This is a genomic window from Rhodoferax sp. GW822-FHT04A08 (assembly GCF_058801025.1).
Map to the genome: position 1 here is coordinate 911170 of NZ_JBXAMW010000001.1, position 56137 is coordinate 967306.

A 56137-nucleotide genomic window follows, 5' to 3' on the forward strand; every position below is an offset into this window, starting at 1 on the left:
TTCACGACCAGAATCGCGAAAAGTGGGATACCGGCACTTATGTGCCCCTGGCTAACGTGACCGAAAACCAGGCACCCTTTGTCGTCATCGACTCCATCCTGTCCGAAGAGGCGGTGCTGGCCTTTGAATATGGCTACGCCTCCAACGATCCCAACACCCTGGTGATCTGGGAAGCCCAGTTTGGCGACTTCGCCAACGGCGCCCAAGTGGTGATCGACCAGTTCATCGCCTCCGGCGAAGTGAAGTGGGGTCGTGTCAACGGCATCACCCTGATGTTGCCCCATGGCTACGAAGGCCAGGGTCCCGAGCACAGCTCGGCACGTCTGGAGCGCTTCATGCAGTTGGCGGCTGACACCAATATGCAGATCGTGCAGCCCACCACCGCCAGCCAGATCTTCCACGTGCTGCGTCGCCAGATGGTGCGCAACCTGCGTAAGCCGCTGGTCATCATGACGCCCAAGTCGCTGCTGCGAAACAAGGACGCAACCTCTCCGCTGTCCGAGTTCACCAAGGGTGGTTTCCAGACCATCCTGCCCGAGCAGAAGGACATCAAGGCCGACAAGGTCAAGCGCGTGGTGGCTTGCTCCGGCAAGGTCTATTACGACCTGGTCAAGAAGCGCGAGGAAAAAGGACACGACGACGTGGCCATCGTGCGTGTGGAGCAACTGTATCCCTTCCCGCACAAGGCGTTCTCGACCGAACTGAAGAAGTACCCCCATGCGACAGAAGTTGTGTGGTGCCAGGATGAGCCGCAAAACCAGGGCGCCTGGTTCTTCGTGCAGCACTACCTGCATGAAAACATGGCCGATGGCCAGCGTCTGGGTTACTCGGGACGTGCAGCCTCTGCCTCTCCTGCAGTCGGCTATTCGCATCTGCACCAGGAACAGCAAAAGGCGCTGGTTGAAGGCGCGTTCGGCAAGCTCAAGGGCTTTGTGCTCACCAAATAAAACACGAAAGAATTGATATGGCTATCGTAGAAGTTAAAGTCCCGCAGCTGTCTGAATCGGTTGCTGAAGCCACGCTGTTGCAGTGGAAGAAAAAAGTCGGTGATCTGGTTGCGGTCGATGAAATCCTGATCGAAATTGAAACCGACAAGGTGGTGATGGAAGTCCCTGCACCTGCCGCTGGCGTACTGGCTGAGCTGGTGCAAGGCGATGGTGCCACTGTCGCTGCAGAGCAATTGATTGCCCGCATCGACACCGAAGGAAAAGCTGGTGCTGCCGCTCCCGCAGCTGCGCCTGCCGCTGCGGCGGCGGCTCCCGCTGCATCGGCACCTGCAGCTGCAGCCCCGGCTTCCAACAGCAAGGCTGGCGTTGCGATGCCAGCTGCTGCCAAGCTGTTGGCCGACAACAACCTGGCTGTGGGTGCCGTCAGTGGCACCGGCAAAGACGGCCGCGTGACCAAGGGTGATGTGCTGGCCGCTGTCGCAGGTGGCGTGCAATCCACGGCCGCGGTGATCCCTACCGGCGTGCCGACCAAGGCATTGCCGCAGGTTTCCGCACCTGCCGCGCCCAGCCTGGGTGACCGTCCTGAGCAGCGCGTGCCCATGACCCGTCTGCGCGCGCGCGTGGCCGAGCGTCTGCTGCAATCGCAGTCCACCAACGCCATCCTGACCACCTTCAATGAAATCAACATGGCCCCGGTCATGGAAATGCGCAAGCGCATGCAAGAGCGTTTCGAGAAGGAACACGGCGTGAAGCTGGGCTTCATGAGCTTCTTCGTCAAGGCCGCAGTGCACGCGCTCAAGAAGTTCCCGGTGCTTAATGCCTCGGTGGACGGCAACGACATCGTGTACCACGGCTACTTCGACATTGGTATTGCGGTGGGTTCCCCCCGTGGTCTGGTGGTGCCGATTCTGCGCAACGCCGACCAGATGAGCTTTGCCGAGATCGAGAAGAAGATTGCCGAGTTCGGCGTCAAGGCACGTGACGGCAAGCTGGGCATGGAAGAAATGACCGGTGGTACCTTCTCAATCTCCAATGGCGGTACCTTCGGCTCCATGATGTCCACCCCCATCATCAACCCGCCGCAATCGGCCATCCTGGGCGTACATGCCACCAAGGACCGCGCCATGGTGGAAAACGGTCAGGTGGTGGTGCGTCCCATGAACTACTTCGCCATGTCCTACGACCACCGCATCATCGACGGCCGTGAAGCGGTTCTGGGTCTGGTGGCCATGAAGGAAGCGTTGGAAGATCCAGCACGCTTGCTGTTTGATATTTAACGCACACCCCAGGCTGCGCGCACTGCGTGTCGCTTCGCCACCCCCTTGCAGGGGCAACACCAGCGGGCCGGCACAGCCGGTTCCGCGGTGTTTTTGATTGAAGGCACGTCACGCGTGTCAGATGTGGATAACGAAAGAGTGAATCATGAGCAAACAATTTGATGTGGTCGTTATTGGCGGTGGTCCTGGCGGCTACATCGCTGCCATCCGTGCGGCCCAACTGGGCTTCAACGTCGCCTGTATTGACGAGTGGAAGAACGCAGCGGGTGGCCCGGCTCCTGGCGGAACCTGTACCAATGTGGGCTGCATTCCTTCCAAAGCCCTGCTGCAGTCCAGCGAGCATTTCGAGCAGGCCAACCACCACTTCGCCGACCACGGCATTACGGTCAAGGACCTGAAGATGGATGTGGCCACGATGATTGCCCGCAAGGACACCGTTGTGAAGCAGAACAACGACGGCATCCTGTACCTGTTCAAGAAGAACAAGGTCACTTTCTTCCATGGGCGCGGATCGTTTGTGAAGGCTGTCGACGGTGGAATTGAAATTGCCGTTGCGGGCAAGACCGAAGAGACCATTACTGCCAAGCAAGTCATTGTCGCTACCGGTTCCAACGCACGTGCCTTGCCCGGAACGCCCTTCGACGAGGAAAACATCCTGTCGAACGACGGTGCATTGCGCGTGGGCGCGGTGCCCAAGAAGCTGGCATTGATCGGCTCCGGTGTGATCGGCCTGGAAATGGGCTCCGTGTGGCGCCGTCTGGGTTCGGAAGTCACCATCCTCGAAGGTTTGCCCACATTCCTGGGCGCTGTGGACGAACAGATCGCCAAGGAAGCCAAGAAGGCTTTTGACAAGCAGGGCCTGAAGATCGAGCTGGGCGTAACCGTCGGCGAAATCAAGAACGGCAAGAAGGGCGTGTCCATCGCCTACACCAACGCCAAGGGTGAAGCACTGACCCTGGATGCCGACAAGCTCATCGTCTCCATCGGCCGCGTGCCCAACACCATTGGCCTGAACGCCGAAGCCATTGGCCTGAAGCTCGACGAGCGTGGCGCCATTGTGGTGGATGGTGACTGCAAGACCAACGTGCCCGGCGTCTGGGCCGTGGGTGACGTGGTGCGCGGTCCCATGTTGGCGCACAAGGCGGAAGAAGAGGGCGTTGCCGTGGCCGAGCGCATTGCGGGCCAACACGGGCATGTGAACTTCAACACCATTCCCTGGGTCATCTACACCAGCCCGGAAATCGCCTGGGTGGGCCGCACCGAGCAGCAGCTCAAGGCCGATGGCGTGAAGTACAAGGCTGGCACCTTTCCGTTCCTCGCCAATGGCCGCGCACGCGCCTTGGGCGATACGACCGGCATGGTGAAGTTCCTGGCGGATGCAACTACCGACGAAATCCTGGGTGTGCACATCGTGGGCCCCATGGCCAGCGAGTTGATCTCCGAGGCCGTGGTGGCCATGGAATTCAAGGCCAGCGCAGAAGACATCGCCCGTATCTGCCATGCGCACCCCTCCCTGAGCGAGGCGACCAAGGAAGCCGCTCTGGCGGTGGACAAGCGTACCTTGAACTTCTAAAGCCATCGCGGTTACAGAGCCGGTGCGGCGCAGCGTCAAAGAGACTTATGAAGCGGAGTTGGCCGCGCGCGGGTACAAGGCCGACCCGGCGCAGCTGCGCGCGGTGGAGGCCTTGGACCGCTGCGCCCAGGAATGGACGCACTACAAGGAGAAGCGCTCCAACGCCCTGAAGAAGCTGATCAATCGGCCCGACATACCGCGTGGCGTGTACATGTATGGTGGAGTCGGGCGGGGCAAAAGCTTCCTGATGGACTGCTTCTTCAACTCTGTTCCGCTCAAGCGCAAGACGCGGTTGCACTTTCACGAGTTCATGCGCGAAGTGCACCGCGAGTTGGCGGACCTGCAAGGCACGGTCAACCCGCTGGATGAGCTGGCCCGGCGCATGGCCCTGCGCTACAAGCTCGTGTGCTTTGATGAGTTCCATGTGGCAGACATCACCGATGCCATGATCCTGCACCGCTTGCTATCGGCGATGTTTGCCAACGGTGTGGGCTTTGTCACGACCTCCAATTTCAAGCCTGACGACCTCTATCCGAATGGCTTGCACCGCGACCGCATCCTGCCAGCCATCGCCCTGCTCAACAGCCGCATGGAAGTGCTCAGCGTGGACAACGGAACCGACTACCGCAGCCGCACGCTGGAGGCAGTCAAGCTCTATCACACCCCTTTGGGGCCACAGGCCGACGAGGCCATGAAGCAAGCTTTTGATGCGCTTGCCGAGCAGCAGGACGAAGACCCGGTGCTCCACATCGAGTCGCGTCAGATCAACGCCTGGCGCAAAGCTGGTGGCATTGTCTGGTTCAACTTCAAGACCTTGTGCGGCGGTCCGCGCTCGCAGAACGACTACCTGGAAATCGCTTCACGGTTCCACACGGTATTTCTGAGCGACGTGCCGCGCATGTCAGTACGTCTGGCGTCCGAGGCGCGGCGCTTTACCTGGCTGGTGGACGTGCTGTATGACCGGCGGGTCAAGCTGATTCTTTCTGCGGAGGTGGAACCGGATGAGCTGTATACCGAAGGCCCCTTGGCGCATGAATTTCCCCGCACGGTGTCGCGTCTCCATGAGATGCAGTCCAAGGAATACCTGGCGCTGGAGCGGCGTGTTGTGGATACGGGTTTGACATGAAGCGCATCGCTACCTGGGTGCTTTCTGTGCTGCTCACCCAGCCGTTGTGGGCACAAGCTGTGGCGCCACCGCAGGCGTCTGACTCACAGGACGCTCTGGCGCAGATTGAAGCCACGCGGGCACGCGAAAACGCGGCCTTTGATGCGCAGGAAGCAGAGTGCTACAAGCACTTTATCGTCAACAGCTGTCTCAAAGACGTTCAATCCAGGCGCACGGCCAAGCTGCGCGATCTCAAGCGGCAGGAAATCAGCCTGCATGACGCAGAGCGCAAGCAGCAAGGTGCAGAAGCCTTGGAGCGCATCGAACAGAAGACCCAGGAAAAGGCCGACAAGGATGCCCAGGCGGAGCTGGATTTGGCCGGCAATACGACGCAGGACCGGCAGCAGGCCCAAAAGGACAAGCAGGCGGAGCATGCCGCCAAGGCGACCAATCCAGGCGTCGCCGCCTCGGGGCCGCGTGAGACTACGGCGCCGACCGCTGCCCAGCAGGCGCAGAACCGGGAGGCTTATGCCAACAAGTTGGCTGAAGCCGCCAAGAAGCGCGAGGCGGCGGCCAAACGCATCAGTGAAAAGACCGGCAAGCCACTGCCTCCCCGTCCAGCGGCTTCCCAGGCTGTCAGCCCAGTGGCTCCAGCTTCACAACCACAATAGACAAGTTGTCGCCGCCCCCCCGGGCACGGGAGCGGGCCTTGTCGATCAGGAATTCGGTGGCTTCGCGGGCGGACAGCGTGGACAGGACGGAACCGATTTCGCTGTTCTTGAAGTAATGCCAGACACCGTCGCTGCAAGCCATGAGTGTGTCACCGGCGCGCAGTTGGGGGATGAAGTGGTAGGCAATTGGTGGATCGCTTTCAGTGCCCAGGCAACCCATCAGGATATTGGACTGCGGATGTACTGCCGCCTGCTCCTCCGTCAACTCACCTTTGTCCACCAGGGCCTGCACATAGGAGTGGTCTTTGGTCCGTTTGACGAAGGTGTTGCCGTGAAAGTAGTAGATGCGTGAATCACCGGTATGCGCCCAGTGGCAATCGCCACCCGGATTGATGATGAATGCCGCCATCGTGCTGTGGGGTTCCTGCTCGGAGGAAATGGCTGTGAGTTTGATGACCAAGTGGGCTTCATCCACGATCTGCTTCAGGATGGCGGAGGCATCTTCGGTTGCCGGGTCATAACGGTCAAATACCTGTTTGGCGGTCATCATCACCTGGTCGGAGGCCTTGCGCCCACCGCTGCGGCCACCCATGCCATCGGCCACGATGGCCAGGATGCATCCATTCACGCGCGGATGCTGCAGCAGCGCCAGCTGGTCTTGCTGGTAGTCACGGTCGCCCTTGTGGATGCCGGTGGAAGCGGTAAGACGGTAGCCTGTGGTAGCCATTGTTGCGCTCGCGTGAAGCGTTCCTCTCGGTAAACTGTATTCTGGTCGTATTATCGAGCCAGCAGGTGTTGATCCAACACCAAAGCGGCGCAAACTTTTATTCTTATTTCCCCTTGAGCCTTAACTTGAATTCCCCACAGCGACGCTTGATTGCGCTGCGGATGGAGCACAGCGATCTGGACGCACTGATTGACCAGGCTGCTGACAAAACGCCGGTGGACGAGCTGATGATGCGCAGGCTGAAGAAAAGGCGCTTGGCCTTGCGTGACGAAATTGCCCGTATCGAGCAATCTCTGCTTCCGGACGAGCCCGCCTGAATGGTCGAAAACCAGGCAGTTGCCGCAGCTTTTGGCATCGGCGGCCCGCTGGCTGCATCGGTGCCGGAATACCGCCCGCGTGAAGGTCAGTTGCAAATGGCCCAGGCCGTGGCGCAGGTCCTCGAGCAGGGGGGAAAGTTGATAGTGGAGGCCGGAACGGGCGTGGGCAAGACCTATGCGTACCTGGTACCCGCACTGCTTTCGGGCAAGCGCGTACTGGTGTCCACCGCTACCAAGGCATTGCAGGACCAACTGTTTGGCCGCGATATTCCCAGGTTGCGTGAGTTGCTTGGTGTATCACTGCGCGTGGCGCTCCTGAAAGGGCGGGGCAGTTATTTATGCCTGCACCATCTGGAATCCGCACGGCAAGACTGGCGTCTGGATGACGGCCGGGCCTTGCACCAACTGGCACGTATTGAAAGCTGGGCCCATGCCACGCAGACCGGGGACCTGTCCGAGGTGGAAGCGCTGGATGATTCTTCACCTCTGATGCCGTTGGTCACCTCCACGCGGGAGAACTGTCTCGGTGCCCGTTGTTCGCAGTTCAGCCGCTGCTTTGTAAACACGGCCAGGCGCGAGGCACTTGCAGCGGATCTGGTTGTGATCAACCATCACCTGTTTTTTGCGGATCTGAATGTGCGTGAATCCGGTGTGGCAGAGTTGCTCCCCAGCGTGCACACCGTGATATTCGACGAGGCACACCAGCTCAATGAAATCGGCGTGCAGTTTCTGGGGCGGCAGTTGGGCAGCGGTCAGCTCAGCAACTATGCACGGGACCTGGAGCGTGTTGCGCAAGTGCACGCGCGTGGCCTTGCGCCCTGGCCTGAGCTGGCCCAGGCAATAGAGCAGGGCGCTGAGGCCTTGCGCTCGCGTTTTCCTGTACAGGACGCAGCGGTACGGATGGAGTGGCGTGTGGTTGGCGAACGCTGGAATGACTTCCTGCAGGCCTGCCAGGCTTCCATGGCACATGCCCATGACGCTTTGGACATGCTGGCGGAGACAGCGCCCGAGCTGCAGGTGCTGCAGCAGCGGTGTGGCGACTTGATGGAGCAGCTTCAATTGTTCCTGCAGCCGATTCCGCCCGGCGCGGTCCGCTGGCTGGAGGTCGGGCGCCAGGTGCGCATGCTGCAGTCTCCCATGGATATTTCCCTGGCCATGCAGACCCGTGTGTTTGCGCAGCAAGAAGATGCGACTGCGGGGGCGGGCAAATCCTGGATATTTACCTCGGCCACCTTGGGTCACGATGCCGGTCTGAGCTGGATTGTGGAGAGCTGTGGTTTGGCCGGTGCGCATGTCCTGAAAGTGCCCAGTCCGTTCGACTATGCGCGACAGGCGGCCCTGTACGTGCCTTCACATTTCCCCAAGCCTGGCGACGCCTCGCACAGCCACGCGGTGGCTCAACTTGCCCTGGAGGGTGCGCGGCAACTGGGTGGACGTACTCTGGTACTGACTACCACGCTGCGGGCCATGCGCACCATTGGCGATGCCCTGGCCACCGCCATGCAGGGGCATGCTGATCTGGAGCTTCTGGTGCAGGGCGTATTGCCCAAGCGCGAGCTGCTATCGCGTTTTTTGCAGTACGCTGAAGATAGACAACGGGGCGCCATACTGGTGGCATCTGCCACCTTCTGGGAGGGTATAGACATGCCCGGCGAAGCTTTGCAATTGCTGGTGATTGACAAGCTGCCGTTCACACCGCCGGATGATCCGGTGTTGCAGGCACGGTCCAAGTCTCTGGAGAGCCGGGGAAAGAATCCGTTCAAGCATTTGCATTTGCCACAGGCGGCCGTGGCCCTGCGGCAGGGGGCCGGTCGACTGATACGGCGGGAATCAGACCAGGGTGTGCTAGTCGTGTGCGATACGCGCCTGATCCAGATGGGCTACGGGCGCCAACTGTTGGCCACCTTGCCTGCAATGCGCAGGCTGAATAGTGAAGCGGACTACCGGCAAGCGCTAGAGGCGCTTACCAGAGCTTCCACCAAGGATCATTGCTAGTGCGCTCACCTTTGGTGAGGAACTCAGAATTGGGGTAGTTGGTTTCCATGATGCGCTTGGCGTCATCACGCAGCTTCGTCAGGCCCAGGGCGTCGTACGACTTGTAGATGATGAACATGGCCTCTTCGACCGCGGGCACGTCACGGTAGTCTGCGACTGCCGTCTGCGCACGGTTGACCGCAGCCAGATAAGCGCCGCGCTTGTAGTAGTAACGTGCCACGTGCACCTCGTACTGCGCCAGCGAACCCACGATGTAATTCATGCGCTGGGTGGCGTCGGGTGTGTAGCGGGAATTCGGGAAACGGGCCACCAGTTCCTTGAAGGACTCAAAGGCTTCCTTGGAGGCTTTCTGGTCCCGTTCGGACAGATCCTGACGGGAAATGGCTGAGAACAGACCCAGATCGTCATTGAAGTTGATGATGCCCTTGAGGTACATCGCGTAGTCCAAGGCAGGGCTTGCCGGATGCAGCTTCATGAAGCGGTCCAAGGTTGCAATGGCCTGTGCCGGCTCCTGTGTGCGGTACTGCGCGTAGGCCTTCTCAAGCTGGGCCTGTTGTGCCAGCGGTGTACCAGCGGCACGCGCTTCCAGCTTTTCGTACAGGGGAATGGCCTTGTCATACTGGCCGGAGTCCGCAGAGTCTTTGGCTTCCGCATAGATGGCGTTGGGACTCATGGTGGCAGTCTTGTCGACTGGGGTGGAGCATCCACCCAACCCCAAGGCCGCGGTCATTAGCGCTACAGCATAAACGACCGATAATTTGACTCGCAACATTGTGGGAAACTTTCTTGAAACAGACGGACGGGATTATATCGGCCACCCCCCTTGAGCTTGGCAGCGAGGAGTCGGAAGAGCTGGGGCCGGACTCCGATATCCGCATCCTGCAGGTGGACGCAAGGTACCACGGCGAGCGCCTGGACAAGGTCCTGGCCCTTTCGGTCAGCGAATTCTCCCGTAGCTATTTGCAGCAGTTGCTGGAGTCCGGTTTGGTTACGGTCAACGGCAAGGTCGTGACCAAGACCTCGCAAAAGGTTCGGGCGGGCGACTCCATCAGTCTGGAGCTCAAACCCACGCCGCAAAGCCAGGCTTTCAAGCCGGAGGAGGTGGCGTTCGGCATCGCCTATGAGGACGAGCATTTGATGGTGGTCAACAAGCCCGCGGGCCTCGTAGTGCATCCCGCGCCAGGCAACTGGAGCGGAACGCTGCTCAACGGGTTGCTGGCCCACGCTCCGTGTTTCCTGGAAGTGCCGCGGGCAGGTATCGTGCACCGTCTGGACAAGGACACCAGCGGTCTGATGGTTGTGGCCAAGACCCGCGTCGTGATGGATGCACTGGTCAAAGCCATTGCTGCCCGAGAGGTCAATCGCCAGTATCTGGCGCTGGCGCATGGCGCCTGGAACGGGCCGGTGCAACGCACGGTGGATGCGGCCATTGGTCGGGATGTGCGCAATCGCTTGCGCATGGCGGTGGTGGACCTGGCCACACAGTCGGGCAAGGAGGCGCGCACCGACTTTGAGTTCCGTCGCGGTGACGCCACCCATTGCCTGGTGTATTGCAAATTGCATACGGGCAGAACCCATCAGATCCGGGTGCACATGGCTTTCATCGGTCATCCTTTGGTGGCGGACAGCGTGTACGGCGGCCTGCCCCAGTTGGGTCTGACTCGCCAGGCGCTGCATGCAACCCGGCTGGCATTTGTCCACCCGGTGACGGGCGAGCCGCTACAGTTTGACGCCGATCTTCCCGCCGACATGCAGCGGGCACTGGCGCAAATGGTGCCTGCGTTACAATCCGGCAAAGCCTGAAGGGCTGCAGACCGCGCCGTACCATCGTTGCGAGGGTCGCCACAGGGTCCTCCCCCTGTTTGCCTTCCGAAGAAATCTCATTGATGTGTCGCCGTGATGGCGATGTTTCCGGAAATTGCCTGACTATGAACTTGGCTGAAGCAAAGCGGGTGCTTGAAACTGCGCTGATTTGCACCCAACAACCGATGCCTGTGCGTGACATGCGAGCGCTGTTTGCCGACGCGCTGGGTGCAGACACGCTCAAAACACTGTTGCAGGAACTGCGCGACGATTGGGCCAACAGCGGTGTGGAGCTGGTCAATGTCGCCACTGGCTGGCGTTTCCAGAGCCGTCCGGAGATGCGTGAGTACCTGGACCGCCTGCACCCCGAGAAGCCACCGCGCTATACCCGTGCCACGCTGGAGACGCTGGCCATCATTGCCTACCGCCAGCCGGTGACCCGCGGCGACATGGAAGATATCCGTGGCGTCACCATCAGCTCTTTGCTGATCAAGCAGCTGGAAGATCGCGGCTGGGTGGAAGTGATTGGTCACCGTGAAGCTGCAGGCCGTCCGGCGCTTTACGCAACCACCAAACAGTTTCTGGATGATTTGGGGCTGGAGTCGCTGGATCAGTTGCCTTTGCTGGAAGGTCCGGCCGAAGCGTCCCAGGCATTTGAATCCTTGATGCCGATGGAAGAAGAGCAGCCCGCCTTGATGGCGTCCGAACCCAACCCGGATGAGCCCGAGCTGCAAATGGATTTACCCGTTTCGGAGCAGCCTGTAGAGGAAGCCGGCGACTCTGCTGGAACCGATACCAACCCCCCTATGGATGGAACCTTGCTATGACTGAACCCGACTCCACAAAACCCCAGGAGGTCGAAGAAGCCCCGGTTGAACCCGGCGCCGTCGTGTTTACCGTAGCCCCTTCTGAAGAAGATGCTTCTGCTGCACCGATGCCAGCGACCGCGGCCACCCGCTTTGACGACATTCTTTCCGGCCAGTTTGATGCCGACGAGGAAATCACCGAACTCGCCCCGCCAAAGCGCGTGCTCGCGCCCATGGCCGAAACGCCCAAGCTGCACAAAGTGCTGGCACAAGCCGGCATGGGCTCGCGGCTGGAGATGGAACAGCTGATTCTGGAGGGACGTATATCCGTCAACAACGAGCCGGCGCATATTGGCCAACGCATCCAATTCGGAGACAGCATCAAGGTCAATGGCAAGCCCATCCGGGTGCGAATCGATCCGCCGCCAGCGCGCGTCATTGCCTATCACAAGCCTGTGGGGGAGGTGGTGACCCACGATGACCCGCAGAACCGCCCCACCGTATTCCGCAAATTGCCCAAGCTCCCGCAGGGCAAATGGCAATCGGTTGGTCGCCTGGACTTGAATACGGAAGGGCTGCTGCTCTTCACCAGCTCTGGTGAGTTGGCCAACAATCTGATGCACCCGCGCTTTGGGCTGGAGCGCGAGTATGCAGTACGCGTTCTGGGTGCCCTGACCAAGGAAGAAAAGCAGCAGTTGCTGGATGGCGTGCAGCTGGACGACGGCATGGCACAGTTCGGTTCGATTGAAGATGGGGGCGGAGAGGGCTCCAACTGCTGGTACCGCGTCACCATCTCTGAGGGCCGCAACCGCGAAGTGCGCCGCATGCTGGAGGCGGTGGGCCATGCAGTCAGCCGCCTGATCCGTATCCGCTATGGCGCCATGATGCTGCCGCGAGGGCTCAAGCGCGGGGCCTGGATGGAGCTGGACGAGTCGGACATCCGCGGGCTGATGCAAGCTGCCGGCGCACCGCGCAAGGCGGGTGAGCGCGCTGAAGGTGGACGCGATGGTGCCGGCAATGGCGCTCCGGGCAACCGCGGCCCGCGCGGAAACCGCAGGCGTTCCGGTGGTCCGCGTGCCAATGGTGGCAACGCCAATGGCAATGCAGGGCGCGCACCCGCAGGATTCAATGGCGGCGGCAAGGGTAATGGAGCGCGGGGCGACCGTGCGCCAGAGCGCTCGGGCGGCGCTGGTCAGCCCGACCCCATGAAAACTTCGGTGGGATACATCGGTGCGGATAGCTTCAATCGCCAGCGCCAGGATCGTGGCTCGCGACCAGGCGGTCCCGGCGGTCCACGCCGCGGGGGGAGAGGCCGCCCGGGCTAGCTTGCAATGCTAAAATCAGTAGCTTTGCTTATGTAAGCAAATTACTCAACCCAGATCAGGAATCTCCATGACTATCGAACGCACACTTTCCATCATCAAGCCTGACGCCGTTGCAAAAAATGTAATCGGTCAAATTTATGCACGTTTTGAAGCCGCCGGCCTCAAGATCGTGGCTGCCAAAATGGCTCATCTGTCACGCGGCGAAGCCGAAGCTTTCTACGCTGTGCACAAGGCACGTCCCTTCTTCAAGGACTTGGTCGACTTCATGATCTCCGGCCCCGTGATGATCCAGGCGCTGGAAGGCGAAAACGCCATTCTCAAGAACCGTGACCTGATGGGCGCGACCGACCCCAAGAAGGCCGCCGCGGGAACCATCCGTGCTGACTTCGCTGACAGCATTGATGCCAACGCTGTGCACGGTTCTGATGCCCCGGAGACGGCTGCGGTTGAAATCGCATTCTTCTTCCCCGGCATGAACGTCTATTCACGTTAATTTATGCAATGACGGCCAACCTGCTTGATTTCGATCTGGAAGGATTGGCTGCTTTTTGCGAGCGGCTGGGTGAGAAGCGCTTCCGCGCCACCCAGTTGTTTCGCTGGATTCATCAAAAAGGCGCAGCCCAATTTGATGACATGAGTGACTTGGCCAAGTCCTTGCGCGAAAAGCTCAAGACAACGGCGCACATTCAGGCACCCAACGTCATTTCCCAGCATATTTCTGCGGACGGCACCATCAAGTGGCTGTTTGATGTGGGCGGTGGCAATGCCATCGAGTCCGTGTTCATTCCTGAAGAAGATCGCGGCACGCTGTGTGTGTCCTCGCAGGCCGGCTGTGCCGTAGGCTGCCGCTTCTGCTCCACTGGCCACCAAGGCTTCAGTCGCAATCTCACAGCGGGAGAAATCATTGGTCAACTGTGGTTTGCCGAGCATTTTTTGCGCAAGTACCTGAAGACCCCGGACCGTGTCATCTCCAACGTGGTGATGATGGGTATGGGTGAGCCGCTGCAGAACTACCAGCCTTTGGTGCAAAGCCTGCGCGTCATGCTGGACGACCATGGCTATGGCCTGTCGCGTCGGCGCGTCACGGTATCCACTTCGGGTGTGGTGCCCATGATGGACCGCCTGGGACAGGATTGCCCGGTTGCACTGGCAGTGTCGCTGCATGCGCCCAACGATGCCTTGCGGGACAACTTGGTGCCGTTGAATCGCAAGTACCCGTTGCATGAATTGCTGCAGGCCTGCCAGCGTTATCTGGCATTTGCGCCACGCGACTTCATTACCTTTGAATACTGCATGCTCGATGGCGTGAACGACACGCCCGCGCATGCCAAGGAACTGGTGAACCTCATCAAGTCCCAGTCGGCGCAGAGCTGGTGCAAGTTCAACTTGATTCCCTTTAATCCCTTCCCAGCGTCCGGTCTTAAGCGCTCCAATAACGCTGCCGTGCAGGCATTTGCGAAAGTGCTGGCCGATGCCGGTATCGTTACCACCGTGCGCAAGACAAGAGGCGACGATATCGATGCCGCTTGTGGTCAGCTAGCCGGTGACGTGCAAGATCGCACCGCGGTCGAAAAGCGCATTGCCAAGCAGCGCACCATTATGTTGACCCCGGTGGCAGGCGCCACCGAGACTCTGAGAGACTGCGAACCATGATGAAACTGCGAGTGCTGCAATCCATTTCGCTCACAGCTCTGTTGGGCTGGACGTTGGCCTTGCTGGTGGCAGGTGGCGTTGCCGGGTGCGCGGGCAGCGGCGTATCGGCGTCTTCCACGCCCGAAACTTTCACGGATTCCGACGAGCCCGAAAGCCGCAAGCGTGCAGACAATCGGCTCAAGCTGGCGGTGCTGTATTTCCAGGACGGCAAGAACAATTTCGCCTTGGACGAGGTCAAGCAGGCCATATTGATCGATCCTTCCTGGTTCCAGCCCTACTGGATGCGTGGCCTGATCCAGATGAAGACCGGCGACTTGCCACAGGCCGAAACCAGCTTCCAGAAGGCGCTTTCGATCAACCCCAATTCGTCGGACGTGAAGCACAACTATGGTGTGTTGCTTTGCAAGATGAAGAGGCCTGCTGATGCCATGCGGATGTTCTCCGCTGCATTGGCAGATCCAAACTACGGACAACGCTCCAAGACCTGGCAGGAGCAGGGCATCTGCCAAATGAACAGCGGGCAGTTGGCCGAGGCGGAGAACAGTTTTACACGCTCCTATCAGCTCGATGCCTCCAATCCCATTACTGGATACAACCTGGCCTACCTGCTGGCACAGCGCGGCGACTGGGTGAGGGCGCAGTTCTACGCGCGTCGTATCAACAATAGCGAGCGCGCTTCTGCCGAATCCTTGTGGCTGGGTATCAAGATCGAACGCAGTCTGGGTCTGCGCGAAGCCCAATCTCAGCTTGAGTCTCAATTGCTCAAGCGATTTGCTCAGTCCAAGGAAGCCTTGGCACTGGAGCGCGGAGCCTTTGATGAGTGATGAATCTGTTGTGAGTACCGCTACACCTGCTGAGGCCGAGATTACCGCTGGCACCTTGCTGCGCCAGGCGCGAGAAGCGTCTGGATTGCATGTGGCGGCTCTCGCCGTTGCGATGAAGGTTCCGGTCAAGAAGCTGGAGGCGCTGGAGGCGGATCGCTTGCAGGACTTGCCGGATGCGGTGTTTGTACGGGCGCTGGCAGCCAGTGTGTGTCGCACGCTCAAAGTAGATCCTTCACCCATTCTGAACAAGTTGCCACAGTCGGCAGCACCGCGATTTGAAGCGGACGACCGTGGCATCAATACGCCGTTTCGCAGCCACGCAGGCTATCACGGTGGATCACTGAAAAGCTTTGCCACCAAGCCTGCAGTGCTAGCTGTGCTGGCTTTGTTGTTGGGTGCTTTGGTAGTCTTGTTCTTCCCGGAGCAGCGCCACGTAGAACCCGCAGTCACGGCACCCGTGGCGGCCCCAGCCGATGCGGCGGCTCCCGCTGAAACTGCTGCAAATGGCGTATCGCAAACGCCTGCAGCCCCGGCTCCTCTGGCAAGCGTCCCATCCGTGGTGGTGGCAAGCGGTGCGACCGACGGTGTGTCGTCGGCCCAGGTGCCCGCCAAGATGGCATCCGCCCCGTCGGCCGCTGCTTCGTCTGCCCCAGCAGTGGCCCTTCCAACCGTCATCGCATTCAAGGCCAAGTCGGAAGCCTGGGTTCGGGTGACCGATGCCAAAGGTACGGTGCAGTTTGAGAAGACGCTGAAGACTGGTGAAACTGGCGCGGCAGGCGGTGAGCTGCCGTTGGCAGTAGTCGTTGGAAACGTCAGTGCGACTGAGGTCGAGGTGCGCGGACAGCCCTACAGCTTGGACACCCTGAACAAGAACAATGTGGCCCGTTTTGAGGTGAAGTGATGGAACAACAAAAGCCCATTGAGTTGGCCACACCCCGTGTGCGCTCTTCGCTGCAATCAACTGTCGTTTGGGGCAGCCGGGTCGTGACCGTTGGAGGAGGCGCACCAGTGCGTATCCAGTCCATGACCAATACCGACACGGAGCAGGCCATCGAGACGGCGGTTCAGATCAAGGAACTGGCTTTGGCCGGCTCCGAGATGGTGCGCATCACGGTCAACACGCCAGAAGCGGCGCAGGCTGTGCCCTACATCCGTGAGCAGTTGGATCGCATGGGCGTGGATGTGCCGCTCATTGGTGACTTCCACTACAACGGCCATCGCCTGCTGAGTGACTTTCCAGATTGCGCACAGGCGTTGTCCAAGTACCGTATCAACCCCGGCAATGTGGGCAAGGGTGACAAGCGCGACCGCCAGTTCGGCCAGATGATTGAGGCTGCCGTCCGCTGGAACAAGCCGGTGCGCATCGGCGTGAATTGGGGTAGCCTGGACCAGGAACTGCTGGCGTCCATGATGGACGAAAACAGCCGCCGTCCCCAACCCTGGGACGCCAAGCCGGTGATGTACGAAGCCCTGATCGCCTCAGCCATCGGCTCCGCACAACGCGCCGAGGAAATGGGACTGCCTGCCAACCAGATCACGCTGTCCTGCAAGGTCAGTGGTGTACGCGACCTGATTGCCGTATACCGCGAACTGGGTAGACGCTGCAATTACCCCCTGCATTTAGGCCTGACCGAGGCCGGCATGGGTACCAAAGGTACAGTGGCTTCCGCCGCGGCTCTGGCCGTGCTGCTGCAAGAGGGTATCGGCGACACGATCCGTGTATCGCTGACACCTGCTCCGGGCGAGTCGCGTACGCAGGAGGTGGTCATTGCCTCGGAGATTCTGCAGTCGCTGGGCCTGCGTACCTTTGTGCCCAGCGTTACGGCCTGCCCGGGCTGTGGCCGTACTACCAGCACCACGTTCCAGGAGCTGACGCAGCAGATCGATGATTTTCTGCGGGCTCAGATGCCGGTCTGGCGTGAGCGCTATCCCGGTGTTGAAAACCTCAAGGTGGCCGTCATGGGTTGCATCGTCAATGGCCCAGGGGAAAGCAAGCATGCCGACATCGGCATCAGCCTGCCCGGTACCGGCGAGGCACCTGCTGCGCCTGTCTTCATCGACGGCGAAAAGCGCATGACACTGCGCGGCGAAAATATCGCCTCCGATTTCCAGCAAGTCGTTGAGAACTACATCCAGCAGCGCTTCGGCGCTGACGCGGTTTCCGCTTGAATATCACCCAAGGCATGAACGAAAAAACAACACCACGCAAAGTGGAAAAACTCGCTGCCGTCAAAGGCATGAATGACATCCTCCCACCGGACTCCGCCCGATGGGAAGCTCTGGAAGAGCGCGTGCGCAACCTGATGCGCCGTTTCGCCTACGAAAACCTGCGTACTCCCATCGTGGAGCCCACGGCCTTGTTTGTGCGCGGGCTGGGCGAGGTGACCGACATCGTCGAAAAGGAGATGTATTCCTTTGAAGACCGGCTCAATGGCGAGGCACTGACGCTGCGGCCGGAAAACACGGCAGGTGTGGTGCGTGCGGCGATCGAGCATTCTCTGCTCTACAACGGCGGCAAGCGCCTGTACTACATGGGCCCCATGTTTCGCCACGAGCGCCCGCAGCGTGGGCGCTATCGCCAGTTCCATCAAATCGGCGCCGAAGCGTTGGGCTTTTCCGGTGGCGAAGTGGATGCCGAACTGATTTTGATGGCACACGTACTGTGGCAGGAAATTGGCTTGACCGATGTCGCACTGCAGCTCAATAGCCTGGGCCAACCGGAAGAGCGAAACGCCCACCGCGCGGCGCTAATCCAGCATTTTGAAGCCCATCTGGATGTACTGGACGAAGAGGCCAAACGCCGGTTGCACCTCAACCCATTGCGGTTGCTGGACAGCAAGAATCCGGCAATGCAAGCAGTAATCGAAGCTGCGCCGCGTCTGCTGGACTTCCTGGGCGAGGCATCCAAACGCCATTTGAAGACGGTCACCGACGTGCTGGAAGCCAACGGCGTGGCCTACAGCATCAATCCGCGTCTGGTGCGTGGCATGGACTACTACAACCTCACGGTGTTTGAGTTCGTCACCACCAAGCTGGGCTCGCAAGGCACCATTTGTGCGGGTGGTCGCTATGACTACCTGTTCGAACAGGTTGGCGGCAAGCCAACTCCGGCGGTTGGCTGGGCCATGGGTATCGAGCGCGTACTGGAACTTCTGAAGGAGCAGGGTGCTGCTGAAGACGGCCCTGCACTTGACGCCTATGCGGTAGTGCCCGACGCAGCCTTTTTGCCCCAGGTGATGGTCTGTTTGCAGACCCTGCGCAGTCAGGGCCTGTCGGTGCAGATGCACGCCACAACGGCAGAAGGCATGGCCAGCATGAAGTCCCAGTTCAAGCGAGCAGACTCCTCAGGTGCGCGCTATGCACTCATCTTTGGCGCTGATGAAATGGCACAGGGCCAAGTCACCGTCAAAGCCCTGCGAGACGCCACCGTTGCCCAGCAAACCCGCGCCTTGTCAGAGGCTGCCCAGTGGGGCAAGAGCCTACAATCCATCGCTTAACTCCTTAGTCCTATGGCAAATCATCTAGATCTCGAAGAACAAGAACAACTTGATGAAATCAAGCACTTTTGGAAGCAATACGGCAACGCCATCACCTGGGCGTTGATCGTCGTTCTGGGCGCGTTTGCCGCCTGGAACGGCTACCAATATTGGCAACGCAATCAGGCTGCACAGGCCGCAGCCATGTTTGATGAAGTGGAAAAAGTCTCCCATGAAGGAGACACCGACAAGCTGGAGCGGGCCTTTGGCGACATGAAAGACCGCTTTGCATCCACGACCTACGCTCCGCAGGCTGGACTTCTGGTGGCCAAGACCTTGTATGAAGCCGGAAAGCTCGATGCTGCCAAGGCAGCTTTGACGTGGGTGGCAGAAAAGTCCAAGGACGCCGGTTACGCATCGGTGGGACGTCTGCGCCTGGCTGGATTGCTGATCGATGCCAAAGCCTATGACGAAGCGCTGAAAGTGCTGGACTCTGGTGTGGCGGAAGAGTTTGCCGCACTGCAGGCGGACCGCCGCGGCGATATCTACATGGCGCAAGGCAAGAAGGCCGAGGCCAAGGAGCAATACTTGAAAGCCTACAAGCTGTTTGACGCGGGCGTGGACTACCGCCGTCTCGTGGTGGTCAAGCTCAACAGCCTGGGCGTTGATCCTCAGGCAGACGAGAGCACCAAAGCCTCGGTTGCTGGCGACCAAGCGGCGGCCAAGTGATTGCTCTTTTTGACGGGAAGAATGTCGTGATGCGTTATTTGTTTGCGCTGGTGGTTTCAGTGGTTCTGGCTGCCTGTGCGGGGCCGGATCGACCCAAGCCCGCGGCATTGGCTCCCAATGTGCCCTTGATGAATGTGCGTGCGGTCTGGTCGGGATCGGTGGGCACAGTGGACTTTCCGCTGGATGTGCGGGTCGTGGATGGACGGGCCTACGTCGCCGGCGGCAATGGCACGGTGGCCGCTTTGGACGCCCAGACGGGTGCTGACGTATGGCGCGCCCATCTGGAAACGCCCTTGAGTGCCGGAGTCGGAAGCGACGGTCGTTACGCTGCCGTGGTGTCGCGCGCCAATGAACTGATCATGCTGGATGAAGGCAAGGTCCTTTGGCGTCAAAAGCTCAAAGCCTTGACGCTGACTGCTCCCTTGGTAGCGGGCGCACGGGTGTTTACTCTGTCGAGTGACCGTACGGTCAGTGCCTTCGATGCGGCAGGTGGACAGAAACTCTGGCAACAGACGCGTACGGGTGATCCACTTGTGCTTGGACAGGCAGGCCTGTTGACTGCGGTGGGTGATACATTGGTCGTTGGATTTGCTGGCCGAGTGGCAGGTTTGAATCCCGCCAATGGAAATGCCCGTTGGGAAACTGCAGTGGTCAGCCCCCGTGGCACCAATGAGGTTGAGCGATTGGTGGACGTGGTGGCAGGATTCAGTCGTGAAGGTAACCAGGTTTGCTTGCGTGCATTCCAGTACGCCGTGTCGTGTGTGGATGCTGCAAGCGGTCGCATGCTGTGGAGCAAGCCAGCCAATGGTGGCAACGGTGTTTCCGGTGATGCAGCCATGGTCGTTGGTTCGGAAGGCGATGGCCGCCTGTACGCGTGGAAGCGCAAGGACGGTGAGCGGCTATGGGACGTGGAACGCTATCGTTTCCGCGTGCTCAGCGCGCCACTGGTGATAGGCCGCTCCCTGGTGTTTGGTGACGATTCCGGCAATTTGCATTTTCTGTCCAAAGATGACGGATCCGCGCTGAACCGCCTGATGACCGATGATTCCGGTATTGCCGTTGCCCCCGTTCTGGCTGGCAAGACGTTGCTGGCCGTGAGCCGTCGTGGTTCCATTTACGCATTTCGCCCGGAATAAGCAGGGCGCATTTATTCATGAAACCCGTAATAGCCCTGGTCGGCCGACCGAATGTTGGAAAGTCCACACTTTTCAACCGCCTGACCAAGTCCCGCGACGCGATCGTGGCGGACTACGCCGGGTTGACCCGTGACCGTCATTACGGCCACGGCTCGCAAGGCAAGCACCAGTACATCGTGATTGATACCGGTGGTTTCGAGCCTGATGCCAGCAGCGGTATCTACAAGGAAATGGCCAAACAGACGCGCCAGGCAGTAGCCGAGGCGGACGTCGTTGTATTTGTCGTGGATGCGCGCGGCGGGCTTTCGGCACAGGACCATGACATAGCCAAGTACCTGCGCAAATTGAGCAAGCCTTGTCTGCTGGTCGCCAACAAGGCCGAAGGCATGACCCAGGGCGTGCAACTGGGTGAGTTCTTTGAGCTCGGACTGGGTGAAGTGGTTCCCATCTCCGCTGCGCACGGGCAGGGCATTCGCACGCTGGTTGAAATGGCGCTGGCACCTTTGCATTTGCCGGATGAAGACGATGACGCAGACGGTAAGGACGAAGACCCCGGCGTCATCAAGCTGGCAGTGGCCGGACGCCCCAACGTCGGCAAGTCCACGCTGATCAACACTTGGCTGGGTGAGGAGCGTCTGGTTGCTTTCGACATGCCGGGCACCACGCGCGACGCCATCTCGGTACCGTTCGAGCGCAACGGGCAGCGCTTTGAGCTGGTGGATACCGCCGGCTTGCGCCGCAAAGGCAAAGTGTTTGAGGCGATTGAGAAGTTTTCAGTGATCAAGACCCTGCAGGCGATTGAATCCGCCAGCGTTGCCTTGCTGCTGATCGATGCGACCCAAGGGGTTACTGACCAGGACGCACATATCGCAGGCTACATCCTGGAGTCCGGGCGGGCGGTGGTAATTGCCGTCAACAAGTGGGATGCGGTGGACGAATACCAGCGCGAGCTGGTCAAGCGGTCGCTAGAAACCCGCATGGGCTTCCTCAAGTTTGCCACCGTGCACTTTATTTCCGCGCAGAAGCGCCAAGGACTGGGGCCCTTGTGGGATTCCATTGCCCAGGCGCACCGTTCGGCCAACTGCAAAATGCCGACCCCGGTGCTGACCCGTTTGCTGCTGGAAGCGGTCCAGTTTCAAACCCCCAAGAAGACGGGCATGTATCGCCCCAAGCTGCGTTATGCCCATCAAGGTGGCATGAATCCCCCCATCATCGTGATCCATGGCAATTCCTTGGAACATGTGACCGAGGCCTACAAGCGGTTCCTGGAAGGGCGATTCCGCAAGGAGTTCAATCTGGTCGGAACTCCCTTGCGGATTCAGATGAAAAGCGCCAGCAATCCATACGCGGACGAAGAATAGCCAGCATATGAGTTTGGAAAATCCGCAAGTCCTACATGGTATGTGCGGTAAGTGTGCTATCGTTTGTACTTATCAATTTTTTCGAACACGGAAAATATCGTGAATAATAAAGGCCAACTCTTGCAAGACCCCTTCCTGAATGCACTGCGTCGGGAGCATGTGCCGGTTTCCATTTATTTGGTCAACGGTATCAAATTGCAGGGTCAAATCGAATCTTTTGATCAGTACGTAGTGCTGTTGCGTAACACGGTTACGCAAATGGTCTACAAGCATGCGATTTCCACCATCGTTCCCGGCCGTGCAGTGACTTTCAATGCAGCCAGCGGTGATGAGGCTCCCGCTGCTTAATTTGACAGCAGCGCCCGGTCCGGTCGCACTGGTGTCGCATCGCGCACTTTGACAGATCATCCTGCCATAGCCGGTACCGCAACGATACTTGTCGGTGTGGATCTGGGCTTGCCGAATTTCGATGGTGAGCTTGAAGAACTAGGTCTGCTGGCCCAGACAGCCGGCATGACTCCGGTCGCGCGTGTGACCTGCAAACGCAGGGCACCAGACGCGGCCCTTTTCATTGGTTCCGGCAAGGCTGACGAAATCAAAGTGCTGGCAGCCCAAACTGGTGCGAGCGAGGTGCTGTTTGACCAATCTCTCAGCCCCGGCCAGCAGCGCAATCTGGAGCGCCATCTGGGACTGCCTGTGAATGACCGGACATTCCTGATACTGGAAATCTTTGCCCAGCGCGCACGCAGCCATGAAGGCAAGTTGCAGGTTGAATTGGCTCGCCTGCAGTACCTGAGCACCCGCCTGGTGCGCCGCTGGTCCCACCTGGAGCGCCAAAGTGGCGGCATTGGCATGCGCGGCGGCCCAGGGGAGGCGCAGATTGAGCTGGATCGCCGAATGATTGGTGAAACCATCAAGCGGACCAAGGAGCGTTTGGCCAAGGTCAAGAAGCAGCGTCAAACCCAGCGACGCCAACGTGAACGCCGTGATGCGTTCAACATTTCACTCATCGGCTATACCAATGCAGGCAAGTCCACCTTGTTCAACGCCTTGGTCAAGGCGCGTGCCTATGCAGCCGATCAGTTGTTTGCCACCCTGGACACCACGACGCGGCAGTTGTACCTAGGGGAGGCCGGGCGTTCGGTTTCCCTGTCTGATACGGTCGGATTCATCCGTGACCTGCCGCACGGTCTGGTGGATGCCTTTCAGGCAACCTTGCAGGAAGCCATTGATGCCGACCTGTTGCTGCATGTAGTGGATGCATCCAACGAGGGGTATGTGGAGCAGATTGCCCAGGTTCAGCGCGTGTTGACGGAGATTGGTGCGCAAGACATCCCCCAACTGCTGGTGTTCAACAAGATCGATGCATTGCCAGAAGACCAGCGTCCCGTGCGTCTGGTGGATGAATACGAAATTGACGGCGTGCAAACGCCGCGTGTGTTTGTCAGTGCTAAAAGTCTGCAAGGCTTGGCCGAATTGCGTCAGAAGTTGTCATCTGTGGTGGCGGCTTCGGCTCCCGTTGAAATTTTGTCTGGTGATATCCCTGAAATTGACGGGGCGGCACCGTGATTGGGCACAATCGGCGCTAAGCCAATAATGTTGAAGAAATGAAACTCCTATTACCCCGGTTCGACTGGAGCCGCCCTTTGCAGGGTCTCAAACGCATGTTCAATCTGAACGACTCCCGCTGGGGGCGTGGCGAAGACAAGTCGGACGAAGGCAAGTCCGTCGAAGGTGACAGGCCTTCCGAGCCCTCCAAGTTGCCAGCAGATAACAGTCGCCCTGACAGGCGTCCTTCTTCTGCCAACTCCGGTCCGCCCGATCTGGATGAACTGTGGCGCGATTTCAACCGCAAGCTGGGAAGCCTGTTCGGCGCCAAAGGCAAGGGCGCCCCAGGCGGAGGCAATGGCAATGGCGGCGGCTTCCAGCCCGACATGAAAAGTGCGGGTGTGGGCATCGGACTGATCCTGGGCGTGCTGCTGCTGATCTGGCTGGGTACCGGTTTCTTCATTGTGCAGGAAGGCCAGCAGGCGGTGATTACCCAATTCGGACGCTACAAGTCCACGGTGAACGCCGGTTTCAACTGGCGCCTGCCGTATCCGATTCAGCGGCATGAACTGGTATTCGTCACGCAGATCCGCTCCGTGGACATCGGACGTGACACCGTGCTCAAGGCCACCGGACTCAAGGAGTCCGCCATGCTGACGCAGGACGAAAACATCCTGGACATCAAGTTTGCCGTGCAGTACCGCTTGAATGATGCCCGCGCTTTCCTGTTCGAAAGCAAGAACCCTCAGGATGCCGTAGTGCAGGCTGCAGAAACGGCAGTTCGTGAAGTGATCGGTCGCATGAAGATGGACGCTGCCTTGTCCGAGGAGCGTGATCAGATCGCACCCCAGGTGCGCAAGCTCATGCAGGACATTCTGGATCGCTACAAGGTGGGGATTGAAGTGGTCGGCATCAATTTGCAGCAAGGTGGCGTGCGCCCACCCGAGCAGGTGCAGGCCTCGTTTGACGATGTGCTCAAGGCCGGCCAAGAGCGTGAGCGCTCGAAGAACGAGGCGCAGGCCTACGCCAATGACGTGATTCCGCGCGCTGTGGGCTCAGCCTCCCGCCTGAAGGAAGAGGCAGATGCCTACAAGGCGCGCGTGGTAGCACAGGCGCAGGGTGATGCCCAGCGTTTCCGCTCGGTGTATGCCGAGTACCAGAAGGCGCCGCAGGTCACCCGTGATCGCATGTACCTGGACACCATGCAGCAGATCTACACCAATGTGACCAAGGTGGTGGTGGAGTCGCGCCAAGGCTCCAGCCTTTTGTACCTGCCGCTGGACAAGATATTGCAGATGAATGGCGCGGGTGCTGCGAGCAATGATGCCGCCGCAGCTCCGGCCGGAAGCACCGTGATACCGGTGACCCCTTTGACCAGCACACCCGCTAGCTCGGACGCACGCACGCGTGATTCAGCACGCACCCGTGACCGTGACGTTCGCTAGGAGTACCGCATGAACCGTATTGGATTGATTCTTTCTTCGCTGCTGGTGCTCATCGTGCTGGCGAGTTCCACATTGTTTGTGGTGGACCAGCGCCAGTTTGGCGTGGTGTATGCGCTTGGACAAATCAAGGAAGTGATTACCGAGCCTGGCTTGAACTTCAAGCTGCCACCGCCGTTTCAGAACGTTTCCTATATCGACAAGCGCTTGCTGACGCTCGACAGCAGCGACTCCGAGCCCATGCTGACGGCCGAAAAGCAGCGTGTGGTGATCGACTGGTTCGTGCGCTGGCGCATCACGGAGCCCACTGAGTACATCCGCAATGTCGGCTTGAACGAGACCGCCGGTGCCAGCCAGCTCAACCGGGTGGTGCGCAATGCCTTCCAGGAAGAGATCAATAAGCGCACCGTCAAGGAGTTGCTGTCTCTCAAGCGTGAAGCGCTCATGGCTGACGTCAAGGCCGAGGTACTGGACAAGGTGCGCGGTGACAAGCCTTGGGGTGTGGATGTGGTGGACGTACGTATCACCCGCGTCGACTACGTGGAAGCCATTACCGAGTCAGTCTACCGACGCATGGAAGCCGAACGCAAGCGCGTGGCCAACGAGCTGCGCTCCACCGGCGCGGCTGAGGGCGAAAAGATCCGTGCCGATGCCGACCGCCAGCGCGAAGTGACCATTGCCAACGCTTATCGCGAAGCGCAGAAGATCAAGGGTGAGGGCGATGCGGAAGCTGCCCGCATCTATGCCGAAGCCTTCGGCAAGGACCCGCAATTTGCCCAGTTCTATCGCAGCCTGGACGCCTACAAGGCCAGTTTTGCCAACAAGAGCGACGTGATGGTGCTGGATCCGTCTTCCAGCGAGTTCTTCAAGGTGCTACGCAACGGAGGCTCGGGAAGCAATCCGCCCGCCAAGAAATAGCCTGGAATCAGCGTGGACAGCGATACCTTGTGGATGGCGCTGGCCCTGGTGCTGGTGATCGAAGGGCTCTATCCTTTTGTGTCGCCAGGCAACTGGCGGCGCACGTTTTCACAGCTGCTGCAGCTCAGTGACGGGCAGATCCGCATGTTTGCCATGGTCAGCATTTCTGCGGGCTTGTTGATGATTTGGTGGCTGGCGCCCTGAAACCGGTCCCCGGGGCCGGTAAAATCACCGTTTTAACAGCCCCACTCATTCCATGTCTGCTTGGGTCCTTCCGGATCACATTGCCGATGTGCTGCCCTCCGAGGCTCGCCACATCGAAGAAATACGTCGAGATTTGCTGGACATGGCGAGATGCTATGGCTACGAGCTCGTTATGCCGCCCATGCTGGAACATCTGGAGTCGCTGCTCTCCGGGACTGGTGAGGCGCTGGATCTGCAAACCTTCAAACTGGTCGACCAACTCTCCGGCCGCATGATGGGTTTGCGGGCCGACAGCACGCCCCAGGTCGCCCGCATCGATGCCCATTTGCTCAACCGCCGCGGCGTTGCGCGGCTGTGCTATTGCGGCCCGGTCTTGCATACGCGCCCAGGCGGACCACACGCCAGTCGCGAACCGTTGCAATTCGGTGCCGAAATCTATGGCCATTCCGGCCTGGAAGCCGACCTGGAAATCCTGACGCTGGCGCTCGATGCCTTGCGCGCCACCCATGTCGGGCCGCTTACCGTGGACTTGGCCGATGCGCGCATCGTGGGCGCCCTGCTGGGTGCTTCCGGGCTCAATGCCGTTCAGCAGGAGCAGGTGCATACCGCGCTGACCGGCAAGGATGCAACCGAACTGCAAGCCATCACCGCGTCGTGCAAGCCGGAAATTGCCGCCGCCATTCAAAGTCTGGTGCGCCTGTACGGCGACAGCAGCGTACTGGAGCACGCTCTCAAAGAGCTGCCTGCGCTTCCTGAAATTGCCCATGCGCTCAGCCAGTTGCAATGGCTGGGTAACCACATTGCAGCGGCCTTTCCCGATGTGTCAGTTAGTTTTGATCTGGCCGATTTGCGGGGGTATGCCTACTACACCGGGGTTCGCTTCTCCATCTATGCACCCAACGCCCACGATGCGCTGGCCAGAGGAGGGCGTTATGACGAGGTGGGTTCGGTCTTTGGCCGTAAGCGTCCGGCGGTAGGCTTCAGTCTGGACGTCAAAGAACTGGCGACTGCGGCCCAGCTGCCGCCCTTGCGCGCGGCGATCCGCGCCCCTTGGGGTGAGGATTCCGCGTTGCATAGCGCCATTGCCGCCTTGCGGCAGCAAGGTGAAACGGTGGTTTGCGTCCTGCCCGGACATGAGAGTGAAGTAGATGAATTCCATTGCGACCGCGAGCTCAAAAGCGTGAGTGGCCAGTGGATCGTGACAGCAATTTGAGAACACACGAAATGAACACAACCAAAGGTCGAAATGTAGTGGTGGTCGGTACCCAGTGGGGCGACGAAGGCAAGGGCAAACTGGTGGACTGGCTGACCGAAAGCGCCCAGGGTGTGGTGCGTTTCCAGGGTGGCCACAACGCAGGCCACACGCTGGTCATCAACGGCGTAAAAACCGCCTTGCACCTGATCCCAAGTGGCATTATGCGCCCCGGTGTGAAGTGCTATATCGGCAACGGTGTGGTGCTGTCGGCAGCCAAGCTGTTCGAGGAAATCGAAGGTCTGGAAAAAGCTGGCGTGGAAGTGCGTTCGCGTCTGCGCGTGAGCGAGGCCTGCCCGTTGATCCTGCCATTCCATGTGGCACTGGATCTGGCCCGTGAAGTGGCCCGCGAAAAGGGCGGCAGCGCCAAGATTGGCACTACCGGTCGCGGCATCGGCCCGGCCTATGAAGATAAGATTGCCCGCCGCGCCCTGCGCGTGCAGGATCTCAAGCATCCGGAACGGTTTGCCTCCAAGCTGCGTGATCTGCTGGATCTGCACAACCACATTCTGGTCAGTTATCTGGGTTCCGAGGCCTTTGATTTCGGCGACCAGCTCAAGCCCTTCATGGCCAACGGTCAGGTGCAGTTCGATGCCGTCTATGCCCAGGCCATGAAGCATGCCGAACTGCTCAAGCCCATGATTGCCGACGTGTCACGTGAGCTCAACGAGGCCAATCTGCATGGCGCCAACCTGCTGTTCGAAGGCGCCCAGGGCACTCTGCTGGACGTGGACCACGGCACCTACCCCTATGTCACCTCGAGCAACTGCGTCGCTGGCAACGCTGCCGCAGGCTCCGGCGTGGGCCCTGGCATGCTGCACTACATCCTGGGCATTACCAAGGCTTACTGCACCCGCGTGGGCGGTGGCCCGTTCCCCACCGAGCTGGCTTGGGAAGAACCCGGTACGCCTGGATACCACATGAGCACCGTGGGCGCTGAGAAGGGTGTCACCACGGGCCGTTCGCGCCGCTGCGGCTGGTTTGACGCCGCACTGCTCAAGCGCTCGGCCCAGGTCAATGGTCTGTCCGGTCTGTGCATCACCAAGCTGGATGTGCTCGACGGTCTCAAGGAGCTGATGCTATGCACCGGTTACGAGATGGACGGCGAAACGGTGGATATCCTCCCCATGGGCGCCGACGACATCGAGCGCTGCAAGCCGATTTATGAGGTCATGGAAGGCTGGAGCGACAGCACCGTGGGCATCACCCAGTACGACAAGCTGCCCATCAATGCGCGCCTGTACCTGCAGCGCATCGAACAAGTTACCGGTGTACCGATTCACATGGTGTCCACCAGCCCGGATCGCGATCACACCATCATGATGCGTCACCCTTATCTGGCCGACTGAGCCGCAGGCGAATTACGATAAAACAGGAGTAATGCGATGTTGACTGAAGACGGTAAGCACCTTTATGTAAGTTACGACGAGTACCACAACCTGATTGAAAAACTGGCCATCAAAGTGTTCCAGTCGGGTTGGGAGTTCGACACCATTCTGTGTCTGGCGCGTGGCGGCATGCGCCCAGGTGACATTCTGTCGCGCGTGTTCGACAAGCCTCTGGCCATCATGTCCACCAGCTCCTACCGCTCCAATGCAGGACAGACCCAGGAAAACCTGGATATTGCCCACTACATCACCACACCCAAGGGCGAAATCGCCGGGCGCGTGCTGCTGGTGGACGATCTGGCGGACTCCGGTGTCACGCTCAGCGCAGTGATCAGCCAGCTCAAGAACAACTACAAGCCCATCACGGAGCTGCGCAGCGCCGTAATCTGGACCAAGGCGCTTTCCAAGTTCACGCCGGACTATTCGGTGGAGTTCCTGCCAACCAATCCCTGGATTCACCAACCGTTTGAAGGCTATGACGCCCTGCGTCCCCAGCAACTCATCGAAAAGTGGAGCGTTTGAACGCCAACTGACGCCCCTGTATGAAGCGACTTGTTACCGACCTGATCCATCACGCCTACCAGCCGCCAGGTGGTTTTGAAGCACCACAGCCCGGGGTGTTCAAGGCCTCCACGGTGATTTTTCCCAGTGTGGCAGCCATGCGCAGCCGCGAATGGAAAGACAAGTCGGCCTATACCTACGGTTTGCACGGCACGCCCACGTCCTATCAGCTGGAAGAGCGCCTGTGCACGCTGGAGGGAGGCTTGCAGTGTCTGTTGGTACCGAGCGGCCTGGCGGCCATAGCCCTGATTGCGCTGTCGGTGCTCAGGAGCGGTGATGAAGTCCTGTTGCCGGATAACGCCTATGGACCCAACAAGTCGCTGGTAGAAGGCGAGCTGATGCACTGGGGCATTTCGCACCAGTACTACGACCCTATGGACCCGCAGGATCTGGAAGCGCAAATCTCCAGCCGTACCAAGCTGGTCTGGCTGGAGGCAGCCGGGTCGTGTACGTTGGAATTCCCGGACCTGGTCACCATGGTGCGCATCTGCAAACAGCGCAAGGTGCTCACCGCACTGGACAACACCTGGGGCGCAGGCCTGGCGTTCAAGCCCTTTGATCTGTTGCCCGACGAGTCGCCCGCGCTGGGTGTGGACATTTCTGCCCACGCACTGACCAAGTACCCCAGTGGTGGTGGTGACGTGCTGATGGGCAGTGTGATCACCCGCGATGCGGGCCTGCACATGCGCCTCAAACTCACCCATATGCGTTTGGGCCTGGGTGTGGGAATGAACGATGTCGAAGCCATCCTGCGCTCTCTGCCCAGCATGGCCTTGCGCTATCAGGCGCACGATGAGGCGGCACGCACGCTGGCCAAATGGGCCGATACCCAACCCGAGTTTGTGCAAGTGCTGCATCCGGCCATTCCCGGCTCGCCCGGACATCTGCATTGGAAGCGCCTGTGTGTGAATGCGGTGGGTGGTGCTGCGGGTTTGTTCAGCGTGATGCTGGACGGCCGCTTCGGCCGTGACCAGGCAGACGCATTTTGCGATGCCTTGCGGCTCTTCAAACTTGGTTACAGCTGGGGCGGCCCCATGAGTCTGGTGGTGCCGTATGAACTGGACCATATGCGTACCAACTGGCCAGCCCACCTGGAGAAGGGCACTTTGGTACGATTTTCAGTGGGCCTGGAAGCCGTTCAGGATCTGCAGGGCGATATTGAGCAGGCGCTGCGCGTATTGCGCTAAGGGTTGACGCTCCCCGTGTTTTCCTGAGTAGGCAGGGTACTTGACTCCGGTTAATCTGGATTCATGAGTTCCCTGCCAGACTTCGAAGCACCACCACCTTACGTTCCCCCACCCCCGGAAGGACCCGTCAAGGTCATCCATGCGCTGGGCTTTTTTGCCCCCCTGGGTTGGTTGCGCTCTGGATGGCGCGACATGGTGGAACACCCTGGCATCAGCAGTTTCTACGGCGTAGCGTTCTGGCTGATGGCGGTCGTGCTGGGCGCGGTTTTCAAGTCCAGCCCTGAGTACACCATGAGCATTGCCTCAGGTTGTCTGCTGGTTGGTCCTTTTCTGGCCATGGGCCTGTATGAAGTGAGTCGCCGGCGCGAGGCTGGTATTGCCCCCGACCTGTCCTCCTCCATTACCTGCTGGGACAGCCACATCAAAAGCATGGGCCTGCTGGTGCTGGTGTTGATCGTCATGGAGCTGCTCTGGGGGCGCGCTTCGTTGGTGGTATTTGCGGTGTTCTTCAATACCGGCATGCCTTCAACAAGCAGCGTGATGCAAGCCATTTTCAATCCGGAAAATTGGGAGTTCGTGGCGGCCTATGCCATCGTAGGTGGCGCCTTTGCGATGCTGGTGTACTCCATTTCAGCGGTTTCCATCCCCATGATCCTGGACCGTGATACCGATGCCATTTCGGCGGCCATCACCAGCCTGGAAGTGATGTTCCACAACACTGCGGTGATGTTGTTCTGGGGTGTTCTGATCATCGTTCTCGTCGGAGTTTCGCTGTTCATGCCCTGGGAAATCGGCCTGCTGGTGACCGGGCCGCTGCTGGGTTACGGCAGCTGGTATGCCTACCGTGGTGCGGTACGCTGGCCGCAGGATGTTACAGTCCCATGAATTAACGAAAGCACATCTTGGCAACACCCAATTACGGTTACGAAAAACGCCAGAAAGAACTGGCCAAAAAGAAGAAGAAAGAAGAAAAGCTCAAATCCAAGGCTGAGCGCAAAACGGGTGATGCATCCGGGGACGATTCCCTGCAATCGCCCGAAGACGCAGCTGGTATCCCCACACCACCTGCGGCAAATCCCAACTGATCCAATCGGGTACCTGCACTAGCGCAGCAGTTTGCTGAGCTCCGGCCAGACGTTACTGAGCAGTAGTGGATGCGCCTCGGCGATCGGGTGAATGCGATCCGCCTGGAACATCTTGGCAGCATCAGGCCCGTCGGCGACACCTTTCAGGAAGAAGGGCACCAAAGCGGACTTGCTCGCCTTGGCCGCATGCACAAACGTATCCGCAAACTGCTGGGCGTAGGCCTTCCCATAGTTGGGCGGGACTTGCATGCCCAGCAGCAGCACACGTGCGCCAGTTGCCTTGGCTGCTTGCGCCATCGCCAGCAGGTTGTCCTGTGTGGTGGCAAGAGGAAGCCCGCGTAGGGCGTCATTGCCGCCCAGCTCAATCACCACCACGGCCGGCTTGTGTTGTGCCAGCAGTGCAGGCAGGCGGCTGCGTCCCCCCGCGGTGGTGTCGCCGCTGATGCTGGCATTGACAACGACAGCCTTGGATTTTTCCGACAACAGGCGCGCCTGTAGCAGGGCCACCCAACCCTGTCCACGCTGCAGGCCATACTCGGCACTCAGCGAGTCGCCCACCACCAGAATGGTGCGTGCTGGCGTGCCATCGACCTTTTGGGCGAATGCACTGTTTGGCCCTGCAAACATTGCCATTAACACAAGCACGCTAAAGTGACGGCGAACCAAAGAGAGCTTCATGTCAGATTCCATTATTTCCGTTGACCATGTTTTCAAGGCAGTGACTGATTCCACCGGCACGCTGGAGATTTTGTCGGACATCGATTTTGCGCTGAATGCCGGCGAGACCGTGGCCATCGTCGGCGCATCCGGCTCGGGCAAGAGCACCTTGCTGTCCATCATGGCCGGACTGGATACGCCCAGCCGTGGCACGGTACGGCTGGCCGGTCAAGACCTGTTCTCCATCGATGAGGATGCACGCGCGGCAGTCCGTGCGCGCAAGTTGGGGTTTGTGTTTCAAAGTTTCCAGTTGTTGGGCAGCCTGACCGCGCTGGAGAACGTCATGCTCCCGCTGGAGCTCGATGGTCGCAAGGACGCGCACAAGGCTGCTACGGATATGTTGGGTCGGGTCGGGCTTTCGCAACGCCTGAATTCCTATCCCAAGGTGCTCAGTGGTGGCGAACAGCAACGCGTGGCCTTGGCCCGGGCATTCGTCATGCACCCGGCCGTGTTGTTGGCCGACGAGCCGACCGGCAGCCTGGACTTTGCCACCGGTGAAAAAATCATGGAACTCATGTTCGCGCTGAACCAGGAACAGGGAACCACGCTGGTGCTGGTCACGCACGACCGCGGCATCGCCAACCGCTGCAGCCGCAGCATCACGATTGAAGCGGGGCGGGTGGTTTAGAACCACGTTGCGCTGTGTCGGCATCTACCAGGGCGCGGATCTGCTGCAGCAAAGGGTGTGCGCCCATGTATTTGCGGCCGTATTCCAGGTTGAAGGTGTAATCAAAGTCTGCCGGGTTGTCGCCCTGGTTGTGCTGCAGGATGGTCTCCAGCTTGTCCAGGCCTTTGACAATGCGGGCCTCCGGGCTGGCGGCGTTTTCATATTCTTCCCACAAGGCCATGAAGGCGCTGGATAGTTCGTAGGGCAGGGTACGCATCAGCGTTTGCAGGTCTGCGCGCTCCTGCGCCGATTTGTTGGGTGCCTGGTGTTGCAGTACGGCAGGTACGTCGCCATGCAAGGCTTCTCCCAGGTCGTGCAAAACACACAGCTTCAGAATCTTCAGGGCGTCCAGCTCCTTCCATTCGGATTCAAACACCATAGCCAGCAGGCACAAGCGCCAGGTATGTTCGGCAGTGCTCTCCTGTCGTCCGGTAGAAGAATAGGCACTGCGCAGCACGCTCTTGAGTCGCTCGGCCTCGCGGATGAAGGTCAGACAGCCTTGTAGATCAGAAGGGGACATGGGCGAATTGTGGCACCGGGACCAAGGCCCCGACGGAGCGTCGATAATCACCCCATGTCATCCCCCAAAGTTCTGTTCGGCTTCCATGCCGTGGGCGTGCGCCTGAAGACGGCCCCGCAATCCATCGTCGAGATCTATTACGAGCCTACCCGGCGCGACGCGCGCATGCGCCAGTTCCTGGAAAAGGTCGCTGAAGCAGGCGTGCGCTTGATCGAGGCCGACGGCCTGCGTCTGGCCAAGTTGGCTGGCAGCCATGGCCACCAGGGTGTTGCTGCCCGCGTTCAGGAAATCAAGCAGGTGCATTCGCTGGACGAACTGATGGAAAACCTGGACGCATCCAACGCCGATTTGCCAGTTGCCGAACGCACGCAACCTTTGATTCTGGTGCTGGACGGCGTGACCGATCCGCATAACCTCGGCGCCTGCCTGCGGGTGGCCGATGGCGCAGGTGCGCACGCCGTGATCGCACCCAAAGACCACGCCGCCGGCATCAACGCCACGGTGGCCAAGGTCGCCAGTGGTGCAGCAGAGACGGTGCCCTACTTCATGGTGACCAACCTGGCCCGTACGCTCAATGAGCTCAAGGAACGCAATATCTGGGTGATTGGTACCAGTGATGCGGCAACCCACACGCTGTACCAGGCGGACCTCAAAGGACCGGTGGCACTGGTGCTGGGGGCCGAAGGCGATGGCATGCGCCAGCTCACGGCCAAGACCTGCGATCAACTGGTCAGCATCCCCATGCTGGGTGCGGTGGAAAGTCTGAACGTGTCCGTGGCCAGCGGTATCTGCCTGTACGAAGCCGTGCGCCAACGCAGCGCAGCCCGCGCCGCCTAAACCCAGCCCAGGGCGCCCAGCAGGCCACCTGCGGTGAGCAGCCAGAGCAGATGGATGCGGGTGCGCCACACCAGCAGTGTCACCACCGCGGTCAGCAGCCACAGGCGCCAACTCTCTGCGGCGCTGCCCAGCTTGCTGGAAAGTATCCAGCCGGTGGAAGCCAGCAGTGCAATCACGATGGGTGACATGCCTGCCTTGAAGGCGCGCACCGACAGCAGTTCGCGGTTGTTGTGGGCCCAGCGTGCGGCGACAAAGGTCAGGGTGGTGCTGGGCAACAGGATGCCCAGCATGGCGATGGCCGCACCCATGAAGCCCAATGGCCAGGCGGACGCACCAGCTGCAAGGCCTCCGGAGGCATTGATGCCCACGTTCCAGCCCAGTAACGCGATGAACAGCAGGTTGGGCCCGGGTGCCGCCTGGCTTAGTGCAATGCTGGAAGTGAACTGGCTATCCGTCAGCCAATGTTGCTGCTCCACCAAATAGCGGTGCATATCCGGTGCCGTGGTGATGGCACCACCAATGGCAAGCAGTGAAAGCGAGAGGAAGTGCCCCAGCAAGTGAAGCCAGTCCAGGGAGCTGAGCGTGAGGGTCATGGCGCACCCTCTCCGCTGCTGCGTGCCTGAATGCGCAATATGGCCTGGTAGGCAATGATGCAGGCCATTCCGCCAATGCCGAGCAAGACCCAGATCAGTGGCCAGCGCAGTACGGCGATTGCAACAAAGGTGAGTGCAGCCAACAGCCAGCACATCTTCTTGCCCATGGGATTGAGTTTGACTGCGGTAATGAGCTTGAGCCCGGTGGCGGTAATCAGACCTGCAGCCACTGCGCCCATGCCACGCAATGCGGCCTGCACCTGCGGCAGATCGGAAATACCGGAGAAGGCGATCACCATCGCCATCACGATCAGCAAGGGAAAGAACAGCATGCCAGCCAAGGCCAACAGTGCGCCCTGAACGCCGAAGTAGCGGTCCCCGATCATCAGCGACAGGTTCACCACGTTGGGGCCGGGCAATATCTGCGCCACCGCCCATTCCTCAACAAACTCTTCCCGCGTAAGCCACTGTTTCTTTTCCACCAGCTCCCGCTGGACCACGGCGACCACGCCACCAAAGCCCTGCAGGGCCAGCCAGGAAAAGGACCAGAACAAATCGGATTTGGAGGCGGGGCGCATGGGCTTGGAGCTTACCGCAGCATGCGGCGGCCGCAGCGGCTGGACTGCAAGACCATGGCGGAATATCTGTTAACGGGATTCGAGCAGTGCACTGATCTGTGCGTCCTTTTCACTCCACATCTGCTGCGCCCAGGTGGCGAAAGCCTCGCGGACTGCAGGGTCGCTGCCGTAGTCACCCTGCAATAAATGCGACGGGATGGGCCGGCTCTGCACGCGTACGATGACGCGCCGCATGCCACCGCAGAGAAAGGTCCAGAAATGCGGTATGCCGTCCGGATACACGATGGTCACGTCCAGCACGGCTTGGAACTTGTTGCCCATGGCATTCATGGCCAGAGCCACGCCACCCGCCTTGGGCTTGAGCAAATGACGGTAGGGGGATTGCTGGCGTGCGTGTTTGGCTGGGGTGAAGCGCGTGCCTTCCATGAAGTTGGTCACGCTGGTGGGAATCAGTGCGAACTTGGCGCAGGCGCGTCGGGTGGACTCCTGGTCCTTGGCACGCATGTCCGGGTGCTTCTTGAGATAGGCCTCGCTATGGCGGCGCATGAACGGGAAATCCAGTGCCCACCAGGCCAGCCCCATGATGGGCACCCAGATCAGTTGCTGCTTGATGAAGAACTTGAGCAGCGGTATGCGTCGGTTCAGCAGATGCTGCAGTACAAAGATGTCCGCCGCGCACTGGTGGTTGGCATTCACCAGATACCAGTTGTGCGGGTCCAGGCCTTCTATGCCTTGCACGTCCCATTCGGTCCGCTGGGTCAGTGCCATCCATCCGCTGTTGCAGGCAATCCAGTTTTCGGCAATGCCAACCAGCACGGGGTCGACTGCCAGACGTACTTGCCGGAAGGGCAACACCAGTCGGATGGCTGCAAACACCATCAGAATGGGCACCCAGAACAGGATGTTGGCGATCAGCAGCAGCGTGGCAATCAGCCCGCGCAGCGGCGAAGGCAAGCCAAACAGCATAGGCCTACTTCAGGCTGCCAGACAGGAACTGGGCCAGTCGTTCGCTCTTGGGATTGGCCAGCACGGTGGCCGGGTTGCCTTCTTCCTCAACCAGGCCCTTGTGCAAGAAGATCAGGTGATTGGCGACCTCGCGCGCAAAGCCCATCTCGTGCGTGACCACCACCATGGTGCGACCTTCCTGTGCCAGCGTCTTCATGACCTTGAGCACTTCGGACACCAGCTCCGGATCCAGCGCACTGGTGGGTTCGTCGAACAACATCACCTCGGGCTCCACCGCCAGTGCTCGTGCAATCGCCACGCGCTGTTGTTGGCCACCGCTCATATGGGCCGGGTAACGGTCTTCCACGCCGCTGAGGCCCACTTTGGTGAGGTATTTGCGCGCGGTCTCTACAGCCTGGTCCTTGGGCACACCCAGGATGTGCACTGGCGTTTCGATGATGTTCTGCAGCACCGTCATGTGTGCCCACAGGTTGAAGTGCTGGAACACCATGGCCAGTTTGGTGCGCAAGCGCTGCAACTGCTTGGGATCTGCAGCTTCCAGATCGCCGGATTTGCCCTTGACCAGAAGCAGCTTTTCGCCAGCGACTTCTATGCGGCCTTGACTGGGCTTTTCCAGCAAGTTGATACAGCGCAGGAACGTGCTTTTGCCAGAGCCGGAGCTGCCAATAATGCTGATCACGTCGCCCGCATGGGCAGTCAGCGAGACGCCTTTGAGCACCTCATTGGGGCCAAAGTTCTTGTGGATGTTCTCGACCTGGAGTTTGAGTGTGGTTGTTGTGGTCATGGTCTGCGTGCTCAAGGTGTTATCAGCGGGTGGACGGTTTAGTCGCCCAGCAGAGGTCCGGTTCTGAAGGGGATGGCGCCTGCAATCTTGCCGAGCTCGCAACCGGCTGTCACATAGCGGTCCCGGATGCGGGCATAGAGGACGCCGTCCACGCCGGCACACACTTTCTGCACGGTGCCCTCAATGGGATCAATCACTTCGGCCACCAGGTCACCGGTTTTCATCAACTGGCCGGGCGTGGCGGAAAAGGTGACGACGCCCGGTCCTGTGGCGCGCAATGTCTCGGAACCTGCCAGCGGCGTGGGCTGGCAGAGTGGTGCAGGGACTTCGGGCCGATTGCCAGTCTGTAGCACGCCGATGTGCTCCAGATAGGAAAATATGGCTTTGGCATCTTGGGTGGCATAGGCATGGGTCACATCCGCCTCGCCGCGCAATTCAATGGTGGTGCTGCAGCAGCCCTGCGGCAAGGGGTGATTCACACCCAGGGCCTTGAGCGCTTCGGCCAGTCGCCACCAGACGCCAGACAGGCTCTCGTCAATGGGGCCACCTCCGGAATCCTTGGCCAGCAGAATGGCGCGGCTACCCATAAAGTGGGCAATGGGCGCCAGCTGGGGCCAGCAGCTTTCTTCGCAATAGAAATGCAACACCGCTTCGCAGTCGCAGTGCAGGTCCAGCACGATGTCTGCATCATGTGAGAGCGTCAGCAAGGTCTTGCGCATGCTCTGCAACTCGGTCTGTGGGTTCCAGGCTGTCAGATACTCGGACATAGCCTTGCGCACCACGCGCACATTGGCTTGCGGGTCTGCTACCAACTGGTCCTGAATCTGCGGCAGTACCGCTTTGGCAAAGTCCGGGTAATGGCGGTTGAAGTTCTCGGAAGTGTCCAGTTCAAACCGACCCATGGGCTTGTGGTCCACCCGTTGCGACAGGCCGATAGGGTTGCTGACCGGCACCAGGATGATCTCCCCGGCGATTTGTCCGGCAGCTTCTGCTGCCTCCAGCATGGGACGCAGGTGATAGGCCGCGAGCATGCCCGGCAACTCTTCGGCATGCAGGCTGGCCTGGATATAGATCTTGGGGCTGGCACCGGGCGTGCCGAAGTGAAAGCTGGTCAGTGTTTTACGGCTGCCCAGGCTGGGTGACAAAAGAGCGTGGTCGGTACGTTGCATGGAATTCAGTGTTTGCGCGGTGCAAGGTAACCCAGGAAGTGTTTTTCAGCCATGCGAAAAACCAGTATCAGGGCAAAGGATGCAACTAGGTAGATGGCCGCGGCGGCGATGTAAGCCTCAAACGGAAGGTAATAGTCGGAATACACCCGGCTGGCCGCTGCGGTCACGTCCAGCATGCTGGGCACGGCGCTGGCCAGGCTGGTACTTTGCAGCATCATCACCACCTCGTTGCTGTAGGCCGGTAAGGAGCGTCGCATGGCGCTTGGCAACACGATGCGCAGCATCACCATGAAGCGGCTCATGCCAAAGGCCTGCGCCGCTTCAATCTCGCCCGCGTTGGTTTCTCGGATGGCGCCAGCCAGCATCTCGGCGGTGTAGCCCGCCGTATTCAAGGCAAAGGCCAGCAGGGCGCAGAAGAACGGTTCCTTGAAGTAGGTCCAGGGCCAGATCTCGTCCCAGCGCGCCTGGATCCACTCCAGTTGGCCCAGGCCGTAATAAATCATGTAGACCTGGATCAGCAGCGGTGTGCCGCGAATGACATAGGTGTAGGCGCCTACGATCCAGCGCAAAGGGGCCCAGGGGCCGGTGAGAGCGAGTGCAAAGATCAGCGCCAGCACTGCGCCTATGCCCAGCGAGGAGAACAGCAGGCCCAGCGTGGTGAGGATGCCGTTGCCGTAGAGCGCGAGGTTCTGCGGCTCGAAGATGACGGACCACTTCATAGCGACCCCCTCTTCACACCCAGGCTGAAGCGCGCATTGATCTTGCGCAGCGCGTAGAGAGAAACCGATGTGTAGATCAGAAACAGCGCGCCGGTAAACAGGAAGAAGGCAAAGGGTGAGCGCGTAGCCGCGCTGGCCTGCTTGGCCAAGTAGGTCATTTCCTTCAGGCCGATCAGGCTCACCAAGGCCGTTGCCTTGATCAGCACCAGCCAGTTATTGGTGAAGCTGGGCAGGGCGTAGCGCACCATCTGTGGCAAGGTGATGCGCAGGAATGTTTGTGTCCGGCCCATGCCGAAGGCCCAGGCCGCTTCCATCTGGCCCTTGGGGATGGACAGAATGGCGCCCCGGAAAGACTCGGTCATGTAGGCACCGTAGATGAAGCCGATGGTCAACACCCCAGCGGCAAAGGGGTTGATGTCGATATTGCCCTTGCTGCCCATGGCAGCCAGCAAATGGTTGATCCCGATGGTGCCACCATAAAACACCAGCAGCATCACCACCAGATCAGGGATGCCGCGGATCACCGTGGTGTACAGAGAGGCCAGCATGACCAGCGCGCGGTTGCCCGAGAGTTTGGCTGCGGCGCCCAGCAGGCCCAGCACGATGGAGACCAGCAACGCGGCCAGAGAAACGCCGACTGTGAGTACCGAGCCCTGCAAAATGGCGACGTAATAGGCGTTCATGAGGGGGCGAAAGAAACTACAAAAAACGACAGCGCGCCTGTGTGACGCGCTGTCGTACCTTGGGGCGGATTATTCGCCGTAGACGTCGATGTTGTACTTGCTGAAGTACTTGTCGTTCAAAGTCTTGTAGGTGCCGTTGGCGCGGATGGCCTTGATGGCTTCGTTCAGTTCGCCCTTGAGCTTGTCTTCACCCTTGCGCAGTGCAATGCCGGCGCCGTAGCCGTAGTACTTGGGCTCTTTCAGCTCGGGGCCGACCAAGGTGTAGTTGGCACCTTCAGGCTTGCTCAGGAAGCCACCGGAGACTTCCAGGTAGTCAGCCACGGTACCGTCCAGACGACCGGACTTGATGTCCAGATACACCTGGTCCTGCGCTTCGTAGGAGTTGACGATCACGCCAGCGGGCTTGAGCTCACCCAGAGCGTATTTCTCCTGGGTGCTGCCCTTGAGCACGCCAATCTTCTTGCCCTTGATGGAAGCCGGGTCGGTGTACTTGACGGTTTTCTTCAGAACGATGCGGCTGGGGGTGTTGTAGTACTTGTCGGTGAAGTCCACTTCCTTCAGACGTTCGTCGGTGATGGACATGGAGCTGATGATGACGTCGTACTTCTTGGCGTTCAAACCGGGGATCATGCTGTCCCAGACTTGTTCCACGAACTCGCATTTGCGCTTGATCTGTTCGCACAGGGCGTTGGCGATATCCACGTCAAAACCGGTGGGTTTGCCGTCGCTGGTCTTGAAGGTAAAGGGTTCGTAGGTCGGGTCGATGGCGACCTTGAGCGTTGCAGCCTCAGGTGCAGGTGCGCTGGCAGCGGGAGCTGCCGCAGGTGCAGCAGCAGGGGCCGCAGCTTCTTCCTTCTTGCCACAAGCGGCCAGCGCCGAAACGGCGACCAGTGTCAAAAGCAGTTTCTTCATTTGGTTTCCTTAAAGTGCCCGAAGTGTCTCCCGCGGGCGAGTTAATGGGATAGAAAATTGATTCTACGGGCCAAAGCACGCAATTTTGGTGCCTGATTGAACTAATCGCATGGGGTTTGTACGGTGCCTCATGCTGGTGCATACGGGGGATGGCCGAGGCCGGCAGTACCCTTTCAAAAGGCCATGGCATGCGTGAAACATTACACTCTGGGCCTATCTCCCCCCGGTATTTTTGATGAACGCTCCCCTAGACGTGTCTTTTTTCGCGCGCGCCGCCAAGCCGCTGTCCAGTTACCGCAAGTACTGGGCCGCCCGCTTTGGCACGGCCCCGTTCCTGCCCATGAGCCGCGCCGAAATGGACAAGCTGGGCTGGGACAGCTGTGACGTCATCCTGGTAACGGGCGACGCCTACGTGGACCACCCGAGCTTTGGCATGGCGGTGATTGGCCGCATGCTGGAGGCGCAGGGCTTTCGCGTGGGCATCATTGCCCAGCCGGACTGGACCAGCGCCGAGGCATTCAAGGTGCTGGGCAAACCCAATCTGTTCTGGGGTGTGACGGCGGGCAACATGGATTCCATGATCAACCGCTACACGGCCGATCGGAAGATCCGCAGCGACGACGCCTACACGCCTGGCGATGTGGCGGGCAAGCGCCCCGATCGTGCTGCCATCGTCTACAGCCAGCGCTGCCGCGAGGCTTATAAGGACGTTCCGCTGATATTGGGTGGCATTGAGGGCAGCCTGCGCCGTATTGCGCATTACGACTACTGGAGTGACAAGGTCCGCCGCTCCATCGTGGTGGATGCCAAGTGCGATCTGCTGTTGTATGGCAACGCGGAGCGCGCCTTGGTCGAGATTGCACACCGTTTGGCAGCGCGTGAGCCGGTCGAAAAAATCACCGATGTACGTGGAACGGCCTTTGTGCGCAGGCCGGACGACGAAAGCGGCCATGGCTGGTTTGAGATTGATTCCACCACCGTGGATGAACCGGGCCGGGTGGAGTCCCACGTCAACCCCTACATGACCACCAGCGAACAGGCCGCCCGGCAAGGCGGTACCTGTTCCAAGGAGGACGGTACCCAGGGCGCCAGTGACGCTGCATCCGGAAAAGCAGATGGCGTCTCCCCGATTGCCTTTGTGGCCAACCCGGCGCTCAAGGGGCGGCTCAGGGTTCCGCCGCGTGACCGCTCGGTGATCCGTCTGCCCAGCTATGAGCAGGTCAAGAGTGACCCGGTGCTCTATGCCCATGCCAACCGCGTGCTGCATCTGGAAACCAATCCCGGCAATGCCCGCGCGCTGGTGCAGGCGCACGGGGAGGGGGCCACCGCCCGCGATGTCTGGATCACGCCGCCTCCCATTCCGCTGACCACCGCCGAGATGGACATGGTGTTTGATCTGCCGTACGCACGCAGTCCGCACCCCAGCTACGCGGACGAGAACGGTAGCCACGACGGCGCCACCAAGATCCCGGCCTGGGAGATGATCCGCTTCAGCATCAACATCATGCGCGGCTGCTTTGGCGGCTGCACCTTTTGCTCCATCACCGAGCACGAAGGCCGCATCATCCAGAGCCGCTCGGAAGACTCGGTCATCAAGGAGATCGAAGACATCCGTGACAAGGTCAAGGGCTTTACCGGCACCATTTCCGACCTGGGAGGGCCCACGGCCAATATGTACCGGCTGGGTTGCCGCAGCCCCGAGATTGAAGCTGCCTGCCGCAAGCCCAGCTGTGTCTACCCGGGCATCTGCCAGAACCTGGGCACCGACCACGGCCCGCTGATCCATATGTACCGCCGGGGCAGGGCGCTCAAGGGTATCAAGAAGATACTCATAGGCTCCGGCCTGCGTTACGACTTGGCCGTCAAGAGCCCGGAGTACGTGAAAGAGCTGGTGCAGCATCACGTGGGCGGCTATCTCAAGATTGCGCCTGAACATACCGAGCAGGGCCCGCTGTCCAAGATGATGAAGCCCGGCATCGGCTCCTACGACAAGTTCAAGCAGCTGTTTGACAAGTTCTCGGAAGAGGCGGGCAAGAAGCAGTTCCTGATTCCGTACTTCATCGCCGCCCACCCCGGCACGACGGATGAAGACATGATGAACCTGGCGGTCTGGCTGAAGAAGAATGGCTTTCGGGCCGACCAGGTGCAAACCTTCTATCCCAGCCCCATGGCCACGGCTACGGCCATGTACCACTCCGGCCGCAACACGCTGCGCCGCGTGCATCGTACGGCCGAGAGTGCTGAGGAAAGCGTAGACGTGGTGCGCGGGGAGAAGCGCCGCCGCCTGCACAAGGCCTTCCTGCGCTACCACGATCCTAGCAACTGGCCGCTGCTGCGCGAAGCACTCAAAGCCATGGGGCGCGCCGACCTGATCGGCAACGGCAAACACCATTTGATCCCCACCTTCCAGCCGCTGGGTGACGGTGGGTATCAGAGCGCCCGCAAGAAGAACTCCACGCAGGCTGTGGCCAAGACCGGCCCCGCAGCCGGTGGCCGCGTCGCACGCCAGCCCGGCAAAGGCAGCATGCTGACCCAGCACACCGGTTTGCCGCCGCGCGTAACCGGAGCTTCCAGAGGCGGCCGAAAGCCTTCGTAAGAAGCGCTCCGCTGCGCTTAGCGGCGTTCAGGGCGGGCCGTATTTGCCCGCCGGGCTGGGTTGGCTGCGCTGCTTGATGAAGGTGCTGATGTAGGGCGCCAGATACTTCTGCTCCGTAAGGGGGAGCCAGCGCTTGTAGCCGTCGAAGTACTCGGGACGAGTGATCAGCTTGCTCAGCAGGGCATCGGCCTTCACTATGACGGTACGTCCCCATTCCGTGCGCGGGCAGGCAATGCCTGCTGGGACAGGCTCCAAACCCGCAATCGGTAACACCTGCAGATTGCTCTGCGCCACTTCCGGCGTGCGTGTGCCCTGGTACAAGGCTGCTGTGGCGTATTCAATGGTGTAGTCGCCCCGGTTGCCGGCCAGCATCTGCAGGATGTTGCTGCTGCCGCTGAGCTGTTTTGCGTAACTGATGTTGGACCCTTCTGCACGGCTCTTGAGCAAGGCGTCCAGCAGTGCGGTGTAGCTGCGGTTAGTTGCCAGAATACCGCGCAGCTCCTGGCTATCAAACAGCTCCGCCGCCAGCACCTCGCCTTTGCTGTTTTTCGGCAATCTGGACACAGCTTCCGGTCTGGCAACGATGGCCAATGACGGTACCACCAGTGTCTGTGTCATGTAGTAGTTGCGCTCGCGCTCCGGGGTGATCAGTGCGCTGGCATAGCAGGCTTCCAAACCGCGGTCCAGATTGCTCCAGGCGTTTTCTATGGTGGTCCGCACCAGCCTGTGCTGCGCTTCGGGCCAAGCGTCAGTGAGCAGTTTGGTAATGCTGAAGACATAGCCGGCGGTAGGCTTGCCGTCTGAAAAAATGACGCCGGGCGCGGAGTCCCAAAGCATCCAGGTGATGGTCAGCTGCGGAGTCTGCGCGTGGCTCGTGGGGACCACGGCTACCAACGCACATGCCACAAATGTGCGCAGGTTCCCGATGAAGCCAGCTCGTATGGTCACCCTTCTCCTTTCAGACGCTGTTCTTGGTTTGCCTATCCATTATTCTGCAGAAGCCGGTCCGGTTGGTAGGGGATGAGCAGCGGGTCGCGCACGCCCTGCAGCAGTTCTGCAGCCGCAAACAGGCCCAGTGCCGGCGCCAGCGTGATGCCGGAGTGGCTGAGGACCAGATACAAGCCCGCTAGGCCCGACGGCCGGCCAACCATGGGAAACCCGTCACCAGGCGTAGGTCTCCGGCCCAGGGTGTAGAAGTCCATCTCCAACTGCTCGGCGCCGCGCACCATGGCCTGCACCTTGCCGTGCAATTGCCGGGCAAGTTCGCGCGGATCTGCGCCGGCAATGTCACCGGCATAGTCTGTGCCAGCCACCAGACGGCCTTGCGTGGTCTGGCGCACATGCAGATCGGGCGTCATCAGCAGGGTTCTCAGCAGAGGAATGGTCGGCTTGGAGTGCACCAGCAGACCGGGAGGAGCATCGATGCGGTAGTGCAAACCCAAGTCATTGAGCAAGGCAGCGCTGCCTATGCCAGCGGCCAACACCACTTCATCGGCTTCGAGCAGGCCCTGCGGGGTATCCACACCGATGACCCGATGCTGCTCCATACGCAGTCCGGTCGCCGGGGTGTGGGCCAGCAATTGCGCGCCACCATCCTGCGCTCCCGCCAGCAGTGCCATGGCGGCAGCCAGCGGATCGACACTGCCTTCCTGTGCCACATACAGGGCTTGCTCAGGAGGTTGCAATATGGCCGGTTCAATCTGCAGCGCCCGTGCAGCATCCACGCGCTCGATGCCATAGCCCCAGGCGCTGTGCTCGCCGGCGTAGGCTTCCAGCGCGTCAGGCGGCAGGTCCCACAGCAGGCCACCGCTCCACTGCACCTGCAATTGCGCCACTTGCTGTTGCAACCGCTTCCACTCCTGCATCGAACGTATGCGCAGACGGAAGTAGGGCTCCGGATTACCCCAGCTGGCATTGAGCCAGGCCCACGAATCGCGCGTCGCCATGCCCCCGGGCTCCGCGGCCTCCAGAATGGTGACGCGCGCACCTGCTTGCACCAAGTGCCAGGCGGTGGATGCGCCCAGAATGCCCGAGCCGATGACGATGACGTGTTTGCTGCCCATGGCGATGTCCTTCTAACGCAAGGTGTGCAGCGGGATGTCGCGTGTCGCCGCCAATGTGTCGAGCTGCTGGCGCGTCTTGCCAGCGAAGAATGCCTTGAGTGCGGCATGGGTCTGTTTTGACAGCATGTCCGCGTTGGCAGGTAGATCTGCCGCTTGCGCCAGTGCTGCAGCAAAGTGGGGCTCCAGTGCCGCCACGGCCACGCGGCCGTTCTTGCAGGCGTAGACCTGATAGCCAGCATGGGCGCCACCCACCATGGCTTTGGCGGTGGTCAGGCCCCAGGCGCGAGGCAGCCCCAAATAGGCAGCCGCTTCGGACAGCGCGACCTCTAACCGAACGCCTTTCCCCTTTTGCAGGAACAGCAGGCGCGCCTGCAACACGGCCTCGGACGCAACCAACGAGCCCCCCATGTCGGCATACAGCGAGGCGGGTAATTCCAGTCCGGTGACCAGATCGTTTTCTGCCACGTAGGTAAGGTCGTGGCCGGGCTCTTCGGCGCGCGCGCCCGGGGCACCGACGATGGCCACCATGCTGAGCTGGGGGTAGCGCTTGTGCAGGCCTTTCCAGTCCAGCCCCAGCTTGTTCAGCGCGGACGGGCGAAAGGAGGTGAGCAGCACATCGGCCTTTTCCAGTTCCCGGTGCAGTGCGGCGCGGCCCCTGTCGGTCTTGAGGTCGGCGCTCAGGCTGCGAATGCCCTGGTGCATGGCGTCGTACGCACCGGGACTGTAGAAGGACATCGGATCGCCGGTGGCCCCTTGGGGAAAGGAAGGGTGGGGCGGCGGCTCGAGCTTGACGCAGGTGGCGCCCAACTGCCGACAACGCATCAGGGCAGCCGGGCCTGGCAGGTTCAGCGCCAGGCTGAGAATGCGCACGCCCTTGAGCGGTTTGGGTGGGGTGACGGGCCGGGTGGCAGCGGACATGCAAGTTCCTCGTATCTATTCTGGGCTTGGGGAAGATGATAGGGGCAATAATGCAGGCTCTTTCCGTCACGCGTCTGAATCAAGGGGTCTCATTGAATACGCAAGCCGTCGCTCTCGAACTGTTCCCGGAATTGGCACTTGCCGCCAGTGAAAAACCCGTGCGCGCCAAGCGCGTTGCCAAACCCAAGACCGCCAAAAAGGTTGCTGCAGAAGTGGTGCAGCCTGCCACGGCCCAGCTGACCGCGACCGAGGCGCACACTCCATCGGATGATGCCTGGGAGGAAATGGCCCGCAAGCTGGAGTCCCACCCCGATTACCGGGTGCAGCGACGCCTCAAGCCACTGCTGACATGGCCGGGCACTCTCAGCGGGCAGGCCGTGCGCGTTGTGCTGCTGGACACCGAAACCACCGGCCTGGACGCCAGCAAAGACAGCATCATCGAGCTGGCCATGCTGCGCGTGGACATTGACGCAGTCACCGGCTTGCCGGTGGGAGACGTGGAGGTGTATGACGGTCTGGAAGACCCCGGCAGGCCGATTCCGCCCGAGGTGGTGGCTCTGACCGGCATCCACGATGCGGACGTGCAGGGCCAGCATCTGGACGAGGACCGCATCAAGCAGTTGCTCGAAGGCGTGGACCTGATCGTGGCGCACAACGCCGGGTTTGACCGCCCCTTTGTGGAAAGCCGCCTGGCCCAGTTTGCGCCGGTGCCCTGGGCCTGCTCGTTTGCCGATATCGACTGGAAGGCCCAAGGCCAAAGCTCCTCCAAGCTGGAGAGCCTGGCCCAGGCCAAGGGCTGGTTCTACGACGCGCACCGCGCCGAGATGGATTGCCATGCCTTGCTGGCCGTGCTGGCGCAAAAGCTACCTCAGGCCGCCTATACGGGGCTGGCCCAGTTGCTGGAGGCTGCCAAGCGCCCCAGCTACGCGCTGCAGGCGACCAACGCACCGTTTGAGGCCAAGGACAAGCTCAAGAGCCGAGGCTACCGCTGGAATGCCGAGCAGCGGGTGTGGCACACCAAGCTGAAGGACGACGCGTCACTCAATGCCGAATGCGAGTGGCTCAAGGAGAACGTGTACGGCACCCGCCGTGCCGTGGTGCAGATCGAGAAGCTGGACGCCCTTGTGCGTTACTCCAGCCGCGCGGGCGTGGTGACGCAGCAGCAGCTTTAGCCAAGGCACAGCCAATGCAGATACAGGGTATTCAGACCGGCACCGCACGCAAGGTGCTGATCAATGGCCGGGCCGTGATGACGGCCATACGCAAGACGGCGGTTCCTGGCCCGGTGACCGTCCAGCCTATGGGGCTGGCAAGCGACGAGCAGGCCGACCCCAGTGTGCATGGCGGCCTGGAAAAGGCGGTGTACGCCTATCCAACGGAGCACTATGGCTTTTGGCAGGACTTGCGTACACAAGCGGGTCTGGCGGGTATTGACGAGACACTGCCCTTCGGCGCGGTCGGAGAAAACCTGAGCCTGCAAGGCTTGCTGGAGAAGGACGTGTGGGTGGGCGACGTGCTGGAGTTTGCCGACTGCACGCTGCGGGTGGAGCAGCCGCGCGAACCATGCTTCAAGTTCAACGCGGCCATGGGCTTCAACACGGCGGTCAAAGCCATGGCGCAGAGCGGATTCTGCGGCTTCTACCTGTCAGTGCAAAAACCGGGCACCTTGCGGCCCGGTGAGAGCTTTGTGCTGCATCCTGGCTCGCGCAGTGTCAGCATTCCCGAGCGCTTTCAAGCCAAAATGTTCAAGCACATGCGCTGAAGCGCAGCTTCCCTTAACGCCAGTGGCGTCCACCATGGCCCCAGCCACCGTAGCCCCATTCAAAGTAGATGGGCGGGTAGTAGGGGCGTGGATAGTAGATCGGGTAGACCGGTTGTGTGATGGTCACCACCGGAGGTTGCTGGATGTAGGTGGTTTGCGGTGCTTGTACCGTCGGGGATGCGCCCACCGGGCTAACCTGCAAGGCGATGGTTGGGCCGGGGTCGTTGGGTAGCTGGACGGAATACTGCCTGCCGGCAAATTCATAGACCACGTTGTAGGCTACAGCGCGGTTTTCGTAATAGGTTTGGGTGTAGCACTGCTGCACATTGCGAATTTCGGGTTCTGGGGAACCCTCAATGCGGTCGCCCAGAACCGCACCACCCACAATGCCAAGCATGGTTGCCGCAGCCTGACCTGCGCCACGTCCGCCCAGCGCGTTGCCAGCGGCACCGCCAGCGATGGCGCCCATGACGGCACCTGCGCCGGACTTGGGCGGTTGCACTTCCACTTGCTGGTTGCTGCACACCTGTCTGGGCACTGCGACCTGCTGGTACACCGGTGTAGAGGAGATCACCCGACCTACATCCTGTGCGGATGCCACGCCGCAGGTGGCGAGGGCGGCCAAGAGAAACAGAGACTTTTTCATGATCAGACACCTATCTGGTGCGGGGCAAAACGCCCCGCATCATCCCTTTAACGGGCTGCCACAATGGTGTAGCTGACAGGCTTTACACGCCGTTTCAACTATCCCAGTCGCTGCCGCCACCGCTGCTGTCGGCCAGGGTGGAGTCTTCCCAACTGGTGTCGCTCACACCGAAGTTTTGGCCACCCATGTCGGCATTGCTGCTGACAGGCTCGTAGTTGCCCACGTAGCCGCTGGAGTTCTGACCGGTGCTCTCATGGTTGCCCATCAGGCTGCGGCCAATGGCCTCTGCAGCCACCACACCGGCACCCACGGCCAGACCGGTGGCAACACCGCCCATGATCCTACCGCCCAAGCCGCTGCCAGCGGGCTGGCCATAGCCGGGCTGCGGATAGCCTGCCGGGCCATAAGCCGGCTGCATGCCGGGTGTGCCAAATGTTTGCGGGCCACTCAGACCATTGCCATAGGCTACGGGCTGATCAAAGGTTTGCGGCGTCCTGCGACGAAACACAAAGTAAGCCACCACGATCACACCACCGGCCAGCAGCGCGGGCAGCAGCCAAGAGGTGGACTGCTTTGCGGGCGGGGCAGCGTAGGGCACGGCAGACAGTGCCTGGGGCTTTGCGACGGGTGCAGTCAACTGGCTTTGCAGGGCCTGCACGGCTTCCGGCTTGGCAAAGGGCAGTCCGGGAGCCAACCGCTCGGCGGTAGCCAGCGCCTCGCGAGCCTTGGGCAGATTGCCCTGGCGCGCGAACAACTCGCTTTGCACATAGTGCGCCTTGGCACTGTTGGGGTGCGCGACCAGCACTTGCTGGACCATCACCTGGGCCTGATCCAGTTTGCCAGCCTGCGCCGTGGCATAGATCTGGTTCATGGTCGGCTCTTGTTGGGCCATCGCCACGCCAGCGCTCAGGAACGCCGCCAGAACGAGCCAGCGCAGTGCAGTGGTGAAAAACGACGGAAAACGCATAAGGGTTACCTTTATAAAAACTGACAGGGTGAATGTTATGCCCTGCTGCATATTTTCAAGTAGCAATGTGTAGATTTCGGGTAAAGCTGTGGGGTGTTACCCCTCTAGAATGGGCCCAAGGAGGCAAGCAGTGACGCCAGAGCAAAAAGCCAGAGTCAGCATCGATGCGCTACTGCGCCAGGCGGGGTGGCACGTTTGCAATGTGGCTGATGCCAATATCCACGCGGCTACCGGCGTGGCCATCCGCGAATTCCCCCTCAACAACGGCTTTGGTTTTGCAGACTACTTGCTGTATGTCAACGGCAAAGCCTGTGGGGTGATTGAGGCCAAGAAAGAGGGCGCCACGCTTACCGGCGTGGAACTGCAGAGCAGCCGCTACGCCCAAGGCCTGCCGGGCACCTTGCCGGCATGGCGCCGTCCGCTGCCCTTTGTGTGGGAGTCCACTGGCGTGGAAACCCACTTCACCAACGGTCTGGACCCCGAGCCACGCGCCCGCAATGTGTTTGCCTTCTTCCGCCCCGAACTGCTGGTGCAATGGTTGACCTATTTGCCGACCCAGGCGGCTTCCGCCGTCCAGCAGGAGCCTGGCACATTTCTGTCACGCATGCGCAACATGCCGGAACTGGTGACTGAGTGGGGCAGTGGTGGTGCGCACTTTGAACTTTGGCCGGCCCAGATCGGCGCCATCACCAATCTGGAAAAAAGCCTGGCCGCCAACAAACCCAAGGCCCTGATCCAGATGGCCACCGGCAGCGGCAAGACGTTCACCAGCATCGGCTTCATCTATCGCCTGATCAAGTTTGGCGGTGCCCGGCGCGTGCTGTTTCTGGTGGACCGTGGCAACCTGGCACGCCAGACCAAGAAAGAGTTTGACGCCTACGCCTCGCCCTACAACAACTACAAGTTTGGCGAGGAGTACATCGTCCAGCACTTGCAGAACAACCAGCTCGATACCAGCGCCCGCGTGGTCATCTGCACCATCCAGCGCATGTTCAGCATGCTCAAGGGGCGCGAACTGCCAGAGGAAGCGGACGAAGAAAGTACCGAGCGCATTGAAGGCCTGTTCAAAGACCCCGAACCCATTGGCTACAACCCGGCCATCCCCATCGAAAGCTTTGACATCGTCGTCACCGACGAGGCGCACCGCAGCATCTACAACCTGTGGCGCCAAGTGTTGGAGTACTTTGACGCCTACCTGATCGGCCTGACCGCCACGCCCAACAAGCAGACCTTTGGCTTCTTCAACCAGAACCTGGTCATGGAATACGGGCACGCCCAAGCCGTGGCCGATGGCGTGAACGTCAACTACGACGTCTACCGCATCAAGACCGAAGTGAGCGAGCAGGGCGCCAAGGTGGAAAAAGGCTTTTGGCTCGAAACGCAAGACAAAGCCACCAGCCGCAAAACCGCCTGGCAACTGGACGACGACTTTGAATACCAGCCCGAAGAGCTGGACCGCGCCGTGCAAACGCCGGACCAGATCCGCACCGTGGTCCGCACCCTGCGCGACCGCTGGCAGGCCGACATGTTCCCCGCACGCACCGAGCTGCCCAAGACGCTGATCTTCGCCAAGGACGACAACCACGCCGAGAAGATTGTGGAAATCCTGCGCGAAGAGTTCGGCCGCGGCAATGAGTTTGCGCAGAAGATCACCTACCGCAGCGCCCAGGGCGGAGGCACCAGCCCGGAGCAGCTCATCAAGGACTTCCGCACCAGCTACTACCCGCGTGTGGCCGTTACCGTGGACATGATCGCTACCGGCACCGACATCAAGCCGGTGGAGATCGTCGTCTTCATGCGTTCGGTGAAAAGCCGCAGCTTCTTCGAGCAGATGAAAGGCCGTGGCGTGCGCGTGTGCAACCCCACGGACCTGGCTGCCGTCAACCCTGGCGAAGGCGTCAGGAAGGACCATTTCGTTATCGTTGACGCCGTGGGCGTGTGCGAGCGCGACAAGACCGACAGCCGCCCCATGGACACCAAGAAGAGCGTGCCGCTGGACAAGCTGCTGCAAGCCGTGAGCCTGGGCAACGTGGAAGACGAGGTTCTCTCCAGCATCGCCGCGCGCCTGGCCCGGCTGGACAAGGACGCCAGCGAGGCCGACAAGACCAAGGTGGCAGACCTCTCCGGCGGCAAGACCCTGCGCGACCTGGCGCGCGGCATTGTGGAAGCGCTCGCCATCGACGCCACCCAAGACATGCCACCCGCTGAGGCAGACCAGCGCCTGCGCGACGCCACCAAACCCTTTGCCTCACCCGCGCTGCGCGAGCACCTGCTGAAGATGAAGCAGAAGGCAGACCTGGTGATAGACACCGTGACACAAGACACGCTCATGGAAGCCGGCTTCAGCGTGGGCAGCGACAGGGCAACGCAGCTGGTGCAAAGCTTTGAAGACTTCATCCAACAGCACAAAGACGAAATCACCGCCCTGCAAATCCTCTACAGCCGCCCCACGCGTGCGCCGCTCAAGTTTGAAGACGTGAAGGCACTGGCCGAAGCACTGCACGCCCCGCCACTCAACATCGACGAGGGCGCCCTGTGGCAGGCTTACGCCACGTTGCGCAAAGACAAGGTCAAAGGCGCCACGCAGCGCCGCCTGCTGACCGACCTGGTCAGCCTGGTGCGCTTTGCCATGCAGCAGACCAACGAGCTGGTACCCTACCCGGAACGCGTGCAGGCCAACTTCAACGCCTGGCTGGCCCAGCACCAGCAGGCAAGCGGCAACGCATTCAATACCGAACAACAACACTGGCTAGAAATGATCCGCGACCACATCGCCGCCAACCTTGGCATAGAAATAGACGACTTTGAATACGCCCCCTTCAACACCGAGGGCGGCCTGGGCAAGGTGCACCAGCTCTTTGGCGCGGAACTGCCGAAGGTGATTGAGGAATTGAATCGGGAGTTGGCGGCGTGAGTGAAGTGGTTGCAAATGCGAGCTGGGAAACCAAGCGCTTAGATGAAGTCGTAGACATTTTGGACAGCAAGCGAGTACCCGTGAACTCCAAGGATCGGGAGTTGCGTCGCGGGTCAGTCCCCTACTATGGAGCAACCGGTCAGGTCGGATGGATTGATGCTCATATCTTTGACGAAGAGATCATCTTGCTTGGCGAAGACGGAGCGCCGTTTTTAGATACATCAAAGCAAAAGGCGTATCTGGTTCGAGGTAAGTCATGGGTAAATAATCATGCGCACGTGCTTCGTGCAAAGTCTGGTATTCCGGCGAACTATTTGAAGTATTGGCTTGACCGAGTCGATTACCGTCCCTTTGTTAATGGCACGACTCGTCTGAAATTGACGCAGGCGGAGATGCGTCGTATTCCTGTACCCTTGGCACCTGAGCGAGAGCGCTACAAAATCGTCGCCGAACTCGAAAAACAGTTCTCCCGCCTCGACGAAGCCGTCGCTAACCTCCAGCGCGTCAAAGTCAACCTCAAACGCTACAAAGACAGCGTTTATTCCGAAGCCTTTGGCAACACCCCGAACAGCACACTGGGTGAACTGATTGAAGTGGGTCCTCAGAATGGTCTCTACCTTCCAAAGGATATGTACGGCGATGGTGTTCCGATTCTTCGAATCGATGATTACCAGACAGCTTGGATTCGACCTGTGCAAGAACTGCGTCGAGTCAAAGCCACACAAGAGCAAATTTCAACTTGGGCCCTGTGTGAAGACGATCTAGTAGTCAACCGCGTGAATAGCATGACTCATTTGGGAAAATGCGTGCGCATCCCAAAATCACTAGCTGGAACTGTCTTCGAGTCAAACATGATGCGTATGCGATTAACCGCAGGCGTTTCTCCAAAGTACGTTGAGCACTATTTGGCATCACGGCTTGGAAAGAAGCGACTTACAGTAAATGCGAAATGGGCCGTGAATCAGGCCAGCATCAACCAGAAGGATGTCCGCGGCACACCGATATTCGTTCCTGATTTGGCGGCGCAGTTGGCGCTGGTGACAGAAATTGATCGTCAACTATCTATCGTCCGTGAAGTTGAGGCCGAGGTCGACGGCAACCTCCAGCGCTCTCAGGCGTTGCGGCAGGCAACCTTGGCGACAGCCTTTCGAAGTTAGGTATTTAAGGCGGGAGACTTATGAGGAATGCAAAAGCAACGCATGCAATGAGTGTCAAAACACTAGTAAGTACGTATCCTACTAACTTAACACAGGTCGAAGAATTTAAGCAGACATTCGCGGCGCGTTCAGCGATACATTACGCGGTTCTCGATGGAGTTGATGGGGCTTATATGCGCCACCTTCAGATCCGACTCAGCCGAAGTGATTCGCAGCTTGCGAAGAAACTGGAGTCAGGTGGGCACTCCTTTGATTGCGACGAGTGATAGACCCTTTTACAACTTATTTATGGAGAGGTATTTATGCGTTTCGAAGTTTTCGGTCCGTATCTTTTTAAAACACAAAGCATTATCAAAATTGATCACATCAAGGAGCTTAAGGCGGCCATTGCAGAAGACCATGAGCTCGCCAACTCACTGGCCGCGCCAGGGTGCTACGTTTTTGGTGTTAAGTCTACAGGTGCTCAACGCGTGGTTCCTTGGTATGTTGGTAAAGCGGAAAAACAGTCTGTTTTTAAGGAGGCAACAAATGCATCCCATCTGCAGCTATATAACGAAATTCTGGATAGCTATAAGAAGGGGCATCCGGCATTAATCTTCTTGCCACAAGTTACAAATTCCGGGCAACCCTCCAAAGTCGCAAAAGGGGAGGGAAAGAAGCCTTCAGTTGAATTCTTGGAAAACTGGCTAATTGCGGCTGCGCTCAAGTCAAATCCAAATCTTTACAACATTAAGAAGACAAAGATGCTCAATGAGTTATGGGTACGTGGACTTTTTAATCCAACTAAGGGTGACAGTAACGCCGCATCTAAAGAATTGAAGGCAACTTTGCAATTGTGAATTAATTGTGAGCGGCCCCTTTTCCCTACGTATCTTCGTAGCCGACGGCGACCCCGACGGTCTGCGCATCGTCGACAAGTCCAACTGGATCGGCAAGGCGCTGGTGTTCCCGCGTGCGTTGCTGCCGCAGGTCAAGGCGCGGCCCGAGCTGGCGCAGACCGGCGTCTACCTGCTGCTGGGGCCACGCCCCGGACGGAGAGGGCGACATGCTCTATGTGGGCGAGGGTGACCCCATCCGCCCTCGGCTGGAGCGCCACTATGCGGAGAGGGACTTCTGGACCCGCGCCATCGGCTTCACCACCGGGTCGGCCGGGCAGCTCAACAAGGCACATGTGCAGTTTCTGGAGTCGCGCCTGCTCGCAATGGCTCGCGCCGCCAAGCGCATGCCGCTGGACAACACCAACAAGCCCACCGAGCCCTCCCTGAGTGAGGCAGATCGGGCCGACATGGAAGTCTTCTTGGGCAACATGCTGGGCATGTTGCCGGTGCTGGGCGTGCATGCGTTTGAGCAGGCGCCCAAGGCTCCCGCAGTTACGGCGGGGCCGGTGCTTACCTGTAAGGGCAAGGGGGTGCTGGCCACGGGTTATGAGGCCAGCCAGGGGTTTGTGGTGCGGGCGGGGTCGCAGGCCGTGGTAACTGTCACGGCGAGCTTTACCCAAATGGCTGGTGCCAGTGAGTTGCGGGAGGATTTGCTCAGCAATGGTGTGTTGGTGGAAGAGGGGGGCGTGTTGCGCTTTACGCAGGACTATGTGTTTTCTGCCCCGTCTGCCGCTTCCGACATCGTGCTGGGAGGGAGCACAAACGGGCGTGTGAGCTGGAAGGACGCCAATGGCCTGACCTTGAAAGAGCTGCAGATGGCGGAGGCCGGGCAGTAAGTTATCTTGGAATGGAATAAGTTGCCGAACTTAACGAATTTTCCCAAATTAACCGAATGCGCTAAAATTCGGGTATCAACTTGCCAGTGAGCTTTGCACGCATGAACACTCTCGCTCTCACTTCACCGTTTGCCCCCGAATCCACACAGCCGCGCCATGGGTCTGATGACAGCTCTTACGCCACCGCTGCCCAGACTGATGCCGTGCTGCGCTCTGGCGCGCAGTACCGCCGTGAGCGCATGGAGGCTGCCGACATGATCACCACCGACGAAGCCGCCACGCTGGCGGGCACCACGCGGGTGACCATCAACGCCTGGATCAAGTCGGGCCGCTGCATTGGCGTCTCGCATTTGCGCCGCGGTTTCAAGCTGCCGCGCTGGCAGTTTGAGCCTGCGATCTGGCCCGCGCTGCAGCCAGTGGCCAAGCAGTTGGGTACGCCTGATGGCTGGCAGTTGCTGTCGTTTCTGGAGTCCCCCGCCACTGCGCTGGACGGCCAGACGCCGCGTACCGCGCTGGAGCAGGGCGCGCCGCTGGAGCGCATCGTGGCATTGGCAACGGCTGAGGCGCATTGACCTCATCCCATGAATTTCAAAACACCTTCGTTACTAGGTCACACACCGCCTGTTCTCGAAATTCCCGCACACCAGCTTTGGTATCGGGTGCAACGCACAACGGCCCGCAATGACAGCGTGCGGCACAAAGGCTATGTGCTAGCCCCGCCCGGTGGATTGGCCGGGCGCTTTGATCTTGCGGATGAAGCCACCGCCTATTTGGCTGACAGCCCTGAAACAGCTTTGTACGAAAGCCTGTTTCGCCGAGAGGTGCGCAGCTGCCATTGGAGTCGCATCGAGCAGCGTGCGTTGCTGACCTTTGAGACACATTCGCCATTGCGTCTGGTGGACTTACGCGGGCTGGAGACGCACTTTCCCGTATTGCAGTCCATGC

The 56137-nt window shown here is 60.0% G+C and carries 58 protein-coding genes and 1 pseudogene (2 of these 59 running past the window's edge); 42 read left to right on the forward strand and 17 right to left on the reverse strand.

Annotated features, from left to right (window positions below; genetic code table 11):
• The 5 genes from AC1RMF_RS04260 to AC1RMF_RS04280 form a co-directional block, all read left to right on the forward strand.
• A protein-coding gene (locus tag AC1RMF_RS04260) for a 2-oxoglutarate dehydrogenase E1 component (protein WP_342617429.1) crosses the window boundary here: on the forward strand, positions 1–947 show its final stretch. Its footprint begins 1924 nt before the window's first position; only the last 947 of its 2871 coding nucleotides appear in the window; its start codon lies beyond the left edge, outside the window; the stop codon is at positions 945–947.
• 17 nt (positions 948–964) lie between these two features.
• The gene (gene odhB, locus AC1RMF_RS04265; protein WP_493139794.1) at positions 965–2224 is read left to right on the forward strand and encodes a 2-oxoglutarate dehydrogenase complex dihydrolipoyllysine-residue succinyltransferase; all 1260 of its coding nucleotides are present in this window, start codon (positions 965–967) and stop codon (positions 2222–2224) included.
• A 145-nt stretch (positions 2225–2369) separates the two neighbouring features.
• Entirely contained in the window at positions 2370–3797 is a 1428-nt protein-coding gene (gene lpdA / locus AC1RMF_RS04270; protein ID WP_493139796.1) for a dihydrolipoyl dehydrogenase, read from the forward strand.
• Between the two features lie 22 nt (positions 3798–3819).
• The gene (gene zapE, locus AC1RMF_RS04275; RefSeq protein WP_493139798.1) at positions 3820–4923 is read left to right on the forward strand and encodes a cell division protein ZapE; all 1104 of its coding nucleotides are present in this window, start codon (positions 3820–3822) and stop codon (positions 4921–4923) included.
• Positions 4920–5573 (forward strand): hypothetical protein, encoded by a 654-nt coding sequence (locus AC1RMF_RS04280; RefSeq protein WP_493139800.1) that lies wholly within the window; start codon positions 4920–4922, stop codon positions 5571–5573. Before zapE ends, AC1RMF_RS04280 begins: the two co-directional genes overlap by 4 nt.
• Here AC1RMF_RS04280 and AC1RMF_RS04285 read toward each other — a convergent pair.
• The gene (locus AC1RMF_RS04285; RefSeq protein WP_342617434.1) at positions 5539–6300 is read right to left on the reverse strand and encodes a PP2C family protein-serine/threonine phosphatase; all 762 of its coding nucleotides are present in this window, start codon (positions 6298–6300) and stop codon (positions 5539–5541) included. The two genes, AC1RMF_RS04280 and AC1RMF_RS04285, sit on opposite strands and share 35 nt — an antisense overlap.
• A gap of 113 nt (positions 6301–6413) precedes the next feature.
• On the opposite strand from AC1RMF_RS04285, the gene AC1RMF_RS04290 reads away from it, so the two are divergent.
• Positions 6414–6617: a YdcH family protein gene (locus tag AC1RMF_RS04290; protein ID WP_342621142.1), complete on the forward strand. Its 204-nt coding sequence runs from the start codon at positions 6414–6416 to the stop codon at positions 6615–6617.
• Entirely contained in the window at positions 6618–8612 is a 1995-nt protein-coding gene (gene yoaA / locus AC1RMF_RS04295; RefSeq protein WP_493139804.1) for a DNA repair helicase YoaA, read from the forward strand.
• Here yoaA and AC1RMF_RS04300 read toward each other — a convergent pair.
• Positions 8581–9384 (reverse strand): outer membrane protein assembly factor BamD, encoded by an 804-nt coding sequence (locus tag AC1RMF_RS04300; protein ID WP_342617436.1) that lies wholly within the window; start codon positions 9382–9384, stop codon positions 8581–8583. The genes yoaA and AC1RMF_RS04300 overlap by 32 nt on opposite strands.
• A gap of 14 nt (positions 9385–9398) precedes the next feature.
• Between AC1RMF_RS04300 and AC1RMF_RS04305 the strand changes: the two are divergent.
• The 23 genes and pseudogenes from AC1RMF_RS04305 to AC1RMF_RS04415 form a co-directional block, all read left to right on the forward strand.
• Positions 9399–10407 (forward strand): annotated as a pseudogene (locus AC1RMF_RS04305) (RluA family pseudouridine synthase); the annotation flags it as partial.
• 133 nt (positions 10408–10540) lie between these two features.
• Entirely contained in the window at positions 10541–11242 is a 702-nt protein-coding gene (gene scpB / locus AC1RMF_RS04310) for an SMC-Scp complex subunit ScpB (RefSeq protein ID WP_493139807.1), read from the forward strand.
• Positions 11239–12546, forward strand: coding sequence for a pseudouridine synthase (locus tag AC1RMF_RS04315; RefSeq protein ID WP_493139809.1), 1308 nt, complete (start codon positions 11239–11241; stop codon positions 12544–12546). Before scpB ends, AC1RMF_RS04315 begins: the two co-directional genes overlap by 4 nt.
• A gap of 67 nt (positions 12547–12613) precedes the next feature.
• On the forward strand, positions 12614–13039 hold the full coding sequence (gene ndk / locus AC1RMF_RS04320; protein ID WP_342617440.1) for a nucleoside-diphosphate kinase: 426 nt from the start codon (positions 12614–12616) through the stop codon (positions 13037–13039).
• Between the two features lie 8 nt (positions 13040–13047).
• Positions 13048–14199: a dual-specificity RNA methyltransferase RlmN gene (rlmN, locus tag AC1RMF_RS04325; RefSeq protein ID WP_342617441.1), complete on the forward strand. Its 1152-nt coding sequence runs from the start codon at positions 13048–13050 to the stop codon at positions 14197–14199.
• The gene (gene pilW / locus AC1RMF_RS04330; protein ID WP_493139812.1) at positions 14196–15023 is read left to right on the forward strand and encodes a type IV pilus biogenesis/stability protein PilW; all 828 of its coding nucleotides are present in this window, start codon (positions 14196–14198) and stop codon (positions 15021–15023) included. The genes rlmN and pilW overlap by 4 nt, the downstream gene beginning before the upstream one ends.
• On the forward strand, positions 15016–15924 hold the full coding sequence (locus AC1RMF_RS04335) for a helix-turn-helix domain-containing protein (RefSeq protein WP_493139814.1): 909 nt from the start codon (positions 15016–15018) through the stop codon (positions 15922–15924). The genes pilW and AC1RMF_RS04335 overlap by 8 nt, the downstream gene beginning before the upstream one ends.
• The gene (gene ispG / locus AC1RMF_RS04340; protein ID WP_493139817.1) at positions 15924–17192 is read left to right on the forward strand and encodes a flavodoxin-dependent (E)-4-hydroxy-3-methylbut-2-enyl-diphosphate synthase; all 1269 of its coding nucleotides are present in this window, start codon (positions 15924–15926) and stop codon (positions 17190–17192) included. Before AC1RMF_RS04335 ends, ispG begins: the two co-directional genes overlap by 1 nt.
• A gap of 41 nt (positions 17193–17233) precedes the next feature.
• Positions 17234–18520: a histidine--tRNA ligase gene (gene hisS / locus AC1RMF_RS04345; RefSeq protein WP_493139940.1), complete on the forward strand. Its 1287-nt coding sequence runs from the start codon at positions 17234–17236 to the stop codon at positions 18518–18520.
• Positions 18521–18532: 12 nt separating this feature from the next.
• Positions 18533–19228: a YfgM family protein gene (locus AC1RMF_RS04350; protein WP_493139819.1), complete on the forward strand. Its 696-nt coding sequence runs from the start codon at positions 18533–18535 to the stop codon at positions 19226–19228.
• Between the two features lie 29 nt (positions 19229–19257).
• Positions 19258–20364, forward strand: coding sequence for an outer membrane protein assembly factor BamB (gene bamB, locus AC1RMF_RS04355; protein ID WP_493139822.1), 1107 nt, complete (start codon positions 19258–19260; stop codon positions 20362–20364).
• A gap of 17 nt (positions 20365–20381) precedes the next feature.
• Entirely contained in the window at positions 20382–21725 is a 1344-nt protein-coding gene (gene der, locus AC1RMF_RS04360) for a ribosome biogenesis GTPase Der (RefSeq protein ID WP_493139824.1), read from the forward strand.
• A 99-nt stretch (positions 21726–21824) separates the two neighbouring features.
• Positions 21825–22073 (forward strand): RNA chaperone Hfq, encoded by a 249-nt coding sequence (gene hfq, locus AC1RMF_RS04365; protein WP_342617448.1) that lies wholly within the window; start codon positions 21825–21827, stop codon positions 22071–22073.
• Between the two features lie 48 nt (positions 22074–22121).
• Positions 22122–23294 (forward strand): GTPase HflX, encoded by a 1173-nt coding sequence (gene hflX / locus AC1RMF_RS04370; protein ID WP_493139828.1) that lies wholly within the window; start codon positions 22122–22124, stop codon positions 23292–23294.
• Between the two features lie 38 nt (positions 23295–23332).
• On the forward strand, positions 23333–24718 hold the full coding sequence (gene hflK, locus AC1RMF_RS04375) for an FtsH protease activity modulator HflK (protein WP_493139830.1): 1386 nt from the start codon (positions 23333–23335) through the stop codon (positions 24716–24718).
• 9 nt (positions 24719–24727) lie between these two features.
• Entirely contained in the window at positions 24728–25633 is a 906-nt protein-coding gene (gene hflC / locus AC1RMF_RS04380) for a protease modulator HflC (protein ID WP_342617451.1), read from the forward strand.
• A gap of 12 nt (positions 25634–25645) precedes the next feature.
• Entirely contained in the window at positions 25646–25837 is a 192-nt protein-coding gene (locus AC1RMF_RS04385) for a DUF2065 domain-containing protein (RefSeq protein WP_342617452.1), read from the forward strand.
• 52 nt (positions 25838–25889) lie between these two features.
• Positions 25890–27050 carry an ATP phosphoribosyltransferase regulatory subunit gene (locus AC1RMF_RS04390; RefSeq protein ID WP_493139834.1) on the forward strand — a complete coding sequence of 387 codons (1161 nt, stop codon included), beginning with the start codon at positions 25890–25892 and terminating at the stop codon, positions 27048–27050.
• 11 nt (positions 27051–27061) lie between these two features.
• Positions 27062–28438 (forward strand): adenylosuccinate synthase, encoded by a 1377-nt coding sequence (locus tag AC1RMF_RS04395; protein ID WP_342617454.1) that lies wholly within the window; start codon positions 27062–27064, stop codon positions 28436–28438.
• A 36-nt stretch (positions 28439–28474) separates the two neighbouring features.
• Positions 28475–28999, forward strand: coding sequence for a phosphoribosyltransferase (locus AC1RMF_RS04400; RefSeq protein WP_342617455.1), 525 nt, complete (start codon positions 28475–28477; stop codon positions 28997–28999).
• Positions 29000–29019: 20 nt separating this feature from the next.
• A complete protein-coding gene (locus AC1RMF_RS04405; RefSeq protein WP_493139838.1) occupies positions 29020–30225 on the forward strand; it encodes a PLP-dependent transferase in 1206 nt (401 codons plus the stop codon).
• Between the two features lie 63 nt (positions 30226–30288).
• Positions 30289–31110: a DUF2189 domain-containing protein gene (locus tag AC1RMF_RS04410; RefSeq protein ID WP_493139840.1), complete on the forward strand. Its 822-nt coding sequence runs from the start codon at positions 30289–30291 to the stop codon at positions 31108–31110.
• A gap of 17 nt (positions 31111–31127) precedes the next feature.
• The gene (locus AC1RMF_RS04415) at positions 31128–31310 is read left to right on the forward strand and encodes a hypothetical protein (RefSeq protein WP_493139842.1); all 183 of its coding nucleotides are present in this window, start codon (positions 31128–31130) and stop codon (positions 31308–31310) included.
• Between the two features lie 18 nt (positions 31311–31328).
• Here AC1RMF_RS04415 and AC1RMF_RS04420 read toward each other — a convergent pair whose 3' ends face one another.
• Positions 31329–31988 (reverse strand): arylesterase, encoded by a 660-nt coding sequence (locus tag AC1RMF_RS04420; RefSeq protein WP_493139844.1) that lies wholly within the window; start codon positions 31986–31988, stop codon positions 31329–31331.
• On the opposite strand from AC1RMF_RS04420, the gene AC1RMF_RS04425 reads away from it, so the two are divergent.
• Entirely contained in the window at positions 31987–32655 is a 669-nt protein-coding gene (locus AC1RMF_RS04425) for an ABC transporter ATP-binding protein (RefSeq protein ID WP_493139846.1), read from the forward strand. The two genes, AC1RMF_RS04420 and AC1RMF_RS04425, sit on opposite strands and share 2 nt — an antisense overlap.
• Here AC1RMF_RS04425 and AC1RMF_RS04430 read toward each other — a convergent pair.
• Positions 32627–33214 carry an HD domain-containing protein gene (locus AC1RMF_RS04430; RefSeq protein ID WP_493139847.1) on the reverse strand — a complete coding sequence of 196 codons (588 nt, stop codon included), beginning with the start codon at positions 33212–33214 and terminating at the stop codon, positions 32627–32629. The two genes, AC1RMF_RS04425 and AC1RMF_RS04430, sit on opposite strands and share 29 nt — an antisense overlap.
• Before the next feature lie 54 nt (positions 33215–33268).
• On the opposite strand from AC1RMF_RS04430, the gene rlmB reads away from it, so the two are divergent.
• Entirely contained in the window at positions 33269–34051 is a 783-nt protein-coding gene (gene rlmB, locus AC1RMF_RS04435; protein WP_493139849.1) for a 23S rRNA (guanosine(2251)-2'-O)-methyltransferase RlmB, read from the forward strand.
• On the opposite strand, the gene AC1RMF_RS04440 is transcribed toward rlmB, so the two are convergent.
• The 8 genes from AC1RMF_RS04440 to AC1RMF_RS04475 all read right to left on the reverse strand — a co-directional run bounded on the left by AC1RMF_RS04440 (position 34048) and on the right by AC1RMF_RS04475 (position 40455).
• Entirely contained in the window at positions 34048–34644 is a 597-nt protein-coding gene (locus tag AC1RMF_RS04440; protein WP_493139851.1) for a chromate transporter, read from the reverse strand. The two genes, rlmB and AC1RMF_RS04440, sit on opposite strands and share 4 nt — an antisense overlap.
• Entirely contained in the window at positions 34641–35222 is a 582-nt protein-coding gene (locus AC1RMF_RS04445; RefSeq protein WP_342617464.1) for a chromate transporter, read from the reverse strand. Before AC1RMF_RS04445 ends, AC1RMF_RS04440 begins: the two co-directional genes overlap by 4 nt.
• 69 nt (positions 35223–35291) lie before the next feature.
• Positions 35292–36188: a 1-acylglycerol-3-phosphate O-acyltransferase, YihG family gene (gene yihG, locus AC1RMF_RS04450; protein WP_493139854.1), complete on the reverse strand. Its 897-nt coding sequence runs from the start codon at positions 36186–36188 to the stop codon at positions 35292–35294.
• Between the two features lie 4 nt (positions 36189–36192).
• Positions 36193–36972, reverse strand: a complete 780-nt coding sequence (locus AC1RMF_RS04455) for an ABC transporter ATP-binding protein (protein WP_493139856.1) — start codon at positions 36970–36972, stop codon at positions 36193–36195.
• 38 nt (positions 36973–37010) lie between these two features.
• Positions 37011–38141 carry a succinylglutamate desuccinylase/aspartoacylase family protein gene (locus tag AC1RMF_RS04460; protein ID WP_493139858.1) on the reverse strand — a complete coding sequence of 377 codons (1131 nt, stop codon included), beginning with the start codon at positions 38139–38141 and terminating at the stop codon, positions 37011–37013.
• Between the two features lie 5 nt (positions 38142–38146).
• The gene (locus tag AC1RMF_RS04465) at positions 38147–38860 is read right to left on the reverse strand and encodes an ABC transporter permease (protein ID WP_493139860.1); all 714 of its coding nucleotides are present in this window, start codon (positions 38858–38860) and stop codon (positions 38147–38149) included.
• Positions 38857–39543 carry an ABC transporter permease gene (locus tag AC1RMF_RS04470; protein ID WP_342617468.1) on the reverse strand — a complete coding sequence of 229 codons (687 nt, stop codon included), beginning with the start codon at positions 39541–39543 and terminating at the stop codon, positions 38857–38859. The genes AC1RMF_RS04465 and AC1RMF_RS04470 overlap by 4 nt, the downstream gene beginning before the upstream one ends.
• A gap of 69 nt (positions 39544–39612) precedes the next feature.
• A complete protein-coding gene (locus AC1RMF_RS04475; protein WP_342617469.1) occupies positions 39613–40455 on the reverse strand; it encodes an ABC transporter substrate-binding protein in 843 nt (280 codons plus the stop codon).
• A gap of 235 nt (positions 40456–40690) precedes the next feature.
• On the opposite strand from AC1RMF_RS04475, the gene AC1RMF_RS04480 reads away from it, so the two are divergent.
• Positions 40691–43051 (forward strand): YgiQ family radical SAM protein, encoded by a 2361-nt coding sequence (locus AC1RMF_RS04480; RefSeq protein WP_342617470.1) that lies wholly within the window; start codon positions 40691–40693, stop codon positions 43049–43051.
• Between the two features lie 27 nt (positions 43052–43078).
• Here the strand turns inward: AC1RMF_RS04480 and AC1RMF_RS04485 are convergent, their stop codons facing one another.
• Genes AC1RMF_RS04485 through AC1RMF_RS04495 form a run of 3 tightly spaced genes read right to left on the reverse strand, consistent with a single transcriptional unit; the run spans position 43079 to position 46032 of the window.
• Positions 43079–43999, reverse strand: a complete 921-nt coding sequence (locus AC1RMF_RS04485; protein WP_342617471.1) for a TIGR02285 family protein — start codon at positions 43997–43999, stop codon at positions 43079–43081.
• A 32-nt stretch (positions 44000–44031) separates the two neighbouring features.
• Entirely contained in the window at positions 44032–45114 is a 1083-nt protein-coding gene (locus AC1RMF_RS04490; RefSeq protein WP_342617472.1) for an NAD(P)/FAD-dependent oxidoreductase, read from the reverse strand.
• A 12-nt stretch (positions 45115–45126) separates the two neighbouring features.
• Complete coding sequence (locus AC1RMF_RS04495; protein WP_493139865.1) at positions 45127–46032, reverse strand: CoA transferase; 906 nt, start codon at positions 46030–46032, stop codon at positions 45127–45129.
• Between the two features lie 92 nt (positions 46033–46124).
• On the opposite strand from AC1RMF_RS04495, the gene AC1RMF_RS04500 reads away from it, so the two are divergent.
• Together AC1RMF_RS04500 and AC1RMF_RS04505 are read left to right on the forward strand one after the other, a co-directional pair.
• Complete coding sequence (locus tag AC1RMF_RS04500; RefSeq protein ID WP_493139867.1) at positions 46125–47204, forward strand: 3'-5' exonuclease; 1080 nt, start codon at positions 46125–46127, stop codon at positions 47202–47204.
• 14 nt (positions 47205–47218) lie between these two features.
• Positions 47219–47794: an MOSC domain-containing protein gene (locus tag AC1RMF_RS04505; protein ID WP_493139869.1), complete on the forward strand. Its 576-nt coding sequence runs from the start codon at positions 47219–47221 to the stop codon at positions 47792–47794.
• 13 nt (positions 47795–47807) lie between these two features.
• Here the strand turns inward: AC1RMF_RS04505 and AC1RMF_RS04510 are convergent, their stop codons facing one another.
• Both AC1RMF_RS04510 and AC1RMF_RS04515 read right to left on the reverse strand, forming a co-directional pair.
• Positions 47808–48440, reverse strand: a complete 633-nt coding sequence (locus AC1RMF_RS04510; RefSeq protein WP_493139871.1) for a glycine zipper 2TM domain-containing protein — start codon at positions 48438–48440, stop codon at positions 47808–47810.
• 94 nt (positions 48441–48534) lie between these two features.
• Positions 48535–49407: a tetratricopeptide repeat protein gene (locus AC1RMF_RS04515; RefSeq protein WP_493139873.1), complete on the reverse strand. Its 873-nt coding sequence runs from the start codon at positions 49405–49407 to the stop codon at positions 48535–48537.
• A gap of 130 nt (positions 49408–49537) precedes the next feature.
• Between AC1RMF_RS04515 and AC1RMF_RS04520 the strand changes: the two genes are divergently transcribed.
• From AC1RMF_RS04520 to AC1RMF_RS04550, 7 genes are all read left to right on the forward strand, one after another.
• On the forward strand, positions 49538–52321 hold the full coding sequence (locus AC1RMF_RS04520) for a type I restriction endonuclease subunit R (RefSeq protein ID WP_493139875.1): 2784 nt from the start codon (positions 49538–49540) through the stop codon (positions 52319–52321).
• The gene (locus tag AC1RMF_RS04525) at positions 52318–53478 is read left to right on the forward strand and encodes a restriction endonuclease subunit S (RefSeq protein ID WP_493139877.1); all 1161 of its coding nucleotides are present in this window, start codon (positions 52318–52320) and stop codon (positions 53476–53478) included. Before AC1RMF_RS04520 ends, AC1RMF_RS04525 begins: the two co-directional genes overlap by 4 nt.
• 302 nt (positions 53479–53780) lie before the next feature.
• On the forward strand, positions 53781–54317 hold the full coding sequence (locus tag AC1RMF_RS04530; RefSeq protein ID WP_493139879.1) for a hypothetical protein: 537 nt from the start codon (positions 53781–53783) through the stop codon (positions 54315–54317).
• Between the two features lie 7 nt (positions 54318–54324).
• Positions 54325–54546, forward strand: a complete 222-nt coding sequence (locus AC1RMF_RS04535; RefSeq protein ID WP_493139881.1) for a hypothetical protein — start codon at positions 54325–54327, stop codon at positions 54544–54546.
• Positions 54524–55192, forward strand: a complete 669-nt coding sequence (locus AC1RMF_RS04540) for a GIY-YIG nuclease family protein (RefSeq protein ID WP_493139883.1) — start codon at positions 54524–54526, stop codon at positions 55190–55192. Before AC1RMF_RS04535 ends, AC1RMF_RS04540 begins: the two co-directional genes overlap by 23 nt.
• 101 nt (positions 55193–55293) lie before the next feature.
• The gene (locus tag AC1RMF_RS04545) at positions 55294–55764 is read left to right on the forward strand and encodes a hypothetical protein (protein WP_493139885.1); all 471 of its coding nucleotides are present in this window, start codon (positions 55294–55296) and stop codon (positions 55762–55764) included.
• Between the two features lie 9 nt (positions 55765–55773).
• Positions 55774–56137 carry the 5' portion of an RES family NAD+ phosphorylase gene (locus AC1RMF_RS04550; protein ID WP_493139887.1) on the forward strand. It continues 233 nt past the right edge of the window, so 364 of the gene's 597 nt are visible here — the first part of the coding sequence; the start codon lies at positions 55774–55776; its stop codon lies off the right edge, out of view.

Bases quoted from the DNA above. Each gene is read 5' to 3' on its own strand.
- odhB (WP_493139794.1), top strand. From the start codon at position 965: ATGGCTATCGTAGAAGTTAAAGTCCCGCAGCTGTCTGAATCGGTTGCT.
- lpdA (WP_493139796.1), top strand. From the start codon at position 2,370: ATGAGCAAACAATTTGATGTGGTCGTTATTGGCGGTGGTCCTGGCGGC.
- AC1RMF_RS04280 (WP_493139800.1), top strand. From the start codon at position 4,920: ATGAAGCGCATCGCTACCTGGGTGCTTTCTGTGCTGCTCACCCAGCCG.
- AC1RMF_RS04285 (WP_342617434.1), bottom strand. From the start codon at position 6,300: ATGGCTACCACAGGCTACCGTCTTACCGCTTCCACCGGCATCCACAAG.
- yoaA (WP_493139804.1), top strand. From the start codon at position 6,618: ATGGTCGAAAACCAGGCAGTTGCCGCAGCTTTTGGCATCGGCGGCCCG.
- AC1RMF_RS04300 (WP_342617436.1), bottom strand. From the start codon at position 9,384: ATGTTGCGAGTCAAATTATCGGTCGTTTATGCTGTAGCGCTAATGACC.
- scpB (WP_493139807.1), top strand. From the start codon at position 10,541: ATGAACTTGGCTGAAGCAAAGCGGGTGCTTGAAACTGCGCTGATTTGC.
- AC1RMF_RS04315 (WP_493139809.1), top strand. From the start codon at position 11,239: ATGACTGAACCCGACTCCACAAAACCCCAGGAGGTCGAAGAAGCCCCG.
- ndk (WP_342617440.1), top strand. From the start codon at position 12,614: ATGACTATCGAACGCACACTTTCCATCATCAAGCCTGACGCCGTTGCA.
- rlmN (WP_342617441.1), top strand. From the start codon at position 13,048: ATGACGGCCAACCTGCTTGATTTCGATCTGGAAGGATTGGCTGCTTTT.
- pilW (WP_493139812.1), top strand. From the start codon at position 14,196: ATGATGAAACTGCGAGTGCTGCAATCCATTTCGCTCACAGCTCTGTTG.
- AC1RMF_RS04335 (WP_493139814.1), top strand. From the start codon at position 15,016: ATGAGTGATGAATCTGTTGTGAGTACCGCTACACCTGCTGAGGCCGAG.
- ispG (WP_493139817.1), top strand. From the start codon at position 15,924: ATGGAACAACAAAAGCCCATTGAGTTGGCCACACCCCGTGTGCGCTCT.
- AC1RMF_RS04350 (WP_493139819.1), top strand. From the start codon at position 18,533: ATGGCAAATCATCTAGATCTCGAAGAACAAGAACAACTTGATGAAATC.
- bamB (WP_493139822.1), top strand. From the start codon at position 19,258: ATGCGTTATTTGTTTGCGCTGGTGGTTTCAGTGGTTCTGGCTGCCTGT.
- der (WP_493139824.1), top strand. From the start codon at position 20,382: ATGAAACCCGTAATAGCCCTGGTCGGCCGACCGAATGTTGGAAAGTCC.
- hflK (WP_493139830.1), top strand. From the start codon at position 23,333: ATGAAACTCCTATTACCCCGGTTCGACTGGAGCCGCCCTTTGCAGGGT.
- hflC (WP_342617451.1), top strand. From the start codon at position 24,728: ATGAACCGTATTGGATTGATTCTTTCTTCGCTGCTGGTGCTCATCGTG.
- AC1RMF_RS04390 (WP_493139834.1), top strand. From the start codon at position 25,890: ATGTCTGCTTGGGTCCTTCCGGATCACATTGCCGATGTGCTGCCCTCC.
- AC1RMF_RS04395 (WP_342617454.1), top strand. From the start codon at position 27,062: ATGAACACAACCAAAGGTCGAAATGTAGTGGTGGTCGGTACCCAGTGG.
- AC1RMF_RS04400 (WP_342617455.1), top strand. From the start codon at position 28,475: ATGTTGACTGAAGACGGTAAGCACCTTTATGTAAGTTACGACGAGTAC.
- AC1RMF_RS04405 (WP_493139838.1), top strand. From the start codon at position 29,020: ATGAAGCGACTTGTTACCGACCTGATCCATCACGCCTACCAGCCGCCA.
- AC1RMF_RS04410 (WP_493139840.1), top strand. From the start codon at position 30,289: ATGAGTTCCCTGCCAGACTTCGAAGCACCACCACCTTACGTTCCCCCA.
- AC1RMF_RS04425 (WP_493139846.1), top strand. From the start codon at position 31,987: ATGTCAGATTCCATTATTTCCGTTGACCATGTTTTCAAGGCAGTGACT.
- AC1RMF_RS04420 (WP_493139844.1), bottom strand. From the start codon at position 31,988: ATGAAGCTCTCTTTGGTTCGCCGTCACTTTAGCGTGCTTGTGTTAATG.
- AC1RMF_RS04430 (WP_493139847.1), bottom strand. From the start codon at position 33,214: ATGTCCCCTTCTGATCTACAAGGCTGTCTGACCTTCATCCGCGAGGCC.
- rlmB (WP_493139849.1), top strand. From the start codon at position 33,269: ATGTCATCCCCCAAAGTTCTGTTCGGCTTCCATGCCGTGGGCGTGCGC.
- AC1RMF_RS04440 (WP_493139851.1), bottom strand. From the start codon at position 34,644: ATGACCCTCACGCTCAGCTCCCTGGACTGGCTTCACTTGCTGGGGCAC.
- AC1RMF_RS04445 (WP_342617464.1), bottom strand. From the start codon at position 35,222: ATGCGCCCCGCCTCCAAATCCGATTTGTTCTGGTCCTTTTCCTGGCTG.
- yihG (WP_493139854.1), bottom strand. From the start codon at position 36,188: ATGCTGTTTGGCTTGCCTTCGCCGCTGCGCGGGCTGATTGCCACGCTG.
- AC1RMF_RS04455 (WP_493139856.1), bottom strand. From the start codon at position 36,972: ATGACCACAACAACCACACTCAAACTCCAGGTCGAGAACATCCACAAG.
- AC1RMF_RS04460 (WP_493139858.1), bottom strand. From the start codon at position 38,141: ATGCAACGTACCGACCACGCTCTTTTGTCACCCAGCCTGGGCAGCCGT.
- AC1RMF_RS04465 (WP_493139860.1), bottom strand. From the start codon at position 38,860: ATGAAGTGGTCCGTCATCTTCGAGCCGCAGAACCTCGCGCTCTACGGC.
- AC1RMF_RS04470 (WP_342617468.1), bottom strand. From the start codon at position 39,543: ATGAACGCCTATTACGTCGCCATTTTGCAGGGCTCGGTACTCACAGTC.
- AC1RMF_RS04475 (WP_342617469.1), bottom strand. From the start codon at position 40,455: ATGAAGAAACTGCTTTTGACACTGGTCGCCGTTTCGGCGCTGGCCGCT.
- AC1RMF_RS04480 (WP_342617470.1), top strand. From the start codon at position 40,691: ATGAACGCTCCCCTAGACGTGTCTTTTTTCGCGCGCGCCGCCAAGCCG.
- AC1RMF_RS04490 (WP_342617472.1), bottom strand. From the start codon at position 45,114: ATGGGCAGCAAACACGTCATCGTCATCGGCTCGGGCATTCTGGGCGCA.
- AC1RMF_RS04495 (WP_493139865.1), bottom strand. From the start codon at position 46,032: ATGTCCGCTGCCACCCGGCCCGTCACCCCACCCAAACCGCTCAAGGGC.
- AC1RMF_RS04505 (WP_493139869.1), top strand. From the start codon at position 47,219: ATGCAGATACAGGGTATTCAGACCGGCACCGCACGCAAGGTGCTGATC.
- AC1RMF_RS04510 (WP_493139871.1), bottom strand. From the start codon at position 48,440: ATGAAAAAGTCTCTGTTTCTCTTGGCCGCCCTCGCCACCTGCGGCGTG.
- AC1RMF_RS04515 (WP_493139873.1), bottom strand. From the start codon at position 49,407: ATGCGTTTTCCGTCGTTTTTCACCACTGCACTGCGCTGGCTCGTTCTG.
- AC1RMF_RS04530 (WP_493139879.1), top strand. From the start codon at position 53,781: ATGCGTTTCGAAGTTTTCGGTCCGTATCTTTTTAAAACACAAAGCATT.
- AC1RMF_RS04540 (WP_493139883.1), top strand. From the start codon at position 54,524: ATGCTCTATGTGGGCGAGGGTGACCCCATCCGCCCTCGGCTGGAGCGC.
- AC1RMF_RS04545 (WP_493139885.1), top strand. From the start codon at position 55,294: ATGAACACTCTCGCTCTCACTTCACCGTTTGCCCCCGAATCCACACAG.